The following is a 57,671-nucleotide window of genomic DNA, read 5'->3' as shown; positions in this document are numbered from 1 at the left end:
AAATGATTCCCGAGGGTTATACGCACTCGGCCCGATTGGGATGTGAACTCTCCGGATCGGATAAAAGTCCGAGATGCTGGCAGCAGAGTTTGCGTTACACCATGAAGGTTGATTCTTCCAATGCTTTTTTATTGCTGAAATTTGCCTGTGTATTGCAGTATTCAACTACGCATGATAATGTATCAGAAATGGAACCCCATTTTCAGCTTTCACTTTTTGATGAAAATGGCGGTGCAATTGAGGATTGCTCCAATTACGACGTTTTTTCATCCGGAAATATGGACTCCGAATTTAAAACATATAATCCTTCCGGATCAAATGTTCCTGTAAAATGGCGAGACTGGACGACTGTGGGAGCCGATTTAACCGGCTATATTGGAGAGGAGATTACCATTGAATTTTTATCGGCTGATTGCACAGGTCATTACCATTATGGATACGCTTATTTTGTGGTAGACTGCATGCCATTGTATATTACTGTGGATTACTGTACCGGCGATTCGTATGCCAAGCTTGAAGCACCGGAGGGTTTTGAGGCCTATAAATGGCTCAAGGATGACCAGGTGACGGTAGCGGATACCAAACGCGACCTGATGATTGAGGACCCGAAAGAAGGTGATACCTATTATTGTGTAATGAATTCGGAAACAGGTTGCGAGGTAAGTCTTTCGTCAACTATTGCGCGTTATGAACCGGTAGCTGACTTTTCATCCAAAATGATTGATTGCTTCTCGAATGAAGTGCAAATGATCAACAACTCAGAAACCAATAACGGTACATTGGATTACAAATGGGATTTTGGAGAAGGTGAAATCATCGACTCAAAAGATCCAAGGCATAAATTTCAAACCTCGGGAATGCACGATGTGCAACTGATCGTTTACAATCCTCCCTCCGGATGTACCGATACTTTATTGAAACAGGTCGAGTCTTTTTCTCCTCCGTTGGTGGGCTTTTCCGGCGACACAACGTATTGCCCCGGGCTGAAAACTGAATTGACAGCATATGGTGCATACCGATACGAATGGAGTTCGGGAGTTACAGATTCAAGCGTTGTTTTCGGCGCTCCGGGAGGTGATTACTGGATGCTGGGGCATTCTTCCGAAGGTTGTGTTTCGGATACCATATCATTTAGCATTCTGGAAGATCCAGAATGGAGTTTTACGTTGGATGGCGACAGCTTTTTATGCGAAGGAACTACCATGACATTAAGAGCTGAAGGTGCGCTGGAGTATCTTTGGGATACTGGTGAAGTGGTTGATTCCATAAGGGTTTATGAAGGTGGTAAACACTCCGTAACAGGAACAAATGCACGGGGGTGTGTCAAAGAAATAAAAGTAAATGTTCAGGAAGTTTCAAGTCCTACGATGAATTTTTCGCTTTCTACTAGCTCGGTAAATAGCCGAAATCCGCAAGTCGATTGTACAGCTTCGTCGGAAGACGGCGTTGAGTTTTTATGGGATATGGGCGACGGGACACAAACCAGGGCGTCTTCGTTTATGCATTACTACACCATACCGAACGAATTGATTGTATTCGATGTTACCGTTACCGCAATTAATGAATGGGGCTGTACGCAAACGAGCGCTGCTTCTGTTGCGGTTGACCTGTTTGTTCCCAATGTTTTTACACCCAATAATGATGGGATAAACGATCTTTTCCTGGAGGACTACAGTATTAAGGTGGTGGACAGAAACGGAATACTTCTGTATTCGGGCAATGAAGGCTGGAACGGCATCTACAAAGGGCGAAATGCTGATCCCGATACCTACTATTATACAGTGAACTACAAAGATGCCTACGCGCAGGATCAGGTGAAAACCGGATTTATAACCCTTGTCAGATAATTCCGGATGAAACGAGCATGACAAGTATTTTGCCACATACGATAACACTATAATATCATGCGAGTTCCATGAATCACCTCAAAATATACAACCAAAGACGAATGAAAACACGCTTTTTACTTCTCTTACTTTCAATATTAATACTCCTTCAATACCCGGCGATGGGACAGGCTGATGTGTCAAGTTCGACACATTGGTACAACCGTTCCCATTTTAATCCGGCATCGATAGCGCGCGACGGTTTTGTTTACGTATTTTCCAATGTCCGGCGTCAATGGACCGGAATAGAAGGTGCTCCAACCGTATATACATTGCAGGCTTCCGGTTTTTCCGACGAGCATCAATCTGCCTATGGATTTTCGGTAAGCCGCGATGAAATTGGTTTAACCACAGCATCGAATCCAACATTTCAATATGCACACAGGGTAGGGTTAACGCCGCAACTCGACTTGTCGCTCGGGATGGCTGCAGGCGTTTATACCCGCCGGGTAAATGCCTCGCTTTATGATCCTGTGATTGCTGATGATCCGGCCTTGGATTACTCCGACAAACGTTTTACCTCGCCCGATGCCCATGTGGGAGTAGAGCTTCAGGCCAAACATTTTCTGGCAGGCTTTTCGTCCACCCATATTTTCGCTTTGTGGAAACAAGATGATGATTTTCTAATCAGCAACCACCGCTATTTCTACGCCCTTTACCGGAATTCTGATTCAGAGGTTTATAACATTACTGCCGGAATTCAATTGGCTAACAGAAGAAACCTGACCTATGTGGAGGCGTCTTCCATCGTCCGTTTTAAACGACCTACGGGCTTATTAAAAGGTCCCACAGAATTATTTGATATTGGGTTCACTTACCGATCTGTTCCTGAATTGACGCTGATTACCGGTATTCATCTTACTCCGAATATGCGGCTGGGCTATACCTACGATTTTAATTTCAGTAGTAACATAAATTCAAACGGAACACACGAGATTATACTGGAATACCGAATTCCGCTTCACGTTAGCAAACACACAGGCTTACCTTGGTACGATTAATAAAAAATGCCACACGAAAATTGATCCGAATGGCATTTTACCTAATTTGTTGAGTTATGAAATTGATTTGAACAATAAATAAGCAGTCTTTAATGCTTGCAAATAACGGAATAAATTCTCAATCAAATAATATATTGATAGATAAAATATGCATATCGTAATTATTTTATTTGTTTTAATGCAAAATCGCAGCAATCCGTAAGCCGGTGCTTTGGAATACTTATTTTGACTTTTTCGAAAAAAAGAATTTGCACTCCAGATTGCGAATGACAGGATATCAATACATCGGTGTTGAAAATTTGGGTTAAAATAATTGAGTACAAATCTTTTGAAATGATGAAATATTAAAGGATTCATTATCTTTGCCCCACTTTTAAAAAAGACCATAGATAAGTTAAAACTGTTCCTGGTCTGATTTGTTCTGAATATTGATACTTCGCTGTTGAATTTCCGGAACAAACTTCAGGAGGGAACTGAAACCAACAGATAATGATTAAGATAACACTACCGGACAATAGTGTACGCGAATTTGATGCTGCAGTAACCGGAATGGAGGTAGCAGAATCCATTTCACCAAGGCTGGCAAAAGATGTTTTGTCGGTATCAGTTGATGGTGTGGTTTGGGACCTCACCCGGAAGATTGAACACGATGCGAAGATAAAACTTTACACGTGGGACGACCGGGAAGGGAAAGACACCTTCTGGCATTCGTCGGCTCACCTGATGGCCGAGGCGATCGAATCGTTTTTCCCGGGAACCAAATTTGGTATCGGCCCTACTGTTGACACCGGTTTTTACTACGATATCGATCTGCCCGAGGGGAAAACCATTTCGGACAAAGACCTGGTGAATATCGAAAAGAAAATGCTTGAACTGGCCCGTCAGAAAAATGACATTGTTCGTTCCGAGATCTCGAAGAACGATGCTATGGCCATGTTTACTCAAAAAAATGACGAGCTAAAACAGGAGCTTATCAGCGAGCTGGAAGACGGAACAATTACCTTGTACAACCAGGGTAACTTTACCGATCTATGCCGTGGACCACATTTGCCGAACACCGGCTATATTAAAGCGATTAAATTAATGTCGATTGCCGGTGCATACTGGCGTGGCGACGAGCACAATAGAATGTTGACCCGTATTTACGGAGTTACTTTTCCGAAACAGAAAATGCTCGACGAGTACCTGGTAATGCTGGAGGAAGCAAAAAAACGCGACCACCGCAAAGTAGGGAAAGAAATGCAGCTGTTCACTTTTTCAGAAAATGTAGGGCAGGGTTTGCCGTTGTGGCTTCCGAAAGGAGCACAATTGCGCGAGCAGCTCGAAACATTTCTGAAAAAAGTTCAGAAAAAATACGGATATGAACAGGTAATCACTCCCCATATCGGAGATGTGAAACTGTACAAAACCTCGGGTCACTTTCAGAAATACGGTAAAGATTCGTTCCAGCCGATCACAACTCCGGCCGAAGGCGAAGAGTATTTACTGAAACCGATGAACTGTCCGCATCACTGCGAAATTTACAAAGCCTGGCCACGGTCATACAAGGACCTTCCGGTACGTATGGCAGAATTCGGCACCGTTTATCGTTACGAAATGAGTGGTGAATTGCATGGTCTGACCCGTGTTCGCGGTTTTACTCAGGATGATGCTCACCTTTTCTGTCGTCCCGATCAGGTAAAAGATGAGTTTAAGAAAGTAATCGATATTATTTTTATCATTTTCAAGGCGCTAAGTTTTGAAAATTATACCGCACAGATTTCGTTGCGTGATCCGGAGAAACCGGAAAAGTACATTGGATCGCCCGAAAACTGGGACAAAGCCGAACGTGCTATTATTGAAGCGTGTGAAGAAAAAGGATTAAATACCGTAACCGAGCTAGGAGAAGCTGCTTTCTACGGACCAAAGCTTGATTTCATGATCAAAGATGCACTGGGAAGAAGCTGGCAGCTGGGAACAGTTCAGGTGGATTACAACCTTCCGGAGCGTTTTGAACTGGAATATATCGGTTCAGACGATAAGCGTCACCGCCCGGTAATGATTCACCGTGCACCCTTCGGATCAATGGAACGCTTTGTTGCAGTGTTAATAGAACACACTGCCGGTAAGTTCCCGTTATGGCTGACACCGGAGCAGGCAGTTGTTTTGCCGATAAGTGAAAAGTATAACGATTATGCTAAAAAAGTTTCAGAAGTTCTAAATATTTCCGATATTCGCACCGTCGTTGACGACCGTAACGAAAAGATTGGTAGGAAGATACGCGACAACGAATTAAAACGGATTCCTTATTTGCTGATTGTTGGGGAAAAAGAGGCCGAAGAAGAGACGGTTTCAGTTAGACGCCAGGGAGAAGGAGATAAGGGAACAATGAAAGTAAACGAATTTGCAGAATTTATCGCAAACGAAGTAAGAGAGCAATTATCAGGATTGTATAACTAACGTTAGGAGGAACGTAAAATAGCTATTAAAAGAAAAGGCCCAAGAAATTTTCAGCCTAGAAAAGAAGAAGAACCGCAACACCGGATTAATCAGAAAATCCGTGTTCCACAAGTGCGTCTGGTAGGGGAAAACATTGAGAATCCCGGTATATTTCAGTTACGAGATGCACTTAGAATGGCTGATGAAATGGAATTGGATTTGGTAGAAATTTCACCAAAAGCCGATCCACCTGTTTGCAAGATTACAGATTACTCTAAGTTTCTTTATCAGCAAAAAAAGAAACAAAAAGAGATGAAGGCCAAAGCCACCAAGATTGTGGTAAAAGAAATCCGCTTTGGTCCTCAAACCGATGAGCATGACTTCCAGTTTAAATTGCGTCATGCAGAAAAATTCCTTCAGGAGGGTGCAAAAGTAAAAGCATTTGTATTCTTTAAAGGACGTTCGATACTGTTTAAAGAGCAGGGCGAAATTTTATTGCTAAAGCTAGCAACTGCCCTTGAAGAGGTAGGAGCAGTGGAGCAAATGCCTAAACTGGAAGGCAAACGTATGACGATGTTTATTTCACCTAAAAAGAAATAGTCCGGTTCTCCGGATTTATTTCACATGTATGGAGGCGAAACCCAAAATACATGAATATATAGTTCTTTGATAACATTTAATTAGTAGGAATTATGCCAAAAATGAAAACGAACTCCGGTGCTAAAAAACGTTTTAGATTGACCGGAAGTGGTAAAATTAAAAGGAAGCACGCCTACAAAAGTCATATTCTGACTAAAAAGAGTACAAAACGTAAGCGTAATTTGACTTATTGGACAACCATCGATAAGACAAATGAAAGCAACGTTAAACTTTTGTTGTGCATGAAGTAATCCGTCAACTGACGGACTTACATTCACTATCCTTTTAACGAGAAAGGTAAAAAGAGTTAAAAACCAGATAATTGTGCTTTAAAGTATTTTCGCCCGTCTGCTGACGGACCGGAGAGCGCCGATTATCAAAAAAGTAAAAAGTATGCCAAGAAGTGTAAATCATGTAGCATCACGTGCCCGGAGAAAAAAATTACTGAAAAAAACTAGAGGTTATTTCGGGTCGCGTAAAAATGTGTGGACGGTTGCAAAAAATACCTGGGAAAAAGGTCAACAGTATGCATACCGCGACAGAAAAGCGAAAAAAAGAACATTCCGTGGATTGTGGATTCAGCGTATTAACGCAGCTACTCGCCTCGAAGGAATGTCGTATTCACAATTCATGGGATTGTTGAAAAAGAACGATATCGAAATCAACCGCAAGGTGTTGGCCGATTTAGCAATGAATCAGCCCGAAGCGTTCAAAGCAATCGTAGAAAAAGTAAAATAAGAAGACAATTACTTAGGTGAAATACATTGAACCCGTAGGAATTTCCTGCGGGTTTTTTTGTTTTGTGCAATTGGAGGATAATATTGCTATTAATCAGAAATAGTGTATATTAGGATGGGCCTTGACATTGAACACAATCAGATTCATTTCAGAAAGCAGCTTAAATTTTTGGTTTATTGAAGGAAGAGAAATCATAATACTAAACCTTAATTTGAACTATAAGTATGAAAGAACTAAATCAAAAAAGACTATTTATTGCAAGTTGCTTAGCCTTACTGGTTACTGCCATTACTTTTGCAATCAGGGCAAAGATTGAAGGAGTTTTCAATGATGATTACGGACTGACAAAAGAACAGGTTGGTCGTGCACTATCACCAGCTTTCTGGGGATTCGCCGTGGCCATGTTTGCCGGCGGCTATTTTATTGATCTTGTTAAAACCAAAACGATTATTTGGCTCGCGTTTGGTCTGCATTTAATCGGTATTGTCTTATTGCTTCTGGCTAAAGATTATACCTCACTTTTTGTTTCCAACGTTTTTATTGGCCTGGGTAACGGTAGTGTAGAAGCTGCGTGTAATCCGTTGATCGCAACGCTTTTCCCAAATCAGAAAACCAAAATGCTTAACCGGTTTCATGTGTGGTTTCCCGGAGGAATTGTCATCGGGGGAATTCTTGCATGGTTGATCATGGATAAATTTAACCTTCCCTGGCAGTTATTGGTTGGTGTTCTATTTATTCCACTCTCTGTTTATGGGATATTATTTTTGGGCCAGAAGATTCCTGAAACTGAACGTGTAAGTTCAGGAGTAAGTTATAAAGAAATGATGCGTAACATTGGTGCTCCTATTACGATTACCCTGGCTGTTATATTTATGATATTGGTAGCCAATGTTCCAAAAATATCTGATAGTATAACATCAAATTACGCTTATCCTTTAATAATTGTTGGAATTATTGCAGTTTTTATTGTTCTTGAAGGCCGCCTAATTAACAAGATAAGCCTTTTGTTCCCCTTCGTATTTTTTTGTATGCTGCTTACTGCTTCGACTGAATTGGGGACTACACAATGGATCAACGCACTGCTCGAAACAAATGGTATAAGCCCAATGATTATTTTAGTTGTAGTAACTGGTATAATGGCGGTTGGCCGATTTTTTGCCGGAAGTTTGGTTCACCGTTTAAATCCTCCCGGTGTTTTATTGGGGTCATCTATTCTTTCAACTGCCGGTTTGCTTTTATTGAGTATCTCTAAGGGTCCTGGCATGACATTAATTTCGGCTGCCGTATTTGCAGTTGGGGTGTGCTATTTTTGGCCTACAATGATCGGAGTAGCCTCGGAATATATTCCTAAAAGTGGCGCTCTTGGAATGTCAATTCTGGGGGGAGCAGGCTTTGTAGCCACTTCGATGGTATTGCCAATTATGGGGAAATCAATTGAGACATCCGGGGCTGAAATTACGTTACGAAATATGTCAGTTTTGCCAATTATTTTAATTGTAGCCTTTATTTTGCTAATTGGGTTTGTAAAAAAGCATGAAACGCTGAAAAAAGCAGATTAAGATATTACAGACCGTCAAATGCAAAAAGCCCGTTTCCGGAAATTTCAGAAACGGGCTTTTATAATGTTTTCAATTTAATTAATTTTTAAATTGGATGAGTACCACTGATTTAGACGGCAAATTAACTGATAGTTTTTCTCCTTTTGGTTTCGCTACCGAGAAATCTTTTATTGAAACAGCTTCGGTTTTCCCAAAATCGTTGTAATCGTTCAACTTTTCGCCTGTAATTATTTGCCCGGAGGCGGTTTTATATTCACTTCCGGGAATAACAATCTCAACCTGCTCCGAGTTATTGGGGTCTAGGTTACAGAATGTGACAGAAAGTACACCATCCTTTACTGAAGACGAAGCCTGTACTTTCGGCACCGATTTACCTTCGTAGCTGTATTTTCCTGTTTCCAGATTTGCCGGAACAAGCGTAGCATCCTGATGTACGCTGTACATTTTAAATACATAGTAAGTGGGAGTGAGCACCATCTCATCCTCTTTTGTTAAAATCACCGACTGAAGTACATTGATCATTTGAGCAATGTTGGCCATCTTAACCCGGTCGGCATGATTATTAAAGATATTCAGGTTGACTCCGGCAACCAAAGCGTCGCGCAATGAGTTCTGCTGATACAGAAACCCGGGATTTGTTCCCGGTTCCACATTAAACCAGTTTCCCCATTCATCCACAATTAATCCAACTCTTTTCCCCGGATCGTATCGGTCCATAATGGTTGAATGACGTGTAACCAATGTTTCCATATCCAGGGTTTCATGAAGTGTTTCAAACCACTCTTTCTCTCCAAAACCGGTCGCATTTCCTTTATCTCCCCAATTGCGTGTTTGTATCGTGTATTTATGAAGTGAAATCCCCTGCATCAAACCCCAGTTGCGGGCTGTTTTTTGCATCACAACATCCATCCAGTTATAATCGCCTTCGCTCGGGCCACACGCAATTTTATACAGATTGCCATGAGTAAATGTGGCGAATTGTTTATACAGATCGGCATAGTATTCCGGTGTCATATTTCCACCACAGCCCCAGTTCTCATTCCCAATTCCCCAATATTTAACATCCCAGGGTTTTTCACGACCATTCTTTTTGCGAAGCTCTGTCATCGGGCTTAGATTGGATGAAGTAACATATTCTACCCATTCGCTGGCTTCCTGCACCGTGCCCGATCCCACATTTATATTGATGTAAGCATCAGCATCGATCAATTCGCAAAAATCCAGAAATTCATGTGTGCCAAAACTATTGTCTTCGGTAACATTACCCCAGTTAACGTTTACTATCGACGGGCGGTTTTCACGCGGTCCAATTCCATCTTTCCAATGATAAGTATCAGCAAAGCAACCTCCCGGCCATCTTAATACCGGAATCTTCATGTCTTTCAAAGCTCCGATAACGTCATCCCGGAATCCGCGTATATTAGGGATATCCGAATCTTCTCCTACGTAAATTCCTCCATAAATACAATGTCCGAGATGCTCTGCAAAATGCCCGTAGATATCTTTGCTAATCTTTGTTTCAGTCTGCTCTGTGTGCAACGTAAGCTTACTTTGAGCATATGAAATCGAAATAAAAAGTACTAACAGGATGGTTAGTTGTGATTTAAGTTTGACCATTTCTATTAAATTTAGTGTTCAACGTTCTAAAGATAATTAATTATAGTCATTTAAACACTTATTAAAAAATTGATTCAAAAAGATTGTAGCATTTTTTCCCAGTTAAATGATTTGAGATCTGGTTATATAAAATATCAATTGCTCAAATAGAAGTAATGTTTAACAAAATCGTATGGATTATGTATTTTAGGTGATTATTTTCAGATCATAAAAATCCAATTAAACCAATAACAAAAATGAATAAACCCATACTGATTGGAGCCGGAGAACTTTTATGGGACATGCTTCCCGGTGGTAAGCAACTGGGGGGAGCTCCCGCGAATTTTGCCTGGCACGCTTCTCAATTGGGAGGTAAAGGAATTGTTTACAGTGCAGTTGGAACAGATGAACCGGGAAATGAAATTGTCGGTTTTTTGGATCAAAAGAAAATGGATACGCGCTTTATCTCCCGGTTAGAACTGTATCCTACCGGAAAGGTAGACGTTCGGCTTGATGCTTCCGGAGTACCAGAATACACCATCCAAACCGATGTAGCCTGGGATAAAATTCCATTGTGCGATCAACGTCAGGAGGTGATAGCAAATGCATCAGCCTTTTGTTTTGGGGCGTTGGCTCAACGCGATAATGTTTCATTTACAACTATTCAGTCCTTATTGGATGAGCTTCCTGAAAATTGTTTGAAAATATTCGACATCAACCTTCGGCAACACTTTTATTCGAAAGCTGTGATTGAATTATCGCTTCAGAAATGTGATGTTCTAAAACTAAACGAAGACGAACTGCCTGTTGTCGCTGAACTATTTGGAATGGATGGAGAAGAAAAAGCAATTTTGGAACAGCTGCTAACATATTTCAATATTGAATTAATTGCCTTGACAAAAGGCGGGGCAGGGAGTTTAATTCTGACAAAAACAGAGAGAAGCTGGCTCGAATCTCCAAAGGTTAACATCGCCGACACTGTGGGAGCTGGTGATTCATTTACGGCTGCTTTAGCGATGGGGCTTTTAAAAAAGCGGCTGATAAAAGACGTTCACCAGGCGGCGGTCGAAGTTTCTGCCTACGTGTGCACGCAGAAAGGTGCGATGCCACAGTTACCTAAAGAACTATCAGAGCTCTTCGCACATAAATAATTTAGCATTCATCGCAAAGTGACCTATTCAATTACCGTGGAAGGCTTGTCGCAATCAGTAAAGCGTAATTTGTACACTTAGCGACATTTAATTATCTTTCCAAAAAACAATAATTATGAAAATACCTACTTTCCTTCTAACCCTTGTTGTTACAATTTCCTTTGCCGCATGTGTGCAGAAACAGAGCAGGCAAATATTTCAAAAAGGTGAGTTTAAAAATTGGGCACAAACGCCGCCAATGGGATGGAATAGCTGGGATTGTTACGGACCAACCGTTGAAGAGCATGAGGTGAAAGCCAACGCTGATTACATGGCTGAAAAGCTTAATAAATATGGTTGGGAATATATTGTGGTTGATATTCGATGGTTTGTTGAAAACGACAAAGCAGGAGGTTATAATCAGACTGATCCTCGTTATGTTATTGATGAATATGGACGTTATCAACCTGCGGTAAATCGCTTTCCTTCTGCAAAAGATGGAAAAGGTTTTAAGGAATTGGCAGATTATATCCATAACAAAGGATTGAAGTTTGGGATTCACATCATGCGTGGTATTCCCAAAATAGCTGTTGAAAATAAATTACCAATTTTGGGAACGGATGGAATCACTGCGGAAGAGATTTACTCAACTGATTTGCAGTGCCCTTGGTTGCGCGATAATTATACAATTTTAGCGGATAAGCCTGGGGCTCAGGAGTATTACAATTCTATTTTTGATATGTATGCCGGGTGGGGAGTCGATTTTGTAAAAGTGGATGATTTGTCGAGACCTTATCATCAGAAAGAAATTGAGTTAATCCGAAATGCCATTGACCAGTGCGGACGTCCTATTGTTTTAAGCACGTCGCCCGGAGCAACGCCGGTTGAAGCTGCCAATCATGTGCGTGAACATGCCAACATGTGGCGAATGGTCGACGATGTGTGGGATACCTGGCATCATTTTACAAACCTGATTGATGTCTGCCAGCAATGGTATCCTTATATTTCAAGAGGAACCTGGCCCGATTGTGATATGATTCCACTGGGAAGAATTTCAATTCGTGGCGAGCGGGGAGAAGACCGCATGACAAGGCTTACAAAAAATGAGCAATATTCGCTTATGACATTGTTTACCATCTTTAAATCTCCTTTAATGTTCGGAGGCGATTTACCAAGTAACGATGAATTTACTTTATCGCTGCTTACAAACGACGAAGTCTTGAAGATGCACCGGGAAAGTGTAAATGTTCGTCAGATTTTTCAGGAAGATGGGAAAGTTGCAATTACCTCGGAAAATTCGGTAACCGGGGATGTTTATCTGGCTCTGTTCAATATTTCGGACGATGAAAAGCCATTGGCAGTTTCCGTAAATTTGAGTGAACTTGGAATTAGTGGCAACTATGAAGTTATGACTATGTGGACGGGAGAAGTAACCGAAAATAATTCAGAAATGTTTTCAAGAGAGTTGGCAGCTCATCAAAGCGGACTTTTTAAGCTGAAAAAACTATAATATATTTCCACAATAACTTTTAGTTCCAAAAGAGAAAAAGCAGCCTGATGTCGAGCTGATCTGTCAACAAAAAACATAAATCTTGCGAATAAAAAATCTTTCAAAGTAAACTAAACTTCGGATAAATGACTACTGAACCAAATAAGTAAAAAATAGTCAATTGGGTATTTCTGAATCGTCTGAAATTTTTAAAAGGCACACAAATGAAACTTAAGAATATTCTCTCTATTCTGCTATTGGGAAACATCGCGCTGAACGCCGGGGCAACTTCCTCTGCAATTTCTCCATCCGATTCTATCGACATTGGTTTGGGAACATTGAAGTTCTCAACACCGGCTTTTCAACTTGAATTGTTGAAGGCATCGCAAACAGTTGCCGGTCTACATCCGGCAGAAGAACCCAATTTTGATTTTACACCGGGAGAATGGCTGCCGCACCGAAACAAAGCCGGGTACTACCACCTGGGAGATATTAATTTCAGAATAAGAACAGGAAGTAATCAACAATGGATAAGTTACTCTTCGGCCGCTTCCAGAAAGAGCGTCAGTGAGATCAAGCCTGACAAAACAAATGTTCTGGCGGCATCAGATCTTTCTGTTTTATTTCCCGAAGATGCGCCCCTAAAAATTACCCGTTATTGGGAAAAAGACGGAGATAACCTTGTGCTACGCTTTGAATTGAGAAATATTTCGAAGGCGAATGTTGAAATTGGAGCTCTTGGAATACCGGTTATTTTTAACAATAATCATACCCATAAAACACTGGATCAGGCACACGCCGAGAATGTTTTTTTCGACCCTTATATTGGGATGGATGCCGGTTATTTGCAGGTCATCCGACTGAAAGGAACAGGACAAGTCCTGCTGGTTCTTCCTTATGGAGATTCTCCGTTCGAGGCTTACAATCCGCTGCTTGACGACCCAACACGACGGGGAATTACATTCGAAGGCTTTCATGAATGGATGGTTCACAGTAAAGCTTATGCCGAAAACGAATGGAAAGAAGCAACTCCCTGGAACAACCCAAGTTCGGAAATACTGAAACCTGGTAAAACCAAAAGTTATGGTTTGAAATTCGTGTTGGCCGATTCTATTCACGACATTGAAAAAACGCTGATCAAAAATAATCATCCCGTTGCTGTCGGAGTTCCGGGTTATGTGCTTCCGCAAGATGTAAAGGCCGAACTTTTTTTGAAATACGATCAAAAAATTAAAAGTCTGAAAGTGGAACCCGAAGGTGCACTGGAACTGACCAAATACACAACCACAAAAAACGGTTGGTATAAATATGTTGTACATGGATTAATCTGGGGACGTGCACGTTTGACTATTACATACAAAAACGGGGCAGAGCAAACCATCAACTACAAAGTAATTAAACCAGAAGAACAGGTTGTGGCCGACAATGGCCATTTTCTGACTACTGAGCAATGGTTCGATGAGCCAAACGATCCGTTTCATCGCTCGCCGTCGGTTATTACTTACGACTATGAAACCAAGCAAAAGGTAACTCAGGACAGCAGGGCATGGATTTGCGGACTTGGAGATGAAGGAGGTTCCGGATCGTGGTTGAATGCGATTATGAAACAGCTGGTTGAGCCAAACAAAGAGGAAATTGCCAAGCTGGAAGATTTTATGCAGCAAACTATCTGGGGTGGACTTCAGTACAGTGACGGTCCGCTGAAATACGGAGTGCGAAAAAGCATGTTTTATTACCAACCCGACTCGATGCCTGCCGGAACTTACAGCGAAAAAGTAAATTACAAAACCTGGGCTGCCTGGAACAAGGAGCATGCAGCATCGCCCGGTCGTTCGTACAATTACCCGCACGTGGCAGCAGCTCATTGGGTAATGTATCGTTTAGCGCGCAATTATCAAGGACTGGTAAAACAGCAAACTTGGGATTGGTACCTGGAACATGCTTATCAAACAGCAATGGCAATGACAGAACTGGCGCCATATTACGCTCAATTCGGGCAAATGGAAGGCAGTATTTTTATTCATATTCTGGATGATCTGAAAGCTGAAGGAATGTGGGAATATGCCCGTAAACTGGAAGAGAAAATGAAAGCCAGAACCGAACACTGGGCTTCGCTCAACTATCCTTTTGGAAGTGAAATGCCTTGGGATTCGACCGGTCAGGAAGAGGTGTACATGTGGTCAGATTATTTTGGTCATGACGATAAAGCTGAGACAACTTTACGGGCCATTCTGGCTTACATGCCTACCATCCCTCACTGGGCATACAACGGAAATGCACGCAGATACTGGGATTTTCTTTACGGAGGAAAATTATCGAGAATAGAACGTCAGATTCACCACTATGGCTCCGGATTAAATGCTATTCCGGTGCTGGAAGAGTTTCGTAAAATGCCGGAAGATTTGTATTTATTACGCGTAGGATATGGCGGTTTACTGGGAACGCTCTCAAACATAACCGAAGATGGCTTTGCTCCGGCAGCTTTCCATTCTTTTCCATCAACGCTAAAAAACGACGGTATTTCGGGTGATTATGGTCCCGGATTTTATGGTTACGCAGTAAATTCATCTACTTTCCTGACAAAAAATGATGAATTCGGATGGCTCGCTTTTGGTGGAAATTTGACTGAATCGGAGGGAGAAGTAAAGGTGGAACTCACAACTGCGGCTAAATCGCGCGTCTATATCTCGCCACTAAAACTCTGGCTTACACTCGATGCCGGCCAGTTTAAATCGGTTTCATTAAAACCGGAAACCGGGAAAGTAGAGTTGGAGTTAAATCCTTCCAACGATTTTACTTTCAAAGCGTATTTGCGTGTAAAATCATATGATTCAGGCGCTACTGTAACGATCAATGGCTACTCTGAAAACAACCGTGGTCAGTACGAGATTTCGCTGGGACAGGAGCCGATTAGAATAAGTTTATTTTAGATGTGTTGGTATATTCAACGAGATTAAAATGCAGCTCATTAATAGAGCACCAGAACCGAATGTGTTTTCAATTCAAAAAAATAAAAATGAAAAATCTATTTCTGTTACTTTTCATCATCGCCGGCTTGGTCGGTTCTGCTGCAACGGCGCAAATTACCATTGAGCAATATCAAAAAGCTGATTCGGTATTAAAACTTGCCGATCTTGTTTATAACCAGGTACAACGGGTTGACTGGATCGATTCAACAAATACGTTGTGGTACAGTATCAAAACACGCGAAGGCACCGAATATAAATTTGTAGACGCAGAAAAGCAAAGCCAAACCCTGGCCTTTGACACACAGAAATTAGTGGATGCACTAAATGGACAGTTGGATAAAAAAGTAACACATAAGTCGCTTCAGCTTCGTAACCTTAAATTCGACAGGGAAAAGCAAAGCATTCAATTTGTTTATGAAAATGCTCGCTGGACTTGTAACTTAAATGATTACACGCTTTCGAAAGATTCGGTTTGGGAGCCCCGAAAACAAAGAGACGGATATTGGGGGCGCCCATTTAACGAACTCGAAGGAGATCCGGTGGATTCACCCGATAAGGCATGGACTGCTTTTATTAAGAATTTCAACGTTTATGTGAAAAACAATAAAGGAGAAGAGCATCAGTTAAGTTATGACGGCGCGCCCGGCGAATACTATTCAAGCTATTTTTCGTGGTCGCCCGACGCTAAAAAACTGGCAGTAAATAAAGTCCGAAAAAACGAAGACCGTTTTATTTATTTTATTGAATCTTCGCCCGACAGCCAACTTCAGCCCATTCTGCAGAAACGGTACTACCTGAAACCGGGTGATGATCTGCCTGTCAAACATCCGGCGTTGTTTGATATTGAAAGCTTAAAACAAATTCCGGTCGATACCCATGACTTTGAAAATCAATACGAGCTTTCCAATCCTAAATGGAATAAGAACAGCCTGACCTTCACTTTCGAATACAACCAGCGTGGACATCAGGTTTACAAGGTGGCTTCAGTGGATGCTGAATCAGGGAAGGTAAAAGTGATAATCAATGAAAACAGCCCGACTTTTATCGATTACAGCGGGAAACGGTTTCGATACGACCTGGAAGAAAGCAAGGAAATAATCTGGGCTTCGGAACGTGACGGATGGAATCACCTTTATTTATACAACTCGGAAACCGGTGAGGTGAAAAATCAGATTACAGCAGGAGAGTGGGTTGTTCGCCAGGTGTTGCATGTAGATGAAAAGAACCGTGTGGTATATTTCTATGGAGCCGGAAAAAACGAGGGTGAAGATCCGTATTTCCTGCATTGTTACAAAGTGAACTTTGATGGAAGCAACCTGCTTGATTTAACGCCGGAGAAAATGAACCACGACGTAACCTTTGCTGAAAACTACGACTATTTTACAGATACTTATTCAACAGTTCAAACTCCTCCTGTAACGGTATTGCGGAGCGCGGTTGACGGAAAAGTATTGTTAGAACTCGAAAAAACAGATATTGCTGATTTACTGGATAAAGGATGGATTGCTCCGGAATCTTTTGTAGCCAAAGCCCGCGATGGCAAAACCGATATTTGGGGCAACATTTACCGTCCAACCCACTTCAACAAAAACAAAACCTATCCGGTTATCGAATATATTTATGCCGGGCCGCAAGGCGCGTTTGCACAAAAGAGTTTTAATCCGGTGAGCTATGCCTATTCGAGCCTGGCCGAATTAGGCTTTATCATTGTTCAGATGGACGGAATGGGCACCTCGTATCGTTCAAAAGCGTTTCATGATGTATGCTGGAAAAACCTGAAAGATGCCGGCTTTCCTGATCGTATTCTCTGGATGCAGGCGGCTGCAAAAAAGTATAAATACATGGACATTACCCGTGTTGGTATTTTCGGAGGTTCAGCAGGTGGGCAAAATGCGCTGGCCGGGTTGCTTTTCCATCCTGAATTTTACAAGGCCGGAGTTGCTTCCTGTGGTTGTCACGATAACCGGATGGATAAAATGTGGTGGAACGAACAATGGATGGGGTACCCGATCGGACCTGAATATGCCGAATGCTCAAACGTTGATAATGCTGGAAATTTGCAGGGAAAACTAATGCTGATTGTAGGGGAGATGGATGACAATGTGGATCCGGCTTCTACCATGCAGGTGGCTGATGCACTGATTAAAGCCAAAAAGGATTTTGAACTGGTGGTTCTTCCGGGAACAAATCATACGTTGGGCGGAACGTACGGAGAACAAAAACGCCGCGATTTTTTTGTCAGAAATCTTTTAGACAAAAAAACTCCCAACTGGAATATAACTTCAAAATAGTAGTCAATTCATCCAATATAATATGAGGATATTCAATACGAAAAACCTGCTTTTGCTGATCACAGCCGCATTTATTGTCAATTTGTTTCCTGCCAGTGTTTCTGCAAAAAAGACAGAAGCATTGAGTACTAAAGAATATGTGATTACAGCTCCACCAAAGGAGCTGAATTTTGATTTTTTTTATAAAAAATATTTCAACATTAACGGCATTCATATTATGAGTTCGTACCGGGTTCCGGATTCGGCCTTTGTAAAAGCATGCGAGATCATCGATTTTATGACAAGTGGTCTGCCCAAAACCGTGTTGGCTCAGATGGTAAAGATGAACTCCCGCCTTGGAATAATGGCACGATACGAAGGCACAACTGATATTCCGGAGCATGCCCACCTCGCGCAGGATACATCGCTAAACTGGGACGTTCGGGCCCGCGGTTTGGGAGGAGATATGCAGTTGCCGCTTACCACTTGTGCCGAGGAGAATTTACTTTGTTACCAGATTGATAAATACCACGCTGAAGATATAACCATTCACGAATTTGCACATGCCATTCATTTGATTGGAATCGCTCCGCTGGATCCTGATTTCAATAAATTACTAGAGGAAAAACTGGACAAGGCAATGGCGGCCGGGAAGTATAAAAACACCTATGCTGCAACAAATATTTATGAATACTGGGCGGAAGGGGTGCAAAACTGGTTTAATGTGAATGCGGAAGTTGAAAAGCCCGATGGGAAACACAATTGGGTAAATACACGCGACGACATGAAAAAATACGATCCTGATTTGTATGAGATTGTCAGCAAATATTTCCCCGATTTTGAAGTAAGTCCTTCGTGTCACAGTGCCGGAAATCTATACACCCATTAATTTTTCGAATGATAACACACCAAATGATTTTCTTGTTTCGCTATTCGAAATAGCAGGCTTGCCTGGCAGAGTATAGTGCCAAGCGGGACGTTTGGGAAAAGCAGTTACAGGAAGTTCTGATTCAGAAAATTCTGGAAAGCATCCTTGTATTGCTCACTTACCGGGATGTAAACTTTGCCGAACACAATCCGGCTGCGATCGATGGTTTCAATGCGCTCGAGGTTCACGATATACGAACGATGCACCCGCATAAATTTTGATTCCGGGAGCTTGCTTTCTATCGATTTCATAGAGCTCAGCGAAAGAATCGGTTTGTCCTGGTTGTACAAATGAACCTTGATGTAGTCTTTTAATCCCTCGATATAAACAATATCGTTGAAATTGATTCGCCGGATTTTGTATTCCGATTTCAGGAACAAAAACTCATTGTTGGCGCTCACTTCTTCCTTTTGTGCTGATCGTTCGTAACCAATCAGTTTTTTTACTTTTTCTACCGCCTTCAAAAATTCCTCGTACCCAAAAGGTTTTAAGAGATAATCCACTGCTTCGAACTTAAATCCCTGCAAAGCGTATTTCTCGTAGGCGGTGGTAAATACAATTTTTGGACGATTCTCCAGCAGGCGTGTAAATTCGATACCATTCAGATCGGGCATCTCTATATCGAGAAAAATCAAGTCTACCTCGTTTTCTTCAAGGAACTCACGTGCATCAATCGGATTGTCGAAGGCTCCTGCCAACTTGAGCGACGGAGTTTTTCCGATGTACGAACTTACCAGCTGCAAGGCCAGTGGTTCATCATCAATGGCGATGGTTCGAATCATTTTTTAGTTGTTAATTCAATTTCCAGGTCAACGGTAAAAACTTCCGGAGTCTGACGAATATCCAGTTTGTATTTCTCCGGGAAAAGCAGATTTAACCGCTTGGTGACATTTTCGAGTCCGATTCCGGAATGGTTTTCATCGTGTTTCTCCTTTTTGTCGCTCCCAATGCTGTTTTCACAAACAAAAGCAATCCGGTTATTTCCTGTAGTCATTTTTACCTTGATAAACGATTTTTCGCGGTAACTGATGCCGTGTTTAAATGCGTTTTCAATAAATGGAATAAAAAGGAGAGGGGGAACTTTATAATCTGTGTGATCAACCGGAAGCTGAATATCAATATCCACTTTTTTCGATACACGCAATTCCATCAGATCGATGTAATGCCGCATAAACTCGATCTCATTTTCCAGGCTGGTTTCGCCGTGTTCCGATTCGTAAAGAAGATAGCGCATCAGTTTCGAGAGTTTCAGAATTGCTGCACGTGCATCTTCGGTATTTATTTCCACCAGCGAATAAATGTTGTTCAAAGTATTGAAAAAGAAGTGCGGACTTACCTGGTTCTTCAAAAATGCCAGTTCCGAATTCAGCTTTTCACGTTCCAGTTCCTTTTGGCGTCTTTCGCTGGCGGTATACTGTTCGATCATCCTCAAACCAATTGAAAATACTGTTACAATAACTCCCAGCAAAATAAAATAGTAGAATTGCATTTGCCGGAAAGGCGGTCTCACGATTTTTTCATCTTTCATCACTTTTGAAATGGCTTCTTCAATTGCCCTCTCCCGTTCCGGATTGCGCAGCAGCTCAGCAATTTCAAGATTCAGAAAATAGCCCGCTGCTATTACTACAACAGCGAAAATAACGTATTTATAGCGTTTGTCCTGAAAATAATAGCGGGGAACCAGCCATAAATAGTTCACATAAAAAATGACACCATAAACAGCGGCATTGCTGAAAAAATGCCAGTTTATTCTGTTTTGGTTTCCCCAATAACGATTAATAATTAACTGGGGAAGAATGATCAATACCAGCCAGGCCAAAACGTGCAAACTGGTAGGTAATACTTTTTTTTGTATTGCTGTTGGTGTTGTAACAGGCATAATTATATGATGATTTAGCCGAAAACCAAAAATACCATTTTTGAAACGACATTTCCGGTTTTACGGTTAATTTTATTCGTGTCGCAACGCATCGATTGGATTGAGGTTGGAGGCTTTCCGGGCCGGATACCAGCCAAAGAAAATACCAATAACCGAACAAACCAGGAAAGAGAGCAAAATGGCCTGTGTCATAACGACCATCGGGAAATTGAGTAGAGATGTGGCCACGTATGAGATCAGAAGGCCAAACAATACACCGATTAAACCACCGGCAATACTCAGCATGACTGCCTCGATCAGAAACTGCATCAGAATATCGATGCCACGTCCGCCAACCGACATACGAAGCCCGATTTCTTTGGTTCGTTCGGTTACCGAAACAAACATGATGTTCATGATTCCGATACCGCCAACCAACAGCGAAATTCCGGCAATTGCTCCCAAAAGCATGGTAAGCATATCGCTGATCGAAGAAAACGTTTCGACCATTTCCGCCTGAGACCGTACCTGAAAATCGTTTGTCTGACCATCTTTTAACTTATGCTCGCGGCGCAAAATGCTTTCTATTTCGTCGATAGCCTGTTCCGATTGATCTTCGCTGACGGCCGAAGCATAAATCGACTGGATGTGGGTAATGGCCAGCATTCTTCGTTGTACCGAAGTATACGGTGCGATCATTAAATCGTCCTGGTCCATTCCCATTCCATTCTGGCCTTTTTCTTTGAGTACCCCAATTATTTTTAAAGGAATGCCTTTGAAACGAATCGTTTGTCCAATCGGATCGATATTCGGGTCGAACAGGTTTTCGATAACCGTTTGCCCCACCAGACAAACCTTGGCCAGGCTCTTTATTTCCTGATCGGTAAACATGCGGCCATCCTCCAGTTCATATTTCCGAATACTCAGGTATTCAGCATTGACACCGTAAATCGATGTCGGCCAGTTTTTATTTCCGTTTACCGCCTGTCCGCTTGAACTGACCTGTGGTGAGATAGCGCTGATGTGCAGCGCCTCTTTCCTCAGCTTTTCCACATCTGAAAGCGTGAGCGACTGAGCATCCGAATTTCCCATCATAACACCGCCACGCCGTTGCGAACCCGGCATCACAAAGATCATGTTGGTTCCCATGCTCGACATCTCTTGCTGAATACTTTGTTTCGATCCTTCACCAATCGAAAGCATACCAATAACCGATCCCACTCCAATGATGATTCCCAACATGGTGAGTATCGCCCTGAATTTGTTTCTTTTCAGGGCATTGGTCGCAATTTTAACCAGATTTGTATAATTCATGACTTTTTTTCTTTAGGATTGGTAATCGTCTTCGGTAGGTAAGGCATCGATTAATTTACGCGCATTAAAACGGTCGGTCACCTGAATTTCCCGTTGAATCCTTCCGTCGCGAAATATGATGTTTCGCTTCATAAATCTTGCAATATCAGCCTCGTGGGTTACAAACACGATTGTTTTTCCCTTATCATTCAGGTTTTGAAACAGCTCCATAATTTCGTATGAGGTGCGGGTATCGAGGTTTCCGGTAGCTTCGTCGGCCAGAATAACGACCGGATCGTTCACCAGCGAGCGTGCAATGGCAACACGTTGCTGTTGTCCTCCCGATAACTGGTTGGGCATGTGATTCATGCGGTCAGCCAGGCCCACCTGTTCCAGCGCATGTATGGCACGTTCACGGCGTTCTTTTGCCTTTACTTTGGAATTGTAATACAGAGGCAGCTCCACATTTTCCAGCGCAGTAGTACGAGGCAACAGGTTATACGACTGAAAAATAAAACCGAGTTTATTGTTTCTTAATCCGGCCAGTTGATTTTTATTGAGTTTTCCCATGTCAACGCCATCCAGCATGTATTGTCCTCCGGTTGGCTGATCGAGACACCCCAAAACATTCAACATCGTTGATTTGCCCGAACCACTGGTTCCCATAATGGCTGCGAAGTCCCCCTCGTAAATTTCCATATCGATCCCTCGCAAGGCATGTACGGTCATTTCGCCTACATGGTAGTCCTTTTTAAGTTGCGATACTTTTATAATTGCATTTTTCATTTTCTCTTTTCTTTAAATGATGTTGAAACCGGTTCCGGGTTATTTTCTTTGGCCGGGAGGTTTGGGCATAAACGGATTGCTACCTACTGTTGGAGTGGTTTTGGTTTTTCCTGTTTCTTCCATGGCCACCACCACTTCGTCTCCCTCTTCCAATCCACTTAGTATTTCAACATTGATATCGTCGTTCATTCCTGTTTGAACCGGAACCGGATGAATGGTACTGTCCTTTTTGATCCATATTACCGAACCGCCCGATTGTGCTTCGTTCATTTCAGGAGCCGGCATTTCGCCGCCACCGGGGCCTTCCGGTTTTGGCTGTTCGCTCATGTAACTGAACAAAAGCGTTTGATCGGGATTAAAGCGCAAGGCTTTGCTGGCCACTACCAACACATCTTTCCGTTCCTGTACAAATATTTCGGTCTGGGCAGTCATTCCCGGCATCAGCTTATAATCGGGGTTTGGAGCCGTGATAATGATGGTATAGGTGACCACGTTGTTGGTAACGGTTGGCTCCAGTCTGACTTCTGCTACTTCACCTTCAAAGGTTCTGTCGGGATAGGCATCCACGGTAAATTCAACACGCTGACCTTCTTTTACCTGGCCAATATCGGCTTCATCCACATCCGCTTCCACCTGCATCTGAGTCAGGTCGTTGGCAATGGTAAAAAGGGTAGGAGTGTTAAAACTTGCAGCCACGGTCTGTCCTTCTTCCACGGCGCGGTTCAGCACAATTCCGTCGATCGGCGAATAAATCATTGCATAATCAAGGTTGATCAGATTCTTTTTGTGCTGAGCCAAAGCGCTGTTGTAACTTGCTTTTGCTTTGTTGAGGTTGTAAACCGTTTGATCGTAATCGGCCGACGAAATGAGTTTACGCTCATTCAGCGGCGCCACACGGTTAAACGTAGCTTGCTGATAATCGAGTTCGGCCCCGGCATTGTCAAGCGCTGCTTTGCTCTGATCGCAGGCAGCTACCAGGTTGGTGGTATCGATTTTCGCCAAAAGCTGTCCTTTTTTCACGTACGAATTAAAATCAACGTAAATGTTTTCAATAATCCCTGAAACCTGTGTACCTACTTCAACCGTAGTAATGGCTTCGAGTGTTCCGGTTGCGGTAACCGCTTTACTCACCGAACCGATTGCCACCTTTTCTGTGTCGATTTTTATTTTCGACGCATCTACAGTTTTAGGCTTGAGCAGAAAAAATGCAGTTGCCAGGGCAACGATTGCAACTCCGCCAATAATGATGATCTTCTTTTTCATGATATTTTGTTTTAATTGTTTCAACTTAAAGTGTGATCGGCTTTCCTTTGTAGAAGTCAAGGATTCGATAGCTAAAAATCAGGTTGTATTTCGACTGAAGCAGACTACTTTCAGCAACGATCAAATTGGTTTTTTCAAAAAGAAAATCCACTGAATTGATTAGCCCGTTGTCAAATTTTTCTTCTGCTACGGCATACGATTCGAGGTTAGACTGGTACTGCTCCATACTCGCTTCGTATTCAATTTGCGCTGTGGTAACATCCAGACAGGCCTGTTCGATACTCTTGCGCAATTCGTTTTTGGTGTTTATTTCGTTCAACTCTGCATTCTGGTAATTGATTTTTGCCTGCGAAACGCTTGATTTCACCTGCTTTTTCTGAAAAATAGGGATGGCAACCGAAACACCTACTGTTGGCATAATCTGATCGCTTATCTGGCTTGCATAGCCTGAACTTAGTTGATTACTGTAACCTGTTGAAAGACCAGCATCGGCTGAAATGGTTGGATAGAAAGCAGCCTTTGCAATCTTTTCGTTTAAGGCAGCACTTTCTTTCTGGTATTCCGAACTTCTAACCTGCGGTTTAACTGCCAGCGCCAGTGCATAAACATCGGTGGATGATGGCTCCAGGTTTTCGTTAACATCTTCTTTTAACTTCGGACGTGCTATCGCAAAGTTTTCGTCTACCGGAAGTTCCATTAACTGCATCAGGTTTACTTTTGCAATAGCAAACTGGCTTTTCGCGTTGGCCAGACTCAGCTTTTCAGTGGCGAGTTGCGATTTTACCTGCAAATAGTCGGACCTCGAAATAATTCCGGATTCCAGCCGGGCTTCAGATAATCCGAGCTGTTCAGTAGTTGCCTCCAGTTGTTTTTCTGCATTCTGAACATTTTCATCGGCGTACAAAACCTGCAAAAAGGCATTCAGGATACTGAGCGAAATGGATTCTTTTATCGTTTCCGAATTAAAAATTCCGGTCTGCATATCAAGCTCAGCCTGTTTGATCAGGTTGTTAAGCCGTTGCCCGTTGTAAAGGGTTACGCTCGAACTTAATCCGTAACTGGTGCTGTTGTTGCCATCAAAACTGCTTTCTCCGTTGATATCGTCTTTTTTCGCCCAGCTAAAATTCTGGCGGGCCGATGCGCTTAACGAAGGAAGTTTCTGGGCAACAGCCTGTTCTTTGCTTACCTCGTTCGACAGATTGGTCAATATACTTTGCCGTACCTGTATATTCTGATCCAGCGCATAATTGATGCAATCGGTTAAACTCCATTGTTTACTAGTTTCCGAATTCTGTGCTGCCAAAGCAAGTGGCAGGTTCATCATCAGAATTAAGATAATTGCTTGTACTCTCATAGCTTTTTCAATCAATTTTTGATGAAAGCTACCGGAGATACTTTCCTTTGGAAAATGAAATAGAAGTTTGGAGTGGTTTTATCGACGTTTCCCCAAATTTTATCGCTGTCAGTTTTCGATATTTTGACGACGAAATAAGAAAACATATCCTCTCATTCTTGCAAAGTAGCGTTCAGAATAGTAACTTCCAGCAGCTTATGGTAAAGCGGGAGATAACTTAAAGGCAAAGATTTCGTAACGACGGATAAAAATCAATAAAGTTGATAAAACGTAACAGCTAACCATTATGAACAACGCTTTTCGATTTCTGATCATCGTCGCTTTATTCCTTCATTATGGATTTTCCGATGCTCAAAACATAGGAATTAGAGGCGGACTGAACCTTGCCACCATGTTGGCAAAAGATAACGATCAAAGGTATAGCGACAACTTTTCAACCAATTCGGGGATTCATTTTGGATTGACGTATGAATATGCTTTAAATGAAAAAGCTTCAATTGCTCCTGAAATTCTGCTATCCAACAAAGGAATGAAATACGATTTCGCCGAAGAGGATACCCAAACGTCGTCGGATAGTAAGTTGTATTATATTGATATTCCGGTTATGATGAAAACCAGGTGGGACTGGGGCAACGACAAGAAGATTTTTGGTGCAACCGGCCCGTATCTGGGGATCGGAGTGAGCGGCCAGTCACAAACCACTACCATAACGCAGGGAGAAAAAGTCTGCAACAGGAAGGATGTGAGATGGGGCAACAGTGAAAGTGATGATTGGAGACGGCTTGACTGGGGATGGACCTTTGCCGGCGGTATTCAGGTTGAAGAAGTTGAACTGGGTTTATCGTACGACCTTGGATTTGCCAACATATCCGCCTATCGGGAAAATGGCACAATTGCCAGAAACAGGGTCGTGAAAGTATCCATCGCCTACCAGTTCGGACAATAAGAACTCAAAATATCCGCCAAAATCATCTAAAATAGGCGGTAAATTATCTATTACAGTTTAAGAATTATTTGGGTTAACTCCCATGGTGTGTTAACATTCGCATTAACGCGTGCATTTCATGCGTCAATTTTAGCAGTTGACACACTTTTAAAAACAGGCCTGAGCTATGTTTTCTAGTTTCGCGCGATTAAAAACAGAAACATACAAAGCTTTAGTCATGAAGTTCAAAAGCATTTTCTTAGTAATGGTATCCGCAACTCTTGCATTTACCGGATGTAAAAGTTCAACGGGAGAAGCGCCTCTGGCCGAAACAATTAAAAATGTAAAAGTAGAAACAGTTAGTAATGGAGTAGTTCAGAACTCCATGACCTTAAACGGAAAGATCAAAGAAAAAAGCCTCACCTCGCTTTCCTTCCGTGTGGGTGGTCCTTTAGCAAGCCTAAAAGTAAAACAAGGCGATTTTGTGCGCGAGGGACAAGTAATTGCTGAAATCGACAAGCGTGATTATCAGCTTCAGCTCGAAACCTCAAAAGCCCGGTTAGAACAGGTTGAAGGAGAATACAGCCGCTACAAACAGTTGGTGGAACAGAAAAAAATTCCGGAAAACACTTTCGAGAAAATTAAGTCGGGATACCTGATGGCCCAAACGGCTTTTGAAAATGCACAAAACCAGTTACGCGATACGGAGTTAAAAGCTCCTTTTTCGGGTTATATCTTCGAGAAGTTTGTAGAGAACTACCAAACTGTTGGAGCCGGAACGCCAATTGTATCGATTATCGACAATTCACATTTGGAAGTTGTGGTGTCGGTTTCTGAAAGCCAGGTGAATCGCGTAAAAAATGACAAAGAAAGCTATGTAAACATTGCAAATGCCGGCGTTAATCAGCTTCCGGTTGAACTGTTGAGCGTAGGCGAGAAAGCCAAATCGGATGGACTGTACGAAGTAAAGTTTTCATTTGTAAACAAAAGTGATTTACAAGTTGCACCGGGAATGACGGCCGAAGTTACCATTAATTGCCAGGCTGAAGAAAACCAGCTTTCGGTTGCCCAATCGGCAATTTTTCATGAAAAAACCAGCACGTATGTGTGGATCTACAATCCTTCATCGGGCAAAGTCGAGAAACGCGAAGTAAAAGTTACTTTAGACGGTACAAATGGCCGTATAAACGTTTCTTCGGGCCTCAACAACGGAGAGCAGGTAGTAACCGCCGGCGTACATTACCTGGTGGAAGGACAAAAAGTTAAACCACTGAAAGCACCTTCAGTAACTAATATCGGAGGACTGCTGTAATGTTGGAGAAACTTCTTAATCAGAAGGCTATGATTTCAACCATACTGTTTGCAGTATTGGTTGGTGGTTTAATAGCCTACAATAACATCGGAAAGCTCGAGGACGCTGAAATTCCGATCAAAGCAGCCACAGTAGTGACTGTGTATCCGGGAGCTACAGCTCACGAAGTAGAACTCGAAGTCACCGACGTACTTGAAAAAGCCATTCAGAAACTGGAAAATATCGATGATATTACTTCCGTTTCCCGCCCGGGCTTATCCTTTATTACCGTTAATATTCAGTCGTCGGTTAAAACGCCACAACTACCTCAGCTTTGGGATCATCTTCGCCGGAAAGTGAACGATGCAAAAGGGGCTTTGCCATCCGGTGCAATGGATCCGATTGTAAACGACGATTTTGCTGATGTTTACGGCATTCTGTATGCCATCACAGCTGAAGGCTACACGCATGAAGAACTGGTGAACTACACCGAATACATTGAACGGGAATTACTTGGAGTGGATGGTGTTCGTCGCTCTCAGATTTTTGGAGAACATACCCAAACCATCGATATCGTTTTTTCGCCCGAGCAACTGGCGGGATTGAGTGTCAATCCCATGTTTATTGCAGCTGCCATTCAAAACGAGACGGCCATTATTAATCCCGGGTCAGTTGTCAGCGGAAAAGAATCAATCCGCGTAGGAGTGGGGCAGAAAATCTCCAGTCTTGAAGAAATTGAGAATCTCCTGATCCAGGTTCCCGGAGGAGGCAATTTTCGTTTAGGCGATATCGCCACCATTAAAAAATCGTACCTCGATCCGGAAAATGAAGCTTTGTATTATAACGAGAAACCGGGATTAACGCTCGGCCTATCGAACGAAACCGGCATCAACGTTGTGAAACTGGGCGAACGTCTTGATGAAAAATTAGCAGAACTTCAGAAAGAACTTCCTGCTGGAATTGAAATCAACCAGGTGTACTATCAGCCCGATCGCGTGGATGCTGCCGTAAAAGATTTTATGCTCAACCTGGTAATATCAGTTGGTATTGTGATCGTTGTGCTGATGTTTGCCATGGGACTGCGTTCAGGACTACTGATCTCCAGTGGTTTGGTATTCACCATCCTGGGAACCCTGATTGTGATGTTGGGAATTGGCCTGCCTTTACACCGTGTAACTTTGGCTGCCATTATTCTTGCCATGGGAATGTTGGTCGATAACGCGATTGTTGTAGCCGATGGTATTTTAGTGGATCTGAAAGCCGGGATGGACCGCAACAAAGCTTTTGTTAATACGGCCAAGAAAACGGCGCTGCCACTTCTGGGAGCAACGGCAGTGGCAATTTTGGCGTTCCTGCCCTTGCGTATGTCGCCAAATGCTGCAGGTGAGTTTCTGGCTTCACTGTTTACGGTGTTGATCATTTCGTTATCGCTGAGTTGGGTATTTGCGATGATTCAGACACCTTTCAATGCCAAATATTTTTACCGTAAAGAACGTCCGAAAGGCGAACATGCCGAAGCCTACGACTCAAAGTTGTACCGCATATTCGGCAGATTTTTGAAGTGGGGTGTGCGCCATAAATTGTTGTTTACCGCCGGATCGTTTGCTATTCTGATTTTTGCATTCTGGTCGTTCCGCTTTGTAAAAGTCGACTTTATGTCGAAAATCGATTACGATCAGTTCTTTATCGAATATTATCTTCCACAAGGTTCAGATATAAAAGCTGTTGAAAAAGATGTTCAGCAAATTCAGAAGCACATTCTGGCAATTGACGGAGTTCACTCGGTTACATCTTCGGTAGGACGGCCGCCGGCACGCTACCTTCTCATGCGTCATATGGAAACAGGTGGATCGAATTATGGCGACCTGATCATTGAAACGGATAATACTGAACGGGTGGGAGAGATCATTCCCGAAATTGAAGCCTACCTGAGCGAGAATTTCCCGGATGCATTTTTCAAAGTGCAGGAATACGGCGCCGCATTTGCCGATGCCGATATTGAAGTGCAGTTTACCGGACCTGATCCGGCAGTGCTCAAGGATTTGGCTAACCAGGCAAAAAAGATATTCTACGACGAACCAACCGCAACTAAAGTTAACGACAACTGGAAAAACCAAACCAAGAAAGTGGTACCTGAGTACTCGGTAGAACGAGCGCAGCCACTGGGTTTGACACGTTCAGATATGGGGAATTCGATTCTTGTTGCGACCAACGGAATGCCGATTGGAGCCGTTTACGAAGGAGACAAAATGCTGCCGATTGTTTTGCGAACCGATTCAAAGCTTGGCGACAATGTGGAGCAATTGATGAACATCCCGGTTTGGGGACAAAGAAGTGCTTCCAGTGTTCCTCTGTCGCAGATCGCGGATACATTAAAAGTTACCTGGGATTATCAGCTGATCAACCGACTCAATAATCAGCGTGCGATAAAAGCTCAGTGTGATGCAGCCGACGGTTATACCGCAACTGAAGTACAGGCCAAATTCCAGGATAAAATCGAAGCCATTGAACTTCCCGACGGCTATGCGATGAATTGGGAAGGAGCTACAGCCCGTTCAGGTGAAGCAAATACGGCTTTGTTCATGTTTTTGCCCTTGGCAGTTGGATTAATGGCCATTATTATCATTGGTCTTTTTAATAACCTGAAACAGCCTGTTATCATCTTCCTGGTTGTTCCGTTTGCATTTGTTGGAATAGTTCTGGGATTGGTAAGCACCGGCATCTACATGACATTTGCCGGAATCATCGGAGCTTTGGGACTGATTGGAATGATGATCAAAAATGCAGTGGTACTGCTCGATGAAATCAATCATAACATTAAGGCAGGAAAAGATCGCCTTAAAGCAACCATCGATGCCGCTCTGTCGCGTTTACGCCCGGTAATGATGGCTTCGTTAACTACTATTTTGGGTATGGCCCCGCTGGTGGTAGATCCGATGTTTAATTCTACGGCCATTGTAATCATGTTTGGTTTGGCTGTGGGATCGGTAATTACACTGGTAGTTGTTCCCGTTTTGTACACGGTATTGTATCGTGTCGACGGACGCCAAACCGAAATTGCCAACATGGAATAGTACAATGGAAATTGTCATCCGGAAAGTTTTGATGAATCAACTTTAGGTAAAAAGAAAATGAAGAGATCAATAAAAATCACGATAAAAACATTTGCATTACTTGTTTCGGCGCTGTTGTACGGCAATGTGTCAGGACAAGAGGCAATGACATTGGAGGACTGCCGAAAACAGGCAGTGGAATACAACAAAGAGCTGAAAACTGCTGCCTTGCAAAATAAGGAAGCACAGGTTAATCAACAAGTGGCGAGAACGGCCTATTTGCCATCGCTTGGTTTTTCGTCTTCGCTCATGCACCGTCCGGGGATGGATCCGATAAGCATGCCCGGCTATTTTCTTCCCACTGCCGACAGTGAAGAAGATGCCCTAAACGGAAATTACTCGGGAACCAGCGATGTTTGGAAGCCCGGAACTGCCATCGACTTAAAAAGCCTTACGCTGATCAACAGCAGCTTTGAACTGGCGCAACCTATATATGCCGGAGGAAAAATACACTATGCCAATCAGCAGGCTGATGCCGGTGTTGAGATCGCTAACCTGGCTTTGAACATGAAATATTCAGAGATTGTAGTGGAAACCGATAAAGCCTTCTGGCAGGTAGCTACCGTTCAGGAAAACATAAAAATTGCAGAAGAGTATTATAAAATGCTAAGCGAGCTGGAAGACCAGATGAAAGCCATGTACGAAGTAGGTTTGCAACCCGCCAGCGAAAAGCTGAAAGTAACGGTTCAGAAAAATGAAGCCGAATTAAACCTGCTAAAGGCCCGGAATGGTTTAAAAGTTTCGAAGATGTATTTAAATCAGCTAATGGGACAACCGCTGGATGCTGATATTCAAATTAGCTATAATGAAAACGCAAGCGTTCAACTGATGAATTTCAACGATGGTCTGGATCAGGCAGCTGCTAAAAGAAATGAACTCAAAATACTGGAAAAACAAAAAGAGCTAAGCGAACTAAATGCAAAAATCACGCGTGCCGACTACCTGCCAACAGTTGGAGCAGCGGTTCAGTACTCGAGCTTTTGGTTGAGAGATTTGTATGAAGAAGTGGATTTTCAACCCATTATAGCAGCGCAGGTTTCCATTCCTATTTTTAAATGGGGGCAGGGAAAACAGAAAATGCGGGCAGCCCAGTTGAAAATTGAACAGGCCGAAACAGATTTGCAACATACAAATGATTTGATTAATCTTGAAGTGATGCAGGTGAAGGTACAGGTGGAAGAAGCTTACGAATCGATTAAAATTGCGGAGAAAAGCGTATCGGAAGCCAAAGAAAGCCTGGATGAAACGCGTGCCAGTTTCGATGTAGGGTTAAACACAACCACCGAACTGCTCAGTTCGCAGGCCAATTGGGCGGCGGCAAAAGCGCAGTTAACACAGGCTGTTGCTACTTTTGAAGTACTGAAAACCCGCTGGCAAAATGTTACCGGCAATTTATATATGCCGGAAGAAGGAAATTAAACGGACAGAACAGGGATGAAATGTTTGCAACTACATAGTAAGAAAAAGCAGGAACTGGCACTGCGTTTGCCAAGTTATGAGCCCACGAGTATCTTCGGAAGGTTCGTAATTATCAGCATTATCTCGGTCCTGATCCTTCATTTTATTGCCTATGTTACCAAGTTGCCGCCGGATATGGAAAAGAAGATTCCGGCAATAATTTATATCGTTGTTATTGTTGCATTTAACCTGGCTGTGGAAACGCAAATTATCCTCGACAATATTCTGGAACGTTTTCTTCCGGTTCCGAAAAAAATTAAATTAAGGCTATTCTTGCAGGTCGGAGTAGGTGTCCTTTTCCTGATCGTTGCACACCGGGTAATTATGGCGGTTATCGAGCCCAAACTTGTGCTAGACAACTCCCGGTCGGGAGTGATACTGGGTATGGCCGCGGGACTGATATTTGTGCAAATGGTGGCCAATTCGCTTACCATGACAAGAATTACCCGCAAATGGCTGAACTCGCAGGAAGTGATCGAAAAAATGAAACTGGAAAAACTGGAGATGGACTATAATTCGCTACAGGACCAGTTGAATCCTCATTTCCTGTTTAATAACCTGAGCGTTCTTAAATCGTTAATTATCTACGATCCGGATATCGCGGTAGATTTCACCGAAAATTTTACGGATGTTTACCGCTACGTGCTTCAAAGCAAAAACAAAAAACTGGTGAAACTTAAGGATGAACTCGATTTTATGAAAGCCTATTTTGCACTGCACAAAGAAAGGCTAGGAGAAGGATTAATGTTAGATGCCAACATTTCAAGCGAAGAATTAGACAAAGAAATCGCTCCGCTTACCGGGCAATTACTTATTGAAAATGCAATTAAGCACAATATTACCAGCAAGGAAACGCCCTTGAAAATAAGTGTTGTGGCAAGCGAGGGCTATCTGGTTGTTGCCAATAATCTGAACCTGCGAACCACTTCATATAGTACAAAAACAGGGCTGCGCAACCTGGTGAGAAGATATGAGATGCTGACCGAAAAAGAAATCGTGGTTCAGTACGACGACGAAAGATTTGAAGTAAAAGTTCCACTGTTATAACCGTTGAAATAAGGTCGGATTTATGAGAGTAATTATTGTTGAAGATGAGTTGCACAACTACCGTTTATTAAAAGGAATGGTAGAAAAATTGCGGCCCGACTGGAACATTTTGGAATGGCTCGAGAGTGTAAAAAGCACGGTTGCCTGGCTGGAAACCAATCCTGCTCCCGACCTGATTTTTATGGATATTCAGCTTACTGACGGGATCAGTTTTTCGGTATTCGACAAAGTACAGGTCGAAAGTATGGTCATTTTTACAACAGCTTACGACGAATATGCCCTGCGGGCTTTCCAGGTAAACAGCATCGATTATTTATTGAAACCCATAAAACTGGAAAAGCTGGAGCAGGCTATTGATAAGTTTGAGAACCTGATAAAAATCCACAACAAAAACAGTGAAAACAAGCCCGATTACAAGGAAGTACTGGAAGCTATAGTAAGAGGGGAGAAAAAATACCGCACACGTTTTCTGATCAGCGGCGCGACTTCTTATTTCAAACTCGATGTGAGCGAAATTGCCTGGTTTTATACCGAAAACAGGGTTACCAATGCAGTTACCTTTAACGGGAAAGAGCATGTGGTAAATTTAACGATCGAGAAATTGGAAGAACAGCTTGATCCGACACAATTTTTTAGAACCAACCGAAGTACAATTGTTCATATTAACGCCATCCGGAAATTTGAAAATCATTTTGGAGGCAAATTAATTTTACGCCTTATCCATCCGTTCGACGAACCGATCATCATTAGCCGTTTAAAGGCAGCAGAGTTCAAAGAATGGATGGAAGATTAATTGTAGAGAAAATCATTATCTATGGAAAAAAGAGAATTATTATTTAAGGAAGCGATTACGCTTATTGAAAATTCTACCCCTTTAAAAGAAAGTATCTTGTACCACAATATCTACACAGTGAACATGAACGGTGTCTACCCGTTTTCGACTCGCGAAGATGTTTTAGGACTGGTAAAATTTCTGAATCTGGTGTATTAGTTTTATATTCAATCCGTTATCAAAAAAAGATAATGGAATGAAACCAATCAACTTGAAACTGCTTCAGCACAACAGGCGTAATGCACTGTCGTTGTTGATCTTATCACTGTTTTTTTTATTAGCAAGCGTCTGTTCTAATGCGTCAGAAAAACCAAATGTTGTATTTATTATTGCCGATGATATTAGTTGGGACGATTTCGGATGCTATGGCAATCACCAGGTAAAAACACCGCATATCGATCAACTTGCCCGCGAAGGCTTGCGTTTCGACAATGCTTTTCTTACGGCAAGTTCCTGCAGTCCAAGCCGGTGCAGTATAATTTCAGGGAAATATCCGCACTCGAACAGAGCTGCCGAATTACACACTGAATTACCTGCCTCCGAAATTCCATTTCCTTTGTTGTTAAAAGAAAACGGATATTACACCGCGCACGCCGGAAAATGGCACATGGGAGCAGCAGCACACCGGGCATTCGATATTTATACCGATAACAATGGCTATAAAAATGGCGATGGAGGAGAGGCAAACTGGATTCCGTTTTTGAAGGACAGACCCCAGGACAAACCTTTCTTCTTTTGGCTGGCCTCGCATGATGCGCACCGCCCGTGGGGAGCCGATACTTTCCATATAACACACGATCCGGCAAATCTGGAAGTTCCGGTTTACTTTGCTGACACGCCAGAAACACGCCAGGATATGGCTTCTTATTACAACGAAATCGCTCGTTTTGACCATTATATCGGGAAAGTGAGAGAAGAACTGGAACGACAGGGAGCACTCAACAATACTGTGATTATCGTTATGGCAGACAATGGCCGTCCATTTCCCCGGTGTAAAACCCGCGTTTACGACAGCGGCATGAAAACTCCCTTTATCGTATTCTGGCCCGATGGATTAAAGAAGAAGGGCGTTCGAACCCAAAGCCTGATCAGTTCGATTGATGTTGCTTCCACTATCCTGGAACTGGCTGAAATTAAACAACCTGACGACTACCAGGGCGTAAGTTTCGTGCCCATATTAAAATCGGTTAAGGCAGAAACCAGAAAGTACGTATTTTCGGAACACAACTGGCACGATTATGAAGCTTATGAACGAATGGTACGCACAAAAGATTTCCTGTACCTCTGGAATGCAAGGCCCAATCTTACCAACTGTGGTCCGGCCGACTCCAAAAATTCACCGACACAAAATGCGTTAAATGAATTACGGGATGCAGGAAAACTCAGCGCAGCTCAGGCCGATGTATTTTTAACACCTCGTCCAGCAGAAGAGTTATTCGATCTGTCGCTCGAAAAGGACCAATTGTTAAACGTAGCCTCTGTGGAAAAGTACCAAGTTCAACTCACCGAGTTACGTAATTTATTACATACCTGGATGAAAGAAACCGGAGATACAACTCCTGAAAATCTTACTCCCGACAGGTTTGACCGGGAAACCGGAAAAGTATTACGAAAAGAAATCGTAAGAGGAACAATGCCGGGGAGCCGGTAAAATTGCAGTCTCAAAAATCGAACTGAAAGTAAACTAATCTAACATAACTAAACCAGATGAAAAATAAGACAAAAGTGGGGCTCTTTGGGATTGGCCTTGATACCTATTGGCCGCAATTTGAAGGCCTGCTCGAAAAACTGAAAGCCTATCAGGACCAAATAAAACACCGGATTGAAGAATACGGGGTAGAGGTGGTTGATGCCGGGATGATCGACAAACCTGAAAAATCGCATGAAGCTGCAGATTTGCTGAAATCTCAGGATGTAGAGATCATATTTCTTTATGTTTCTACTTATGCATTGTCGTCAACGGTTTTGCCTGTGGCGCAAAAGGTAAAAGTTCCGGTAATCATCTTAAATCTTCAGCCGGTTCAGCAACTTGATTACAATGCATTTAATCAATTGGGCGACCCGGGAAAAATGACTGGTGTTTGGTTGGAACATTGCCAGGCGTGTTCTGTCCCCGAAATTGCCAGTGTTTTTAACCGTTCCGGAATAAAATACGATTTTGTGACCGGTTTTTTGGAGGATAAACAAGCCTGGACTGAAATTGAAAACTGGACCGATGCGGCACGTGTAGCTGCTTCATTACGAAACTCCAGGCTGGGAATTCTCGGACATTACTACGGTGGTATGCTCGATGTTTATACCGATTTAACCAGGCAAAGCGCCACTTTTGGAACGCACTTCGAAATTTTGGAAATGTGCGAGCTAAAAAAATACAGGGATCAGGTAACTGCAGACGAAATGCAGGCCAAAATCGGTGAATTTAATGCTGCGTTTAATGTTACCCCCGAGTGTGATCAAAAGGAAATTGAACGTGCTGCGCGTACTTCCATTGCGCTCGACAAGTTGGTTCAAAACCATAAACTGGGCACATTAGCTTATTATTATGAAGGCGAACCGGGGAATGAATACGAAGACATTATCACTTCCGTAATTGCCGGAAACACGCTCTTAACAGGCAAAAACATACCGGTAGCCGGCGAGTATGAAGTTAAAAATGCTCAGGCTATGAAGATTATGGATGAATTTGGTGCCGGAGGTTCTTTTTCGGAATTTTATTTAATGGATTTCAGGGATGACGTGGTTTATCTCGGCCACGACGGCCCGGCGCACTTTGCGATTGCCGAAGGAGAGGTAAACCTGGTGCCGCTTTCGGTATATCATGGCAAACCCGGGAAAGGTCTTTCTATCCAAATGACAGTAAAACACGGACCGGTAACCTTACTCTCGGTTGTGGAAGGAAAAGACACTGTTTTTCTGCTTGTGGCTCAGGGCGAATCGGTAGAAGGGCCGACACTGCAAATCGGCAATACCAACAGCCGTTACAAATTCCCCATTAGTGCTAAAACCTTTATCAATCAGTGGTCAAAACAAGGGCCTGCCCATCATTGTGCCATTGGTGTTGGGCATATTGCTGAAAAAATTGAGAAACTGGGGCAAATCCTGAACATCAACGTCGTAAATATTTGCTGATTTCAAAATAAGTAAGAATAAATAAACAGTATAATAAACTAAGTATGGACCAAATAAAAATGGTGGTATTCGATATGGCCGGAACTACCGTGAAAGACGATAATGAAGTAGAAAGATGCTTTGTTCTGGCCGCCCAAAAAACCGGACTAAAATACACTACTGAAGAAATTATTGCGATGATGGGCTGGTCGAAACGATTGGTTTTCGAAACGCTTTGGAAAAAGAATCTCCCCAATGCAGAGGACGCTGAAATTCAATACAAAACTGATCATTCTTACGCCGAATTCAAAGTAATTCTTGAAAACAATTACTTAACTCAGTCGGTTTCACCCGTTGAAGGAGCCAAAGAAATTTTTAGCTATCTAAAAAAGGAAGATGTAAAGATTGTGTTGACTACAGGGTTTTACCGAAAAGTAACGGACATTATCCTGCAACGATTGGGATGGGACAAAGAGTTGGATGAAAATTACAAAGGAAACAGCAATTCGATTATCGACCTTTCTGTATCGAGCGATCAGGTAGCAAGCGGACGTCCTTCGCCGGCTATGATCAACAAAGCAATGGAAGTTTTTGGAGTCAGCGATCCCAAAAGAGTTGTAAAGATAGGGGATACGCCTTCCGATTTACAAGCCGGCAGAAATGCCAATTGCTATCTGTCGCTTGGAGTAACTTATGGTACGCATAGTTATGATCAACTCGCAAAATACGACAACGACGGTTTGCTGGACTCGATCGTGGAACTAAAAAAATACCTGGTATAAATGTCGGAAAAAGCTACTGCCTGGGTCTTTTCGGGTATAAGAAATACCCTTGACTGCCGTGAAATAGAACTGCCAAAGCTGGGAGAGGGCGAAATCCTGGTAAAAAACCTGACATGCTCTATATGCAAGAGCGACCTTCATACATTTTCAGGAACCCGCCCCGGACCGGTGCCGACTATTTTAGGACACGAAATTGTTGGGAAGATTGTTGACCTTCCGGATAAATGTGTGTTGGATTTTACCGGACAAAGATTAAATACGGGAGACTTAATTACTTGGACCATAATGGCATCGTGCGGAGAATGTTCGTACTGTAAACGGGGAATACCGCAAAAATGCAGGCTCTTGAAAAAGTACGGTCATGAAAAACTGGACGAACACTTTCAGCTTACCGGCGGTTTTTCGTCTCATACTCATTTGTATCCGGGCACCGCAACGTTTAAATTGCCTGCAGACATCGATCAAAGACTCTTAGCCGGACTAAATTGCTCCTGGGCAACCGTAATGGCTGCAATACGAAGTGCCGGAACTATTGAGGGCAAAAACGTTTTAATTACCGGCGCCGGAATGCTTGGAATATTGGCAGTTATGGTCTGTCGGGAATTGGATGCCGCAAAGATATTGGTGTGCGAAAAAGATCAAAAAAGACTCGACTTGACAAAGGAGTTTGGTGCAGATTTATGCATCAGCGAAAGCCTGCAGGAAACTTCAGTTAAGACAGGCGTTTCTGAGTTTCTTCAGAACGAACCTGTAGACATTATTTTTGAGATGACCGGCAGCAATGAAATGGTAAAAAATGCCTTTGAATATGCAGGAACAGGAGCCAGTATTATTCTGGTCGGCTCAGTTTTTCCGGTTGATAATGTGGAGGTAAATCCCGAGAAAATTGTTAGAAAACTACTACAGATCAAGGGAATACACAACTACACCCCGGAAGACCTTGCATCGGCAATTGAAATACTAAAGCAAACCCATCAGAAATATCCGTTGGAAAAACTGTTTGACGACAGGTGTTTTAACCTTAATAATGTAGATCTGGCACTGGAACATGCTGCACAAAGTTCGAGTCATCGTGTGATTATTGACTTGATGGATTGATCCGTAATCAGTAGCCAAAATTGAAAAAGCCTTTAAAATTTTTGACAAATTAAAAGGCCGGTGAATTGAAAACTCATCGGCCTTTTTTAAGGTCGGGATGACAGGATTTGAACCTGCGACCCCGTCGTCCCGAACGACGTACGCTACCGGACTGCGCTACATCCCGAAATGATTATTGAATTATACCGTTCAAATAATCGTCTGCAAAATTAAACTTTTTTCTTTTAAAGCAAAGAAGAAGAGAATATGATTCAACTCAAAAAGCACATATTTTTATATATCTATTTTATTTAACATAATATAAATTATAGGACAAATATATTGATATTAAATTTTGGAATACCCGGCATGTTTACATCTATCCGTCAGCCGACAGATGGTTTGCATAAAATCAGATACTCGGAAGAAAAAGCTTATACCTAAGTTCCGGTAATAGTCTTTTCAGGAAATCAATGTCACTTCGCTAATGATCTTTGCTTGTATACTTATAAAATGCTAAAGTCGTTGAGAATTTAATATCTGGACAGATCTACGATCCTTCATCAAATATTAAATTCTGAGCGATCAAAAAAAAGCCGGCGTTTAAGCCGGCTTTCTATCTATTCGTTATCTTCGATATCGTCGATTACTCTAATCTTTTCTTTCAGGAATTCGATCTTTTGTTTGGTCACTTCAATTTTCTTTTTCACATCCTTAATTAAGGATTCTGCATTTTTCGATTTTGCAAAGAAACCAATATTGTTGTCCAGTAAAACCAAATCATTTTCGAGTTGTTTCAACTTCGTCATATATTTATCACGTTCAAAACGCATTTTATTCTGACCTCTCGACGACTCTGAATATGTACTCATCTTAGTTCTGAACTTCAACATATTCCTTTTTTCTTCGTCGATATTCAAAACATCATACAATTTGTTGATCAATTCCCTGAATGTCGACTGTAATTCATCTTTCTTTTTGAACGGAACATGACCAACTTCTGACCAACGGCGCTGAAACTGTTTTAATTGCTTTAAATTTTGTTCCACATCATTAGACGACTTAAATGCCTTTATTTCTTCTATGATCTGTTCTTTTTCTTTTAGGTTGTCAATCTGTTCGCTGTCAACGTCGGAAAAATGAACTGATTTTTTATCGAAGAAATAATCGCAGGCTGTTCTGAAACGTTTCCAGATCACGTCGGATTGTTTTCTGGGTACCGGCCCAATTTCTTTCCACTTTTTCTGGATATTGATAAAATCCTGCGTTGTCTTTTTCCAATCGGTGCTATCTTTCAGCGCTTCTGCCTGAACACACAAATCGATTTTTAACTGAAGATTATTTTGCTGTTCTTCCTTGTTTTTCGAATAAAAATCGCGTTTAGCATCGAAGAATTTATCGCATGCCGTGCGGAATCGTTCGTAAATTCGGTTGTTGTCTTTTCTGGGAGCAAAGCCAATTGTTCTCCAAACTTTCTGAAGCTCAATAAGTTCTTTTGACAGATCGTCCCATTCTTTGTGTGTTTCAACTCCCTTTTCAAGAATTTCTTCCACCTTTTCGCAAAGCGCAGTTTTGGCATCCAGGTTATTTTTCTGTTCTTCTTTGCGATCTTCAAAAAACTCCTGGTGCTTTTTGTTGATTTTTGATGTTGCTGCTTTAAAACGCTCCCAGATATCGTCTTTTTGCTCTCTCGGAACCGGTCCGATTTCGCGCCATTGTTCGTGATATTTTTGAAGCGTATTGAATGCTTTAATTATGGAAGGATCGAGCAATAATTCCTCTGCTCTCTCACATATTTTGATCTTTGCTTCAAGGTTCTTTTTTAAATCCAGGTCACGTAATTCACGATTTATTTTGATGTAATCGTAAAAATTTTCAACATGGAAATGATAAGTATCCCAAAGATTTTTCATTTCAGATTGCGGCACCAGACCGATCTCGCGCCATTCCTGCTGCAATTCTCTGAATTCGTTGAACGTTTTATTTATTGACTCTTCGTTATTGATCAGACCTTTTATCTTTTCAATAACCTCGTATTTTTTTCTGAGATTTTCTTCTTTCTCTTGTTCCAGTTGCTTGTTTTGTTCAATCCTTATCTGCCGATAATCTTTTAGCAAGTCTTTGATATCGTTTTCGTATGGATCTTCTTCGGCCACAAATTCCTCTTCTGCCCCACCCTCTTCAATGAACACCTTAAGAGCCTCTTCTTCATTGTCTTTTATGTTTTTATAGAAACTTGCTTTAATCGCTTCGACCTCTGCTCTGATGTCGCGTGTTTCTTTTTCTTCCAAAACATCACGCAAAGCATTTACCAATTCAATTTGCGTATAAGTGGAATAATCTATTTTCTCCTTTTCCTGGGTTTTTTCGGACTTAACCTCGGCTGCCGGCTTTTCCTTTATTGCTGGTTCAACAACTTCGGCTTCCGAAACAGCAACTACCTCTGCCTCTTTTCCCGTTTCTTCTGGCTCAGAAGCTTCGACTTCAGCTTCTTTGGTTTCGGTCTCTTCAGCATTTGCTTCCGGTTCAGCTGTTTCTTCAACAACTTCATCTTCAGCAACAACTTTTTCTTCCGCTTCATTTTCGGGGCTTACAACCTCAGCTTGATCGGCTTCTTTCTCGGCATTTGCAGCAGGTTCTTCAACTTCGGCGGCTATTGTTTCTTGTGATTCTTCAGTTTCAGCGATCTCTGCTTCTTCCGACACAACATCCTCCTGAACTTTCTTAAGGTCCTCTTTTTCCGGACTTCTTAACTCTTCTGAGTTTTTTAGATCTTTAGGTTCCATTTATACGATTTTTTTGCTTTCCATACGGCAGCGTACATGATACATTGCTCTACGAAAATAGACAAAAGCCAATTAATACTCAATTTTTGAACGGAAATAAAAATTTGTCAACTATTAAATAGTTGACATACAGCAATATGTCTTCATTTTTTGTTTCCTTTTTTCATCATTAAATCCTTCATTTCTAACGATTTTGAGCAAAATCAGCTCTCTCTAATGCGTAATTTTCTCTTTCACGGCACAACACATCTCCTGACGCTGATGCTCAACCTAATTCCGAAAATAACCTCCGCAATTACAGATCAGACAAAGGAATTTAAGTGTTGATGCAAAATCAAAATCCGTTGTTTGGATGAAATTCACAGAAGTACTTCAATTAAACATCATCAAAAAAACAGAATACTTTCTGCTCAATAACATTCACAATTGACTCTATCTCAAGACGTAAAGCATAATATATTTGCATCATTTTCAGTATATTGTTAGCAGACTTTAATCAAATAACTGCAAATTTTCTGCTCATGGGATAAGTGTATTTTTCTTAAGTAACCGAAACTCTTGTCGAAGCCAAATGGCTGAAGCAATTCTGAAAAATCTCGACGAAAATCTTGAAATTTATTCAGCAGGTCTGGATCCGGTAGATCATGTTAGCCCGATTGCCATAGAAGTGATGAAGGAAATTGGAATCGATCTGCAGCCCAGTGTTCCCAAACGTTCTGAAGAATTCTTAAATCATGAATTTGATTACCTGATCACGGTCGGCGAAGGCACATTAGAGGAGCTTAAAATTCCTTCGATCAGGTACAAACGCAAGATGCACCTGGGATTTCGCAGTCCGTATAAAAATTCAAAATCACACGACGAAATTCGTGACAAATGCATTAAAGTTCGCGACGAACTAATACTCGAGTTGAGCTATTTCTATGATCACATTCTAAAACCGCAAAAAGAATAAAAACCAAAGAAAAAACGCAGCTGGAGAGTTCTAAGAACAGATTCCGACTGCGTTTTTCTATAGCTTATTCAGTGTTTCTTGCTATCCTTTGGCTACAGTTGCCTCCACTTCATCGGGTGTAATGGGCACTCTTTCACCAATTATTTCAGCTCCTGTTTCGGTGATCAGAATGTCATCTTCGAGACGAATGCCCCCAAAGTCGCGGTATTCATTCACCTTATCGAAATTGATGAAATCCTTGTTTATGCCTTCAGCCTGCCATTTATCAATTAGTGCGGGAATAAAATAACATCCCGGTTCGTTGGTGACTACAAAACCCGGTTTCAGCCGTTTTCCCAGACGCAAATACGCAGTTCCGAACTGATCTACCGGACGAACTTCATCGTCGTAGCCCACATAAATCTGGCCCAAATCTTCCATGTCGTGTACATCCAGTCCCATCATATGTCCCAATCCGTGAGGCAAAAACAGTGCATGAGCTCCACTTTTTACAGCTTCTTTCACATCTCCTTTCATCAGTCCCAGTTCTTTCAAACCTGCAGCCAAAACCTCGCACGCGGCCAGGTGAACCGACAAATAAGTAAGGCCCGGTTTCGACAATTCGGTGGCTTTGTTATTGGCCGCCAGAACAATCTCGTATATTTCGCGCTGTTTTTGGGTGAACTTACCTCCTACCGGTGTTGTACGGGTAAAGTCAGATGCATAATGCAGAAGAGATTCGGCGCCGGCATCGCAAACCATTAAACGTCCTTCCTTTAAAATCTGCGAATGATCGTGATTGTGCAAGGTTTCGCCGTTCATGGAAAGAATAATCGGGAACGAGGTCATTCCTCCACCTGCCAGGGCAATCCCTTCGATGGTACCTGCAATTTTCTGTTCCCAGGTTCCGGGTTGTGCCATTTTCATGGCGGTAACATGCATTTGGTAGCCGGTTGCACACGCTTTCCTGATCTCCTCAACTTCCTGTGCTTCCTTTACTTCGCGAAGTGAGATCACCGCTTTAATCAATTCAAGCGATGCGAAACCATTGATTGTTTGTGCAGAGCTTCCGGTTAAGTTCTCGAGTAAAAGTTTGTTTTCGGCGCGATATGGTGGAAGAAAATGAATTTTCCGGCCTGTCTCTTTGGCCGCCTTCACTACATCGAAAACCTTGGCAAACGGCGCTGTATTTGTTATTCCTGCTTTTGCAGCATTTTCCTGTAAAGTCACCTGTGGCCCCATCCAGATGATGTCCTCAATATCCACATCATTTCCAAAAATAAAATCCTCGCCACTGTCAAAATCCACAACACCCACCAAACCGGGAAAGTCAAGACCAAAGAAATATAAAAAGTTACTGTCTTGTCTGAAATGATAGGTATTATCCCGGTAATTCATCGGAGCCTCCACATTGCCTAAGATCAGTGCAATGCCGGTCAATCCTTTTGTTTTCAGGGCGCTTCTCCTGTTAATGTATGTACTTCTGTCAAACATAGTATTTGTATATTTTATAAAAATCCGAAAATACAATTAATCTTACCAAAAGCATAAAGGCTACTTTTAATAAGTCTTAAAAATAGACTTAAATCTCCGAATTTATCCTGATTCCTGTCAGGTTCAAGCCAAGTTCATCGCAATCCTTTTTTGTTAAATACAGGGGTTAAAAACATAACATATTTAATTGAATCGTCGTAAATTGAAGTAATCAACTAAAATTTCAATCGTCATGGGCAACTCGTTAATGAATTATTTAAACAGCCGTCTGAAAGAAGAAAAATCCTTTCAGAAAGGGCATGTCGGAGATGCCGGGCCTGTTATAACCATCTCGCGGGAAGTGGGCTGTAACGGATTAAAACTGGCCAATCTGCTGGCTATTGAATTGAACAAACAGCGGATGCTTGCCGACTGGAAAGTACTTAGCAAAGAGATCTTTTATGAAAGTGCCCGCGAACTAAATCTGGCGCCTGAAAAGATACTAAAAGCACTCAAAAAGGAAGACAGCTACACCTTTGAACAGATTCTGACTGCTTTTGGCGAAAAGCGTTATAAAAGCGAAGCGAAGATTGTAAATACTGTCAAGGAAGTGGTTCGATCGCTGGCGATAAACGGATTTAATATTATTGTGGGTAGAGCCAGCCATATTATTGCAGCGGATATTAAAAATGCGCTTCACATCAGACTTGAAGCGCCATTGGAATACCGTATCAGAAACATCATGTGCAATAACAATCTGTCGCGCGACGAGGCCAAAGCTTTTATCGAAAGAGTGGAAAAAGAACGAATTGCATTCCGAAAGGCCATTCGGTTGGAGCAATCTCTCGACGTACACTTTGATATGATGATTAACCGGGCTTCTTTTACCGACCGGGAAGCCGTGGAATTGATTATGTTTGCCATCGAGAAAAAACGAATACTGGCCGATTACAAGCAAAAAATTGATTTCTTCTAACCGACCAGTACTGATGAATCTTTTAATCGATGTTTAGCCCGTTATGTGGTCAGGCAAACCTTTTACATTGATTGGCTTTTCCGCATCCGGTTTAATTTCGAACATATCGTTAGGTGTAAGACCACATTCTTTAATCATTTCCAGACAATATTCCAGGTGTCCTAATTCGTTGGTCACGTTATTGGTTCCGAATGAGAACTTTACGCCTGCCTCTTTCGCCATTTTAATCATTTCTGCTTTGGGTGTTTTATACCGGGCATTAATTTCCAATGCAACGCCATTGTCGGCCAAAACCTTGACTACTTTTTCCATCCTTTCCGTTGTCCACAATTCATCGTATTCAGACATTAACTGGGCCGGCAAAACCGTTGGGTTCACATAAATATCGACGGGTTCCTGCGAGAAAATCGCCTCAATTTTAGCCACTAAGTCATCCATGAACTGTTGTTTGTTATCCACCCAAACTTCTTCGGGGATCCAGATCCGGTTTCGGCGCCCTTTTCTGTCGGTAAACGTCATGGCATCGGTAAATACATAATCGAATTTTGAAATGGCTTCGGGCGAAAACAAAGTCACCCATTCCCTTCCTTCCGCCTGCATTCCTTTGAATGTCGGACTGCCTTTTACTTCTTCAATGTATTGATACAAAGAAGAATCGTCGGTAACCGGGAAATGCAAACCACAATTGGGAGCCACTCCGTAATTAATTCCCAGGCGCTGAGAACTAGCCACTACATCGTCAATGGTCAGGCCGCCTTTCAGGTGAACATGAAAATCAATCAGTGGAAAACCCTGTTTCATTAATTGGGTCACCGTTGTATCCCAGTTTTTGTCATCCACCGTTTTTACTTCACCATCGGGCAACGCTTTTATGCGCAGGTTTTTATAAAAAGTAGTGCTGTTTGCATCGTGTGCCTGTAAAGCAATGGTTCCTTCCCCCAGCTTCACTTTTTCGCCGCCCTGCCATCTCCATGGGTCTGCGGGTTCGGTGTATTCGTTCACTTTTACATCGTTCACAAACACTTCAATAAAGTTCTCCACTACTTTAATCCGCATTTTAAACCACTCGTTATCGTTTGCCACCGGATAGTATACATTCCGAATGTTATAAACACTCCCGGTTTTTCTGCGCTCTTTTGAATCGGGCGATCCTACAAAAGAATTATTGACCTGAATTTCGTAGCCTGTTTCAGGCCATCCTTCAGCCTGGTATTGGGTACTGATAAAAATTCCGGAATTGGAATGTTCCATTGTTTTTACCTCGGCTTCAAACTCAAAATTTTTGAAATTTCCCTTATAAAAAAGATGGCTTCTTTCTCCGGAACACTTAATGGCTCCGTCCTCCACCGACAGGCTTTCGGGATGTTCGGAAGCTTTCTTCCAGCCATCGAGTGTTTTTCCGTCAAACATAGTTTGCCACTCTCCTGTCGGGACAGAAGGCTTGCATGCCGCGGCGATCAACACTACTAATATTAGTAAATAGAATCTGGTAGATTTCATTGTTGTTGGTTTAGATTATATTTTTTGAATTAATATTTTTAGTCGAGGCTTCCCGATTGCGGAATAAATCGTGCACTCAAATCGGGTGTAGCCATATCTTTATCGAGTGGAAACATCGGCCGAATGATCCTTTTGTAGCCCAGACGTTCAAGATCCTGATCTACGCCTCCGGGAGTCAGAGCCATCAGCCAGTCCGCCCTCATATCATATAATTCGGGAACCAGGTAGCCGATTTTTACCACCACAATATCAGTTTCTCTTGGATTGAGATCAAGATCAGTGAAGTCTTTTTCGTAATGGTAGGGCTTGCGTTTTTTTGTGACAATCACCTTAACGCTACCGGTTTGAACCACCACTTCGGTTCCGGCATTCTGATCGCCTTGTTTTATTGCCGTTACGGTACCGGTAAGTTGCAATGGCGGTGCATAACGGTCGTCCACCTGTGCTCCCACCAGCTCGCTAACTTTTCCTCCTACTCCCACTTCGAGTGCTTTTTCGATCATAGCAGGTCCGGGAATGGATGCATAGATCAAAGACGGACCATCGGCTTTCTGAAATTCTTTTCGCTTTAATATTTCTGTCAGCGTCCAGGTTACATCGCCGGCTCCTCCTGCTGTAGGGTTATCACCCATGTCGCTGATCATAAAGGGTTGTCCATCGAATGCAATCGCTTTATCCATACAATCTTTCAGATCGGCTACCGGAGCAACAAATTCAAATTGCTCGCGCACGTCCCAGAAACTCCTGGCCAGTTCTTCGGCAGCTTTACCCACTGCCTCTTTATCGTCGCCATAAGCCATTACCACGCCACGGTTGCGGGGCTCGTCGGCCCAGGCATAACCAATCCAGATGGCTGCGTCAATGACACCCTCCTGCTTGGTAAGCGGCTCAACTTTGGCATACAAACTTTTACCCGGCTCAATCCGCGTGCTTGTTTTTTCTCCGGGAAGCAAAATCGGAACCGGAATCCAGGCTTTGTATTTGGGTTTGCCTTTACCGCTCTCCAAACGATCGAGCAGGTTTTCCAGGGCGCGTTGTTTTGATTCCAGCGCATCTTCATGGGGCGCCATCCGGTAACAGGTAATCAGGTCGCTTTCGCGTGCCAGTCGTTCGGTAACGTTTCCATGCAAATCCATAGATGTGGAAATGATCGTTTCCGGTCCGACTACTCCGCGAATCCGCTTAATCATATCCCCTTCCGGATCATCCAAACCCACAACGCTCATGGCGCCGTGAATGTCAAAGAAAAGCCCGTCGTAAGGAAGATTTTCGCGCAGGCGATCGAGTGTTTCTCCCATAAGCGTTTCGTAGGCTTCGCGCGTAACAATACCGCCGGGCAGCGCATGCCCACGTAATGTTGGGAACCATTGCGCACGCTGACGATCCGGAGCACTATCGGCCATAAAAGGGTAATACGAAAAGATCTCCTCTCCTCTTCTGGCTTTAAATGCACTGATATCGGATTGCGCAGGTGAAAAAGTGCTCGATTCGATAGCCAATCCTGCGATGGCTACTCTTGGCAATTCTTTACTTTTTTTATTGTTGCACGCCCCTAAAAATACCAGGCCGGCAATCATCAACGGATAGATTATTCGTCTCATTTCTTTTCGTAAGTTTTGTTCTTTTAGCAAGTAAGGCAAATTTAATGAAAAGAGTCAAGCATTACAGATAAAACCGGGATGAATATAGAAATCTACGGCGGGACAAAGCCTTCCTAAGTTTACTGAAACAATATCGGATTCGCCTCGACAGAATTATTTTCTATTTCAATCTAACCTTTATACATACCTTCTTTATATTGAAATTTGAAGAAAATATGAACGAGTTTAATAAGGAATAAGAAATCAGGAAAAGTTAGCTCAATTTATTCCGGTTTCGACACTTTTTTATTCGTTATTCCTTAATATTTCTTTTTTATTTGTCCTGTTTTTTGAAAGACATATTTGTGAATATAGAGTAGCTATTTCCATTGAGTAATAGATTGATTAGACCATATCAGATTCCTTTCCTGCCCGGCAATTAAGAGAAAGCAGGTTCTTCCTTCATTCTGGCAGTAATAAGCTGTTTGCGATACTGGTAAATGTCCTCAATCGTGGCAACGGTTGTATCATGCTTTTGCGCAAAGTCCATTACTTCGGGCAAACGTGCCATGGTGCCATCTACATTGGTAAGTTCGCACAAAATGGCGGCATCTCCCAAGCCAGCCAAGCGTACTAAATCCACACTGCCTTCGGTATGCCCCCTACGGTCAAAGACACCGTTAATCTGGGCTCTCAACGGAAATACATGCCCCGGATGTGACAAATCTTCGGCCCTGGCACTATCCGCAATCGCTGTTTGAATGGTAGTTACCCGGTCTTGCGCTGAAACGCCCGTGGAAACACCTCTTTTGGCCTCGATGGAAATGGTAAAAGCCGTTTGATTGGCACTCGTATTATTTTCAACCATTGGCCTCAGACCCAGCGTTTGACATTTTTCATCGGTCAGGCATAAGCAAACAATTCCGCTGCATTCGCGAATCATCAATGCCATATCTTTCGCTGTCATTGTTTTGGCCGGAAAGATCAGATCGCCTTCATTTTCACGATTCTCATCATCGACCAATAAAATACCTTTTCCTTCCTGCAGTTTTTGAATGGCCCGTTCCACCCGCTCCCGGCTGCTTGCTCCAAATGTTTCCAGTGTGATCATCTTTACTCCTCTTTTATGTTGTAATCATCAAAATCCCCGGAGCAAAGGCAATTCCACAGCCCCTTGTGCAACGCGAATTGCACAGGCTGCCGATTGCTTATGGATTCTTCTCTCATCCAGACTGTAACTGTCGGTTTTGGAATTTCACCAAATCAGTCCTTTTGCAAGGAGTCGCGGACTATCACCGCCGGTAGGGACTTGCACCCTGCCCCGAAGAATATCGCGCCAAAATTAGCTGTTTCGTTTTTCTCAATCAAGCTAAAAAACAATTTGTTTTTAGACGTCTCTGCGTTTTCCGTTGTATGCTGCCGACAACAAACAAAAAGTCCATCTCAATTTAAAATCTTGAGATGGACTTTTGTTTGATTCGCGATACTTGATATTAGATTGGAACTAAGATTGAGGTAACCCAGTTCAATCTTATCAATCTAAACCAGTTGAAATGTTTTGTCCAAAAACACGAATACTGTTGATCCGGGACTAAAGCGTTTGTGTTTTTAAAATGGCTTTTTCGATAATGACATAAGCCACGATCGAACTCACCACACTGTTTACCGGCGCAACTCCGGGCAAATAGGTTGCGGCCAATACCCCAATTCCCCAGGCAACCACTGCCGACCAGCGAAATTTACTGATTTTCTTTTCTGCAAAATCAATGTATTTGGCTTTATGAACCAAAAAGTAATCTGCAATCAGAACGCCCCCAATCGAGGGTAACATTGAGTTCAGTACATTCAGAAATCCTACGAAATTATTGTACAGATAAAGCGCCAGTAAGGTTCCGATGATCCCGTTCACGATCACCATTATTTTTTTGGGCAAACGGGTAATGTTCGAAAATCCAAGTCCCGATGCATAAAGTGCATTATCATTAGTGGTCCAGATGTTTAATCCCAGAATAATCATCGCCCAAACGATCATCCCCTGGTTCACCAGAACATCACTGATATCTGATTGCTGATAAAAGGCAGATCCAACGGCGCCAAAGAAAAACATCAGCGAGTTTCCCAGGAAAAACGCAATCAACGTAGTGGATACCGCAATTTTGCTGTTTCTGGAGAAACGGGTAAAATCGGGTGTTAAGGTTCCTCCGCTGATAAAAGAAGCCACGCAGATCCCGATTGCAGCATAAAGTGTCATCGGATTCTCAGGAACGATATCGAACCAGGCAGCTGTTCCTCCAAAATCGCCAAAGGCTTTTCCCACCGACATCAAGCCTAACACGGTAATAGCAGGCACCGCCACAAAACTAAGTGCGGTAAGCGCTTTAATTCCAAACCAGGCCGTAGCAGTCATTATGAGCCCGGCAACTGCAACGATCATATAAATGTTTAAACCGGTAACTTTTTGTACCGGAATGGCAAACATCGCCACACCAACACCAAACCATCCCACCTGGGTGATTCCCAGTAAGAATGAAGGAAGAATCGATCCTCTTTCTCCAAACGAGTACCGCGCCAGTAAATGTGTTGATAAGCCCGTTCTCGACGCAATAAAAGCCAGCAAACCGGTGTAGATACCCAGCACCAGGTTTCCGACCAATATGGCGGTTATAAACTTAGAGGCGGTCAAGCCTGCTCCCAGTTTTCCTCCGGCCCACATACTGGCCGAGAAAAAGGTGAAGCCCAGCATTACTACCAGCATTACCCAAAATCCTTTTTTACTGTTGGTGTCAACTGCCGATAACGAAAAATCGTGATCGTGATGCGATGGTTTTTCCATTGTTAGTTTTTTATAAGTTGATTTTTAAGAATTTGCAATGCTTTTTATTTTTGCCAGCTGAGCAGAGGCTAGTTCCTCGAGGTCTACCTTTCCAAAACGGCTTCGGTCGAGAAGCGGTACACGTTCTCCCACCTGCTGATCGAAGGTTCTGCCGCGACGAGCCATGGTGTGCACCTGCTCCCAGTATTCGATCACGTCTTCGAGGTATTCGGGTAACCAAAACGCACGTGAACCGGCATCGTAAATCACACAGCGTTCCATCGGGAAGGCCGGATTTTCATACTGGCTTTCAACAAACTCGGGGGCCATAAGGGCTTCGCGCTTTACCAAATCGGTTCCGGTAAGCTTAATGGTTAATGGCGTTGAAACGGTAGGCACAGTAAAACGTCCTTCGATATAGCACAAGGTGGTGGATTGATATCCTTTAAACTTCGCACGACAAAGTGCATCCACGTTCTCCAATATCTCTTCTGTCCGTTTTCCTCCATAGGTAAAAAACAGAATCGATTCGATGTTGGTGTTATTGATTTCGGCTTGTTTTACCAGGGCTTCCAACCCAAACTCGAGACTGGTGCCGGTTGCGACCACATCGCCGATCACGATTTGCGCCGATTGCGGCATATATACCTTTTGGTAGTCGCTTTCGATAATGTGCCACTCTTCAGAATCGGGATTAATACGGGCCCTTTGGGCGCTGATAAACGACGAACCGTGTAAATTCCAGTCGAACGCATCGGCGATGGCTTCGCGCAAACCAAAATTCAGTCCGCCCCGCAAAATATTAAAAACTATGGTTTTTCTTTCTTCCAGGCAAATTACCTGTTCTTCCTGCAAACTCTTCATCGCCATCGAACACGCCTTACGCAGCTTGCGGGTATAATTTACCCCCATTACCGTGGTATCGTTGCAAATGGCACGCGTTTCAGCGCTGGAAATCACCAGGCGGTTAACACTCGTTTTCCCCTCCTCTTCAATTTTGTAGATTGAACAGTCGTTTCTCTTTGAAATTCTATTCAGCATTTCTATCGTAAATTTTAAAAAATAAATGGGAAAACAAGAGACCGGGATGGTCTCCGGACGTGTCCCAGAAATTCGGGAATGCTCCCCAAATTCCGGATGACAAAAATGAACTTTTTATTCCAAAAGTCAAAAATAAACGTTCAAAAATCACTCAGATTTAAAACAAGAGTTCCGTTTATTTCGGATGAAAAATAATTCAGCGCATAGAAGAATAACGGATGCCGGAATTTTCTAGATTTGCTACCTTTCACGATGTATCGCATCTGAAGGCCATTCCAATAATTTAGTTCGAACCAACTTACTTGTGCATTGAATACGATGTACCATAAAATTCAACGTGTCCGAAAAGTTTTGAACGATGCTGCAACGCACGCCGAAAGATTTGGAAAAACAAGCGGACTAACCTGCGCTGCCGGATGTAACCGGTGTTGTGTAAAAAAAGACATACATGCCAGCACACTCGAGTTTTTCCCTTTGGCTTACCACCTGGTCAAAAACGGTTTAGCCGAAGGTTTTTACCAAAAGCTGGAGCAGATTCCCGACAACGATATGTGTGCTTTGTTTTCGGCACTGGGCGATACTCCCGGTTCGTGTAGCAACTACCCCTATCGCGGACTAATTTGCCGTTTGTTTGGTTATTCGTCGGGCCCCGACAAACAGGGACAATACCGCCTGGTAAGCTGCAAAACCCTGAAAGAAACACCCGCTTACAATAACTTAACACCGCAAATAATAGGACGGGCGCCGGTGTTTTCGGCCTATTATATGCAGCTGGCGGCCATCGATTTTATGCTGGCCAACGAATCATTGCAAATTAATCAGGCTATAAAACGGGCACTGGAGCTGGTAATGACCCATTATCTCTATCGCCGGCCGGGCAGACGAGCTTAAAATTGTGCTCAGCAAAGCGCAAAATAAAAGCGATTCTGACGAGGGAAAAGCCCTGCTATTGTACAAATTTATCCTGGGGGTTCCGGGCTTTGTAACTCAATGCACCTAATACTGCCACCACCACAATCATCACGTAAATTCCGTAACTGTAACTTCCCAAACGGGTGTAAGACAGGCTAAATAAAATCGGGCCGAGCGCGCTTCCAAAAACAATTAACGACATTACAAATCCGGTGATCTTCCCGAGGTGTTCGCGACCGTAATAACGCGGCCAGGTTACCGCCATCAGTACGTTGTACACGCCGCTGGTTATGCCGTGTCCGACAATAAAACCGAGGTAGTAAATACCATGCGCCATGTGTGCCATACAAAACAGGGCCAGCAGTTCGGCAAACAACATCAGGTAAAGCAGGTAAACCAGTTTAATCCGGTCACTTATCCAGCCTCCCAGCAACGAGATGGTTACCGCAATAAACGACGATGGTATAAAAATCGCCAACGCTTCGTCGCGCCCGATACCGGCAGCTTCGAACAGCGACACCAGGTGAAAGGTAAATCCGGTGATGTAAAGTGCGTAAATGGCCAGCGGCAGGGCAAATAACCACAACGTTGCACTTTTGCGGGCTTCTTTGAGTGTAAATTGTTTAAATGGCCTGATCGTCACATTATGTTCCCGGTTACCGTGTTTCTCTCCATCGGGAATCATGTTCAGGTCTTCGGGATTATCGCGGTAAAAAACAAAAACAAAAGCGGTGAAAAATACTCCAATGGCCAGCGCCATCCACAGCCAGGCCATCCGCCACGACGTTTCCTGAATAAGCATATAGAAGGTAAGCGGCGCCACCGAAAATCCCAGCGACACAAATAGCGAAGAAATGCCGTTTACCAATCCTCTTCGGGCGATAAACCATTTCATGAGCATATTGCGCGACACCATGGTTAACACGCCCTGCCCCGAAAAACGCAGCATAAAAAAGAACAGGATAAGCACAGCCACAGCCACTCCCACATAGGATGAAGACGTAGCAGGCGCCAACAAGTGAATAATGCGATCAGACTGGCTCAGCAGCACCAGTACGGTTGCCAGCAACAACGATGTTCCCATCCCCACCCAACGGGCGCCATAGCGGTCGTAAAGTTTTCCGGCATAGGTCAGAATAAACGAGCTGGCAATGGTTCCAAACATATAGGCCATACTGATCTGGTCGCGGCTGATCCTGATATTTTCCAGCAGATAATCGGTAAACGTGGAAACACCCGTGGTTTGTCCCGGAGCACTCACCAAAATACCAACTGTTGCCACTGCAAGGATCACCCATCCATAGAAAAAAGGTACTTTTCCGGGTTTTAACAAAAGATTGTTATAGCGTTGTTTGAATGAAACCTGATTTTGCATAGCTCAAAGTTAAACGTGTTTCGGCCGAATCCAATAGCTAGGTCGTCGTATTTTATATGACAACAAAGGGGTAACGTTTTTTTTATGAAGGACTCAATTTTGGCTGTTTTTAGAATGATGCACAAGCATTTCATCGTGTGCATTCCTTTATATGAACGAAAACCCTTAAGGTGAATTATGTTGCGAATAGCAGTCATTCCCGGCAACTCTTCGTCGCATTCTCTGTTTTGTTTTGTACTCACAATAAAAAGACGTACTTTTGATGCTTCTTGATTAGAATCGTAATAGAATTATTATTCCCAATAATAAATGTGTTTTTTTCTAATTGATTAAAATGATCAGTAGCTCATAGGCTATAACGAAAAAAACATAGTTCTGCTATTCTATTTCTTATTTCTACCTGCTACAAAGTAATAATCAGGCAAAATCAGTATCAAACAATCTGATGGATGCCAGTAATAGTTTTTTATATGAATATTTATGTTGGAAACCTTGATTTCAAGGTAAACGAAAATGACCTCAAAGTAATTTTTGAGGAGTACGGCACTGTTAACGATTCAAAAATTATAACAGACAGATACACCGGACAGAGTAAAGGTTTTGGATTTGTTACCATCGAAAATGCTTCGGATGCCAATAAGGCAATCGACGAATTAAATGGTGCCACTCTCGATAACAGGGAGCTTGTTGTTAACGAAGCACGTCCAAGAAAAGAATTCTAAGATGAGTGGAGGAAAAGTAAAATGGTATAACGAAGTGAAAGGCTTCGGTTTTATCGAATTGGAAGAAGGAAAAGATGTATTTGTACACCGCACTGGTTTGGCTAATCCCATGCGAGGACTTACAGAAGGTCAGCAGGTAAATTTCGAAACCAGAACCGGTAATAAAGGAATAGAGGCTATTAACGTAAAATAGCCTGAAACAATCCAATACCTGCATTAATTTTCGAATTGATATGGGTATTGTTTTTTTATACCTCACAAAACTCTCGAAATGCACTTATTCCAAACAATTTGAGTAACTTACGAACTCTTAATCAAATTACCGGATCTGAATATTAGCACCAAAAGGGCATTGTGCAGAAAATGAGCGCAATTTAGCTGCAATTGGAAGGCATTGCTTTCGATCAACAGTAACCTTTGGCAGATAAACATTAAAGCCAATCATTGTCTTGAAAATGATCAGAAAAACAATAACAAAAGAAACAGAAGAAGTATGCGGCAGTTAAAAATAAATCAGCAGATCACCCACCGAAACGAGAACTCTGTTAACATCTATTTTAAAGAAGTGGCCAGGCATCCGTTTGTCTCTCCCGAAGAAGAGGTTGAGCTAGCCCGAAGAATTAGGGAAGGTGATGATGCAGCGATGCAAAAACTGGTGGAAGCCAACCTCCGTTTTGTAATTTCGGTGGCTAAACAATACCAAAACCAAGGCTTGTCCTTTGTCGATCTTATTAACGAGGGGAATGTTGGATTGGTAAGAGCTGCCGGAAAATTTGACGCAACCCGGGGATTTAAATTTATTTCCTATGCCGTGTGGTGGATACGCCAGTCGATTATGCAGGCCCTATCGGAGCAAACCCGGATGGTAAGACTACCACTAAACAGAATGGCTTCGATTACCAAAATAAAAAAAGCCACCTCGTATCTGGAACAGCGGTTTGAACGAGAACCCACCAACCGTGAATTAGCGGATTACCTGGAAGTGAAGGAAGACCTGGTGGCTAAAAACAATGCCATCAAATTTCACCATATTTCATTTGACAAACCCCTCTCGCACGATGGCGAAAGCGACTTTACACTCTACGACCTTGTACAAACCGATAGTACGCCTGCTCCCGACACGGAACTACTGACCGAGTCAACCAGGATAGATTTAGTTCGTACGCTAAACAAACTGACCCAAAGAGAATCTAAAATTATTGTTCTGTACTATGGGTTAAACAACCACAAATCACACAGTCTTAGTGAAATAGCTGAGATGTTACAAACATCTGCAGAGAGAGTCAGACAAATCAGAGGCGTTGCCCTGTCGAAAATGAAAAAACTGATGTCGGGCACAACGTGTATTTACAACGACATTTAGTACATAATAATCTTCCGCAATCTTCATCCAATAACTCTCCATTGATGTTTTATTTTTGAGGCATTTATTATTTCTTCATCGCCTCCTGCTTTAACTCTTTCGGCATTTTTTCGATGGCATATCGTAAGGCAGTTCGTGGCATCACTGCTTTTTTCTGCATCACATAGTCAAAAACCTTTTGCTGATCGGCCTGGCTGGCGGCTTTCAACATCCAGCCATACCCTTTCTGCACCAGGTCGTCGGCATCCAGTAAAAGTAAATCGGCAATTTCAAAAATGATGGGGTGAAACTGCCCTTTCCGCGCAGGTATAATAAAAGTAACGGCAGCAGCCCTGCGCATCCAGCGGTTCTCGGATTTTGCGAAAGTTTTCAATTCCTCTGCATATTCCGGGTACATCATAACAAACTCAGCCAGCGAATGATTGCAAAAAGTATCGCACGAAGCCCAGTTGCTGATATAGTCTTGAATCCAGTGTTTGAAAAGCTGAAAATCATCGGAGTGAAATTGTTTCCGGAGTGCATAAGTCCATTCGCATGCAACAAACGATTCCTCCATCATCCCCGCCTGCCAGAACATTTCGTTCATCGCAAATATTTCGTCCTTCGGAAGGTGTTTAACTTCCGCAAAACATTCTTTGGCGATCCTTTGCACCAAAGGTGTTTTTACGCCATAGGTCTGAATGGCTTCCTTGAAAAAACGTTCGCTGCTTTTCTTAGCATTTTCATCGGCGCTTTGCTGCAAGCGCTCCCGAACTTTGTCAATTATCTCCTGCATCGCTGAAGTTTCTTAGATTAAAGTTGTTTTATTTCCATAAGAAAATAAGGCATTTGTTATCCGGGTAGCTTTTCATAGCGCGGGATTTTCTCCATATCCTTGTCCCAGTTCGCTTTGTAGTCCAGAAAAATGTGTCCTTTGGGTTGTATCGGGATATCAGTATTCAGACTTCCGGCAGGAACAACCAATAGAGCCCCGTCCATTTGTAAATTGGGCAGGGCCGATCCGCAATGCACACAAAAAGCTTTTACGTGTTGGGTAGTTTTATGTTGATAGGACCGCACCTGGTCTTCGCCCGAAATCCATCTGATTTTAGCCGTCGACGAAAACAGGTTGGCGGCATGTGCCGACCCGGTATCTTTTCGGCACCACTTGCAGTGGCAAAGAAAAAAGTCGTCGAAATCGCCGTTTACTTCAAAAACCACTTTTTTGCATAAACAAGAACCGGAATGTATCATGAATTTTTGTTTTAAGGATGATTAACTTCATAAGCGGGCACTTAAAACCCGCTGATTATTAATTGTTTATTTTTTAGTTCTTTGACATTTTTGTAATCGTATTTCGTAAGTACTTCTTTTATAGGAGTTTTGTCGAGTAGAGATATGCTAAGGA

General features: G+C 42.6%; 46 protein-coding genes, 1 tRNA gene and 1 riboswitch (1 of these 48 running past the window's edge). Of the genes, 29 read left to right on the top strand and 18 right to left on the bottom strand.

The window, feature by feature from the left end; genetic code table 11:
• The 7 genes from MR764_RS12045 to MR764_RS12015 form a co-directional block, all read left to right on the top strand.
• On the top strand, positions 1-1,847 hold the 3' portion of the coding sequence (locus MR764_RS12045; RefSeq protein ID WP_247979669.1) for a PKD domain-containing protein. The gene continues 268 nt to the left of window position 1, outside the view; only the last 1,847 of its 2,115 coding nucleotides appear in the window; the start codon falls outside the window, past its left edge; its stop codon occupies positions 1,845-1,847.
• A 101-nt stretch (positions 1,848-1,948) separates the two neighbouring features.
• Positions 1,949-2,887, top strand: coding sequence for a PorP/SprF family type IX secretion system membrane protein (locus MR764_RS12040; protein WP_247979668.1), 939 nt, complete (start codon positions 1,949-1,951; stop codon positions 2,885-2,887).
• Positions 2,888-3,376: 489 nt separating this feature from the next.
• Positions 3,377-5,326, top strand: coding sequence for a threonine--tRNA ligase (gene thrS, locus MR764_RS12035; protein ID WP_247979667.1), 1,950 nt, complete (start codon positions 3,377-3,379; stop codon positions 5,324-5,326).
• Between the two features lie 18 nt (positions 5,327-5,344).
• Positions 5,345-5,905, top strand: a complete 561-nt coding sequence (gene infC / locus MR764_RS12030; RefSeq protein ID WP_348773079.1) for a translation initiation factor IF-3 — start codon at positions 5,345-5,347, stop codon at positions 5,903-5,905.
• A 92-nt stretch (positions 5,906-5,997) separates the two neighbouring features.
• Positions 5,998-6,195 carry a 50S ribosomal protein L35 gene (gene rpmI, locus MR764_RS12025; protein ID WP_038562273.1) on the top strand — a complete coding sequence of 66 codons (198 nt, stop codon included), beginning with the start codon at positions 5,998-6,000 and terminating at the stop codon, positions 6,193-6,195.
• A 142-nt stretch (positions 6,196-6,337) separates the two neighbouring features.
• Complete coding sequence (gene rplT, locus MR764_RS12020) at positions 6,338-6,682, top strand: 50S ribosomal protein L20 (RefSeq protein WP_119438652.1); 345 nt, start codon at positions 6,338-6,340, stop codon at positions 6,680-6,682.
• Between the two features lie 224 nt (positions 6,683-6,906).
• Positions 6,907-8,241 carry an MFS transporter gene (locus tag MR764_RS12015; protein ID WP_247979665.1) on the top strand — a complete coding sequence of 445 codons (1,335 nt, stop codon included), beginning with the start codon at positions 6,907-6,909 and terminating at the stop codon, positions 8,239-8,241.
• A gap of 78 nt (positions 8,242-8,319) precedes the next feature.
• Here MR764_RS12015 and MR764_RS12010 read toward each other — a convergent pair whose 3' ends face one another.
• A complete protein-coding gene (locus MR764_RS12010) occupies positions 8,320-9,858 on the bottom strand; it encodes an alpha-N-arabinofuranosidase (protein WP_247979664.1) in 1,539 nt (512 codons plus the stop codon).
• A 236-nt stretch (positions 9,859-10,094) separates the two neighbouring features.
• Between MR764_RS12010 and MR764_RS12005 the strand changes: the two genes are divergently transcribed.
• From MR764_RS12005 to MR764_RS11985, 5 genes are all read left to right on the top strand, one after another.
• A complete protein-coding gene (locus MR764_RS12005) occupies positions 10,095-10,988 on the top strand; it encodes a carbohydrate kinase (RefSeq protein WP_247979663.1) in 894 nt (297 codons plus the stop codon).
• Positions 10,989-11,103: 115 nt separating this feature from the next.
• Positions 11,104-12,477, top strand: coding sequence for a glycoside hydrolase family 27 protein (locus MR764_RS12000; RefSeq protein WP_247979662.1), 1,374 nt, complete (start codon positions 11,104-11,106; stop codon positions 12,475-12,477).
• Between the two features lie 203 nt (positions 12,478-12,680).
• Positions 12,681-15,386 (top strand): DUF5695 domain-containing protein, encoded by a 2,706-nt coding sequence (locus MR764_RS11995; protein ID WP_247979661.1) that lies wholly within the window; start codon positions 12,681-12,683, stop codon positions 15,384-15,386.
• Between the two features lie 86 nt (positions 15,387-15,472).
• On the top strand, positions 15,473-17,716 hold the full coding sequence (locus MR764_RS11990) for a S9 family peptidase (RefSeq protein WP_247979660.1): 2,244 nt from the start codon (positions 15,473-15,475) through the stop codon (positions 17,714-17,716).
• 22 nt (positions 17,717-17,738) lie between these two features.
• Entirely contained in the window at positions 17,739-18,584 is an 846-nt protein-coding gene (locus tag MR764_RS11985; RefSeq protein ID WP_247979659.1) for a hypothetical protein, read from the top strand.
• 104 nt (positions 18,585-18,688) lie between these two features.
• Here the strand turns inward: MR764_RS11985 and MR764_RS11980 are convergent, their stop codons facing one another.
• The 6 genes from MR764_RS11980 to MR764_RS11955 all read right to left on the bottom strand — a co-directional run bounded on the left by MR764_RS11980 (position 18,689) and on the right by MR764_RS11955 (position 25,177).
• A complete protein-coding gene (locus MR764_RS11980) occupies positions 18,689-19,405 on the bottom strand; it encodes a LytTR family DNA-binding domain-containing protein (RefSeq protein ID WP_247979658.1) in 717 nt (238 codons plus the stop codon).
• Positions 19,402-20,502, bottom strand: a complete 1,101-nt coding sequence (locus MR764_RS11975) for a histidine kinase (protein WP_247979657.1) — start codon at positions 20,500-20,502, stop codon at positions 19,402-19,404. Before MR764_RS11975 ends, MR764_RS11980 begins: the two co-directional genes overlap by 4 nt.
• Positions 20,503-20,574: 72 nt before the next feature.
• Positions 20,575-21,795 (bottom strand): ABC transporter permease, encoded by a 1,221-nt coding sequence (locus tag MR764_RS11970; protein ID WP_247979656.1) that lies wholly within the window; start codon positions 21,793-21,795, stop codon positions 20,575-20,577.
• A 12-nt stretch (positions 21,796-21,807) separates the two neighbouring features.
• Positions 21,808-22,560, bottom strand: a complete 753-nt coding sequence (locus tag MR764_RS11965) for an ABC transporter ATP-binding protein (RefSeq protein ID WP_282189214.1) — start codon at positions 22,558-22,560, stop codon at positions 21,808-21,810.
• Positions 22,561-22,599: 39 nt separating this feature from the next.
• Positions 22,600-23,823, bottom strand: coding sequence for an efflux RND transporter periplasmic adaptor subunit (locus MR764_RS11960; protein ID WP_247979655.1), 1,224 nt, complete (start codon positions 23,821-23,823; stop codon positions 22,600-22,602).
• 25 nt (positions 23,824-23,848) lie between these two features.
• Positions 23,849-25,177 carry a TolC family protein gene (locus tag MR764_RS11955; protein ID WP_247979654.1) on the bottom strand — a complete coding sequence of 443 codons (1,329 nt, stop codon included), beginning with the start codon at positions 25,175-25,177 and terminating at the stop codon, positions 23,849-23,851.
• 286 nt (positions 25,178-25,463) lie between these two features.
• On the opposite strand from MR764_RS11955, the gene MR764_RS11950 reads away from it, so the two are divergent.
• The 11 genes from MR764_RS11950 (at position 25,464) to MR764_RS11900 (ending at position 38,831) form a co-directional block, all read left to right on the top strand.
• Positions 25,464-26,123: a porin family protein gene (locus MR764_RS11950; protein WP_247979653.1), complete on the top strand. Its 660-nt coding sequence runs from the start codon at positions 25,464-25,466 to the stop codon at positions 26,121-26,123.
• Between the two features lie 217 nt (positions 26,124-26,340).
• The gene (locus MR764_RS11945; protein WP_247979652.1) at positions 26,341-27,414 is read left to right on the top strand and encodes an efflux RND transporter periplasmic adaptor subunit; all 1,074 of its coding nucleotides are present in this window, start codon (positions 26,341-26,343) and stop codon (positions 27,412-27,414) included.
• Positions 27,414-30,467 (top strand): efflux RND transporter permease subunit, encoded by a 3,054-nt coding sequence (locus tag MR764_RS11940; RefSeq protein WP_282189213.1) that lies wholly within the window; start codon positions 27,414-27,416, stop codon positions 30,465-30,467. The genes MR764_RS11945 and MR764_RS11940 overlap by 1 nt, the downstream gene beginning before the upstream one ends.
• A 57-nt stretch (positions 30,468-30,524) precedes the next feature.
• Positions 30,525-31,925 (top strand): TolC family protein, encoded by a 1,401-nt coding sequence (locus MR764_RS11935; protein WP_247979650.1) that lies wholly within the window; start codon positions 30,525-30,527, stop codon positions 31,923-31,925.
• Between the two features lie 24 nt (positions 31,926-31,949).
• The gene (locus MR764_RS11930) at positions 31,950-33,011 is read left to right on the top strand and encodes a histidine kinase (RefSeq protein ID WP_247979649.1); all 1,062 of its coding nucleotides are present in this window, start codon (positions 31,950-31,952) and stop codon (positions 33,009-33,011) included.
• 22 nt (positions 33,012-33,033) lie between these two features.
• The gene (locus MR764_RS11925; RefSeq protein ID WP_247979648.1) at positions 33,034-33,804 is read left to right on the top strand and encodes a LytTR family DNA-binding domain-containing protein; all 771 of its coding nucleotides are present in this window, start codon (positions 33,034-33,036) and stop codon (positions 33,802-33,804) included.
• Between the two features lie 21 nt (positions 33,805-33,825).
• Complete coding sequence (locus MR764_RS11920; protein ID WP_247979647.1) at positions 33,826-34,002, top strand: hypothetical protein; 177 nt, start codon at positions 33,826-33,828, stop codon at positions 34,000-34,002.
• A gap of 37 nt (positions 34,003-34,039) precedes the next feature.
• The gene (locus MR764_RS11915; protein ID WP_247979646.1) at positions 34,040-35,494 is read left to right on the top strand and encodes a sulfatase; all 1,455 of its coding nucleotides are present in this window, start codon (positions 34,040-34,042) and stop codon (positions 35,492-35,494) included.
• A gap of 56 nt (positions 35,495-35,550) precedes the next feature.
• The gene (locus MR764_RS11910) at positions 35,551-36,972 is read left to right on the top strand and encodes an L-fucose/L-arabinose isomerase family protein (protein ID WP_247979645.1); all 1,422 of its coding nucleotides are present in this window, start codon (positions 35,551-35,553) and stop codon (positions 36,970-36,972) included.
• A gap of 44 nt (positions 36,973-37,016) precedes the next feature.
• On the top strand, positions 37,017-37,733 hold the full coding sequence (locus MR764_RS11905) for an HAD family hydrolase (RefSeq protein WP_247979644.1): 717 nt from the start codon (positions 37,017-37,019) through the stop codon (positions 37,731-37,733).
• Positions 37,734-38,831 (top strand): zinc-binding dehydrogenase, encoded by a 1,098-nt coding sequence (locus MR764_RS11900; RefSeq protein WP_247979643.1) that lies wholly within the window; start codon positions 37,734-37,736, stop codon positions 38,829-38,831. It abuts the gene before it with no gap.
• Between the two features lie 92 nt (positions 38,832-38,923).
• Here MR764_RS11900 and MR764_RS11895 read toward each other — a convergent pair.
• Both MR764_RS11895 and MR764_RS11890 read right to left on the bottom strand, forming a co-directional pair.
• Positions 38,924-38,997: transfer RNA gene (locus tag MR764_RS11895), tRNA-Pro, on the bottom strand.
• A gap of 433 nt (positions 38,998-39,430) precedes the next feature.
• Positions 39,431-41,596, bottom strand: coding sequence for a DUF349 domain-containing protein (locus MR764_RS11890; protein WP_247979642.1), 2,166 nt, complete (start codon positions 41,594-41,596; stop codon positions 39,431-39,433).
• A 526-nt stretch (positions 41,597-42,122) separates the two neighbouring features.
• Between MR764_RS11890 and MR764_RS11885 the strand changes: the two genes are divergently transcribed.
• Positions 42,123-42,551: a hypothetical protein gene (locus tag MR764_RS11885; protein WP_348773078.1), complete on the top strand. Its 429-nt coding sequence runs from the start codon at positions 42,123-42,125 to the stop codon at positions 42,549-42,551.
• Positions 42,552-42,632: 81 nt separating this feature from the next.
• Here MR764_RS11885 and MR764_RS11880 read toward each other — a convergent pair whose 3' ends face one another.
• A complete protein-coding gene (locus MR764_RS11880) occupies positions 42,633-44,024 on the bottom strand; it encodes an aminopeptidase P family protein (RefSeq protein ID WP_247979640.1) in 1,392 nt (463 codons plus the stop codon).
• 232 nt (positions 44,025-44,256) lie between these two features.
• Here MR764_RS11880 and MR764_RS11875 point away from each other — a divergent pair, with 232 nt between their 5' ends.
• Positions 44,257-44,979, top strand: a complete 723-nt coding sequence (locus MR764_RS11875) for a cytidylate kinase-like family protein (RefSeq protein ID WP_247979639.1) — start codon at positions 44,257-44,259, stop codon at positions 44,977-44,979.
• A 33-nt stretch (positions 44,980-45,012) separates the two neighbouring features.
• On the opposite strand, the gene MR764_RS11870 is transcribed toward MR764_RS11875, so the two are convergent.
• The 5 genes from MR764_RS11870 to MR764_RS11850 form a co-directional block, all read right to left on the bottom strand.
• Entirely contained in the window at positions 45,013-46,479 is a 1,467-nt protein-coding gene (locus MR764_RS11870; RefSeq protein WP_247979638.1) for a DUF1080 domain-containing protein, read from the bottom strand.
• Between the two features lie 38 nt (positions 46,480-46,517).
• Positions 46,518-48,080, bottom strand: a complete 1,563-nt coding sequence (locus MR764_RS11865) for a M81 family metallopeptidase (protein ID WP_247979637.1) — start codon at positions 48,078-48,080, stop codon at positions 46,518-46,520.
• Positions 48,081-48,498: 418 nt separating this feature from the next.
• The gene (gene ribB / locus MR764_RS11860) at positions 48,499-49,170 is read right to left on the bottom strand and encodes a 3,4-dihydroxy-2-butanone-4-phosphate synthase (protein ID WP_247979636.1); all 672 of its coding nucleotides are present in this window, start codon (positions 49,168-49,170) and stop codon (positions 48,499-48,501) included.
• 100 nt (positions 49,171-49,270) lie between these two features.
• Positions 49,271-49,392: riboswitch (FMN riboswitch) on the bottom strand.
• Positions 49,393-49,650: 258 nt separating this feature from the next.
• Entirely contained in the window at positions 49,651-50,892 is a 1,242-nt protein-coding gene (codB, locus tag MR764_RS11855; RefSeq protein WP_247979635.1) for a cytosine permease, read from the bottom strand.
• A 24-nt stretch (positions 50,893-50,916) separates the two neighbouring features.
• Positions 50,917-51,912 carry a hypothetical protein gene (locus tag MR764_RS11850; protein WP_247979634.1) on the bottom strand — a complete coding sequence of 332 codons (996 nt, stop codon included), beginning with the start codon at positions 51,910-51,912 and terminating at the stop codon, positions 50,917-50,919.
• A gap of 318 nt (positions 51,913-52,230) precedes the next feature.
• Between MR764_RS11850 and MR764_RS11845 the strand changes: the two genes are divergently transcribed.
• A complete protein-coding gene (locus MR764_RS11845; RefSeq protein WP_247979633.1) occupies positions 52,231-52,803 on the top strand; it encodes a YkgJ family cysteine cluster protein in 573 nt (190 codons plus the stop codon).
• A gap of 55 nt (positions 52,804-52,858) precedes the next feature.
• Here the strand turns inward: MR764_RS11845 and MR764_RS11840 are convergent, their stop codons facing one another.
• Positions 52,859-54,199, bottom strand: a complete 1,341-nt coding sequence (locus tag MR764_RS11840) for an MFS transporter (protein WP_247979632.1) — start codon at positions 54,197-54,199, stop codon at positions 52,859-52,861.
• Between the two features lie 449 nt (positions 54,200-54,648).
• Here MR764_RS11840 and MR764_RS11835 point away from each other — a divergent pair, with 449 nt between their 5' ends.
• From MR764_RS11835 to MR764_RS11825, 3 genes are all read left to right on the top strand, one after another.
• Positions 54,649-54,921, top strand: coding sequence for an RNA-binding protein (locus MR764_RS11835; protein ID WP_247979631.1), 273 nt, complete (start codon positions 54,649-54,651; stop codon positions 54,919-54,921).
• A gap of 1 nt (position 54,922) precedes the next feature.
• A complete protein-coding gene (locus MR764_RS11830) occupies positions 54,923-55,114 on the top strand; it encodes a cold shock domain-containing protein (protein WP_247979630.1) in 192 nt (63 codons plus the stop codon).
• 300 nt (positions 55,115-55,414) lie between these two features.
• Entirely contained in the window at positions 55,415-56,284 is an 870-nt protein-coding gene (locus MR764_RS11825; protein WP_247979629.1) for an RNA polymerase sigma factor RpoD/SigA, read from the top strand.
• A 67-nt stretch (positions 56,285-56,351) separates the two neighbouring features.
• Here MR764_RS11825 and MR764_RS11820 read toward each other — a convergent pair whose 3' ends face one another.
• Positions 56,352-57,059 carry a DNA alkylation repair protein gene (locus MR764_RS11820; protein ID WP_247979628.1) on the bottom strand — a complete coding sequence of 236 codons (708 nt, stop codon included), beginning with the start codon at positions 57,057-57,059 and terminating at the stop codon, positions 56,352-56,354.
• Positions 57,060-57,115: 56 nt separating this feature from the next.
• Positions 57,116-57,517, bottom strand: coding sequence for a GFA family protein (locus MR764_RS11815; RefSeq protein ID WP_247979627.1), 402 nt, complete (start codon positions 57,515-57,517; stop codon positions 57,116-57,118).
• Positions 57,518-57,671: the final 154 nt, after the last annotated feature.

The organism is Maribellus sp. YY47 (genome assembly GCF_023111095.1).
Classification (GTDB): domain Bacteria; phylum Bacteroidota; class Bacteroidia; order Bacteroidales; family Prolixibacteraceae; genus Draconibacterium.
This window is presented reverse-complemented; position numbering and strand designations above follow the sequence as displayed.

Coding starts and splice junctions, on each gene's coding strand:
- MR764_RS11925 (WP_247979648.1), top strand. CDS start 33,034: ATGAGAGTAATTATTGTTGAAGATGAGTTGCACAACTACCGTTTATTA.
- MR764_RS11915 (WP_247979646.1), top strand. CDS start 34,040: ATGAAACCAATCAACTTGAAACTGCTTCAGCACAACAGGCGTAATGCA.
- MR764_RS11825 (WP_247979629.1), top strand. CDS start 55,415: ATGCGGCAGTTAAAAATAAATCAGCAGATCACCCACCGAAACGAGAAC.
- MR764_RS11845 (WP_247979633.1), top strand. CDS start 52,231: ATGTACCATAAAATTCAACGTGTCCGAAAAGTTTTGAACGATGCTGCA.
- MR764_RS11890 (WP_247979642.1), bottom strand. CDS start 41,596: ATGGAACCTAAAGATCTAAAAAACTCAGAAGAGTTAAGAAGTCCGGAA.
- MR764_RS11985 (WP_247979659.1), top strand. CDS start 17,739: ATGAGGATATTCAATACGAAAAACCTGCTTTTGCTGATCACAGCCGCA.
- MR764_RS11880 (WP_247979640.1), bottom strand. CDS start 44,024: ATGTTTGACAGAAGTACATACATTAACAGGAGAAGCGCCCTGAAAACA.
- MR764_RS12010 (WP_247979664.1), bottom strand. CDS start 9,858: ATGGTCAAACTTAAATCACAACTAACCATCCTGTTAGTACTTTTTATT.
- MR764_RS11940 (WP_282189213.1), top strand. CDS start 27,414: ATGTTGGAGAAACTTCTTAATCAGAAGGCTATGATTTCAACCATACTG.
- MR764_RS11820 (WP_247979628.1), bottom strand. CDS start 57,059: ATGCAGGAGATAATTGACAAAGTTCGGGAGCGCTTGCAGCAAAGCGCC.
- MR764_RS11975 (WP_247979657.1), bottom strand. CDS start 20,502: ATGCCTGTTACAACACCAACAGCAATACAAAAAAAAGTATTACCTACC.
- MR764_RS12015 (WP_247979665.1), top strand. CDS start 6,907: ATGAAAGAACTAAATCAAAAAAGACTATTTATTGCAAGTTGCTTAGCC.
- MR764_RS11950 (WP_247979653.1), top strand. CDS start 25,464: ATGAACAACGCTTTTCGATTTCTGATCATCGTCGCTTTATTCCTTCAT.
- MR764_RS11945 (WP_247979652.1), top strand. CDS start 26,341: ATGAAGTTCAAAAGCATTTTCTTAGTAATGGTATCCGCAACTCTTGCA.
- ribB (WP_247979636.1), bottom strand. CDS start 49,170: ATGATCACACTGGAAACATTTGGAGCAAGCAGCCGGGAGCGGGTGGAA.
- MR764_RS12005 (WP_247979663.1), top strand. CDS start 10,095: ATGAATAAACCCATACTGATTGGAGCCGGAGAACTTTTATGGGACATG.
- MR764_RS11840 (WP_247979632.1), bottom strand. CDS start 54,199: ATGCAAAATCAGGTTTCATTCAAACAACGCTATAACAATCTTTTGTTA.
- MR764_RS11835 (WP_247979631.1), top strand. CDS start 54,649: ATGCCAGTAATAGTTTTTTATATGAATATTTATGTTGGAAACCTTGAT.
- MR764_RS11875 (WP_247979639.1), top strand. CDS start 44,257: ATGGGCAACTCGTTAATGAATTATTTAAACAGCCGTCTGAAAGAAGAA.
- MR764_RS11900 (WP_247979643.1), top strand. CDS start 37,734: ATGTCGGAAAAAGCTACTGCCTGGGTCTTTTCGGGTATAAGAAATACC.
- rpmI (WP_038562273.1), top strand. CDS start 5,998: ATGCCAAAAATGAAAACGAACTCCGGTGCTAAAAAACGTTTTAGATTG.
- MR764_RS11850 (WP_247979634.1), bottom strand. CDS start 51,912: ATGCTGAATAGAATTTCAAAGAGAAACGACTGTTCAATCTACAAAATT.
- MR764_RS11935 (WP_247979650.1), top strand. CDS start 30,525: ATGAAGAGATCAATAAAAATCACGATAAAAACATTTGCATTACTTGTT.
- MR764_RS11995 (WP_247979661.1), top strand. CDS start 12,681: ATGAAACTTAAGAATATTCTCTCTATTCTGCTATTGGGAAACATCGCG.
- thrS (WP_247979667.1), top strand. CDS start 3,377: ATGATTAAGATAACACTACCGGACAATAGTGTACGCGAATTTGATGCT.
- MR764_RS11920 (WP_247979647.1), top strand. CDS start 33,826: ATGGAAAAAAGAGAATTATTATTTAAGGAAGCGATTACGCTTATTGAA.
- MR764_RS11960 (WP_247979655.1), bottom strand. CDS start 23,823: ATGAAAAAGAAGATCATCATTATTGGCGGAGTTGCAATCGTTGCCCTG.
- MR764_RS12040 (WP_247979668.1), top strand. CDS start 1,949: ATGAAAACACGCTTTTTACTTCTCTTACTTTCAATATTAATACTCCTT.
- MR764_RS11970 (WP_247979656.1), bottom strand. CDS start 21,795: ATGAATTATACAAATCTGGTTAAAATTGCGACCAATGCCCTGAAAAGA.
- MR764_RS11910 (WP_247979645.1), top strand. CDS start 35,551: ATGAAAAATAAGACAAAAGTGGGGCTCTTTGGGATTGGCCTTGATACC.
- MR764_RS11965 (WP_282189214.1), bottom strand. CDS start 22,560: ATGAAAAATGCAATTATAAAAGTATCGCAACTTAAAAAGGACTACCAT.
- MR764_RS11980 (WP_247979658.1), bottom strand. CDS start 19,405: ATGATTCGAACCATCGCCATTGATGATGAACCACTGGCCTTGCAGCTG.
- MR764_RS11905 (WP_247979644.1), top strand. CDS start 37,017: ATGGACCAAATAAAAATGGTGGTATTCGATATGGCCGGAACTACCGTG.
- MR764_RS11830 (WP_247979630.1), top strand. CDS start 54,923: ATGAGTGGAGGAAAAGTAAAATGGTATAACGAAGTGAAAGGCTTCGGT.
- codB (WP_247979635.1), bottom strand. CDS start 50,892: ATGGAAAAACCATCGCATCACGATCACGATTTTTCGTTATCGGCAGTT.
- MR764_RS11955 (WP_247979654.1), bottom strand. CDS start 25,177: ATGAGAGTACAAGCAATTATCTTAATTCTGATGATGAACCTGCCACTT.
- MR764_RS11990 (WP_247979660.1), top strand. CDS start 15,473: ATGAAAAATCTATTTCTGTTACTTTTCATCATCGCCGGCTTGGTCGGT.
- MR764_RS12000 (WP_247979662.1), top strand. CDS start 11,104: ATGAAAATACCTACTTTCCTTCTAACCCTTGTTGTTACAATTTCCTTT.
- MR764_RS11815 (WP_247979627.1), bottom strand. CDS start 57,517: ATGATACATTCCGGTTCTTGTTTATGCAAAAAAGTGGTTTTTGAAGTA.
- MR764_RS11865 (WP_247979637.1), bottom strand. CDS start 48,080: ATGAGACGAATAATCTATCCGTTGATGATTGCCGGCCTGGTATTTTTA.
- rplT (WP_119438652.1), top strand. CDS start 6,338: ATGCCAAGAAGTGTAAATCATGTAGCATCACGTGCCCGGAGAAAAAAA.
- MR764_RS11870 (WP_247979638.1), bottom strand. CDS start 46,479: ATGAAATCTACCAGATTCTATTTACTAATATTAGTAGTGTTGATCGCC.